Genomic DNA, 56,539 nt, shown 5'->3' with positions numbered 1-56,539 from the left:
GGGCGATGGCGATGGACAGGATGCGCACGCGATTGGTGCGGTCCGCCAGCCAGCCGATCGGGATGGCCAGGATGCAGTAGAACAGGGCGAAATACAGCCCGGTGATCAGGCCCAACTGGCCGTCGGTGACGCCCAGCTCATCCTGGATCGGCTTGGCCAGGATCGACAGCAGCTGCCGGTCCAGGAAGTTGAGCACATAGACGAAACACAGGATCGCCAGAACGGCCCAGGCCCGGCCGCCCGGGCGCGCGACAGGCGCGCCCGGGGATGTGGTCTTCAAGGATCCTGCCACCTCAGTACTCGTAGCCGACGCGGACACCGATGGTCCGCGGCCGCAGGCGGCCGTAGCGGGCATCGATGAAGGCCTCGGGGTGGATATAGGTCACCGAATGGTCGTCGAAGACGTTCTCGATATAGGCCGCCACCGTGACCTGGTCGAAGGCGAAGGCGAGGTTGGCATTGACGAAGGTATAGGCTTCAACGTCGTCATAGGTCGGCAGCGGCACAAGCGGACGGCCCGGGGTGTTCGGAAAGGCATTGGGGTAACCGCCCACATGGGAGACGGCCACGGAGGCGTTCGCCATCACGCCGGACCAGGGTTGCCATTCATAGTTGACCCTCAGCGAGCCCGAGACCTTCGGACCGGCCAGCCGCGCGTCGAGCACGGCCCCCGAGATGGCCGCTTCCTGGGCCGTCAGATCGTCCACCTTGGCCTCATTGACAGCTCCGGTCAGGGCCACCGTCCAGCCATCGACGGGAATGGCGATAACCGAGACCTCAAGCCCCTTGCTCGTCGCGCCGCCGATATTGGTGGCGAACTGGACCGAGTCCGAAACGCGGTTGGCCTGGACCTGGATATCGCTCCAGTCGATCCAGTACAGGGCGGCGTCGGCATAGAGCCGCCCGTCGAACCAGCGGCCCTTCACCCCGACCTCATAGTTCACCAGATTGTCGGACGTGGCCCCATAGGGAATGACGATGTCCGTCGGAAACAGGGGAGGCGGCGGGGCCCCGGCACGCGCATTGACGATCGGTGGCCGGAAGCCGGTCGATACCGCCGCATAGGTCGTGATCGCGGGGTCAGGACGCCAGGACAGGCTGAGCCGGTAGGAGGGTCCGTCCTCCTTGGCCTTGACGCCCTCACTCGCGACCGGAGCGACCACAGTGACATTAAGCGGACCCGGCGACGGAACCGACAGGATCGTCGCCCAGTACGCCCGTGTCAGATAGTCGGAGTTGTAGCCGCCCTGCTCGGTAAAGCCCTGGGCGTCGGTCTTGCCGTAGCGCAGGCCGCCCGTCACCCACAGGTCGGGGGTGAAGCGATAGGTCAGTTGACCAAAGGCGGCGATCTCGTGGCTGACGAAATGCGAATTGAAGCGCAGATAGTATTCGTCGGGCAGGCCTGTGAACCCCTGGTCCGCAAGGAATTGCTCGCTGGACCGGTAGCCATAGTCCACGTCGCGGCGCTTGCGGGTGTAGAAGCCGCCGATCGACCAGTCGACGCGACCGCCCGGATCGGACACCAGCCGCGCCTCCTGCACGAAGGTCTTGTCCCAGGCATCGGCGTCCAGCGCGAATGGAAAGGCCTGCGCATAGGTGCCGGCCAGATCGACGTAGAACAGACCGGTGTAGTCGGACAGGGTGGTCGAACTGGTCAGGCGCGCGCCGTCGAACTGATATTCCAGCGTCGCATTGTAGTTGGTCATGTCGCTCTGGAAGAGATCGGGCCGGTCCGTCAACCGGACGAACTCGCCGCGATTCGGATTGGTCAACGACGAGTCGTGCGGATTGCTGATCTCCCTGGAAACCAGCAGGCGCGCGGAAAACCGGTCCGTCGGCTCCCACTGCAGGATCGCCCGGCCGCCGTACTGGATCAGGGTGTTCGAGTTCTCGATCCCGGTGCCGACATTGTCGACCCAACCCTCTTCATTGCGCGAGAAGCCGACGATCCGCAGGGCCAGCTGGTCGTCGATCAGCGGGATATTGACCATCGCATTGTAGCGCTGGCGCAGACCGCCCTCACTCATCGTACCAATGTCGACCAGGACCGAGGCATCAAAGCGCGTCGGATCGGGGTCGTGGGTCAGGATGCGCAAGGCACCGGCCAGGGAGCCCGAACCGAACAGGGTGCCCTGGGGGCCGCGCAGGAATTCGATCCGCTCGACATCATAGAGGCTGGGGTCGAGGATGGTGGAATTGCCATTCGACGAAATCGGCAGTTCATCGAGATAGATGGCCACCGTGCTCTGCAGGTTGGCCCCGTAGCCGTTGGTGGCGATGCCGCGGGCGGTGAAATTATTGAAATTGGCGGACGCCCGGTTCAGCACCACACCCGGCGTCGCCGTGGCCAGTCCGTCATAGTTGACGATACCGCGCTCGTTCAGGTCTTCCTGCGACAGCGTGGTGATGCTGAGCGGAACATCCTGCAGTTTTTCCGAGCGACGGGTCGCCGTCACGACCACCTCTTGCAGGGTCGTCGCTTGACGCTCCCGGCCGGTCACTGGTGCGGTCGCAGGCTGGCCGTCTTCCTGGATCAGCGTCGCGGCATGGGCGGCCGCAGGCACGAGGCCCGACATGGCAGCCGCGCAGGCAGACGCGAATAGCATCGCTTTCATCGTTTTCCCTCCCGTACTCCGATCATGTGCGTCGAAGCTTGATCGGAATGGGCCACGACAATCGACGCGAGTCAACACTCGCTCACACGAGCGCGAACATCTTTGTGCGTCGCTGGAGACGTCCCGTAGGGACCGGTGCCGCAAGCGCCGAACCGCGGCCCAGCAGGACAGTCTGCGCGGCGATGACCAACGATGGACAGCCCCGACCGGGCTTGGTCGACCGGTGTGAGGCCCCTCCCCCGTTCCCGGTTCGCGGTCGACCGGGGCGAGGCCGATGTGTCGACGATCCGCCCGCGTCAGGTCGGCAGGCGTGCTTCCGCTGCGTGCCAGCGCCAGGCCGAACGGACAATGTCGTCCAGGCTTCTGGCTGGCTTCCAGCCCAGGATGTCCCGGGCCCGCAGGTTATCGGCGACGAGACAGGGCGCGTCGCCGGGACGCCGGGAAGCGACTTCCACCTCCAGCGGCAGTCGGGTTGCGCTGCGGATGATGGCGATGAGTTCCTTGACCGTCGTCCCGGTGCCGGTGCCCAGGTTGAAGGCGGTGGTGGCTCCACCGGCCAGAAGATAGTGCAGCGCCCGGACATGGGCGTCGGCCAGGTCGGTGACATGAACGTAGTCGCGGACCGCCGAGCCGTCGCGGGTATCATAGTCGTCGCCGAAGATTCGGAACCCCGCCCCCTGGCCCAGAGCCGCCTGCAGCGCCAGGGGAATGGCGTGGGTCTCGGGGTGGTGGCGTTCGCCGATACGGCCCAGCTCGTCTGCGCCGGCGGCGTTGAAATAGCGCAGGCTGACCGAACGAAATCCTGCATCGTTCGAATAGTCGGCCAGGGCCTGCTCCACCATCAGCTTGGTTCGGCCATAGGGGCTCGGCGGGACCTGCGGATGAGCCTCGTCCATCGGCAGGTAGACGGGGTCACCGTAGATGGCGCAGCTGGAGGAAAAGACCATGACCTCGACCCGCCCCCGGCCGGCGGCCTCAATCAGCTTGATCGTCCCGGAAACATTGTTGTCGTGGAACCGATCTGGCTCCCTGACCGAGTCCTCGATCTCGGTCAGGGCGGCAAGCTGCATGACCGCGACCGGCCTGTGCAAGGTGATGACCTCGTCGAGTCGCGCCGCATCACGAACATCGCCGATCTCGAGCGGCCCCCATTGCACAAATTCCGCATGCCCGTTGCAGAGGTTGTCGAACACGACCGGCGTGAATCCTGCTTCTTTCAGTGCCAGGCATACGTGCGATCCCACATAGCCCGCGCCCCCCGCGACCAGGACATTTTGTGACATGAGGTTCACTCCATGATCCCGGCCGACAGGGCATCGGAGTCCGGCAGCCTGAGGCTGGCCCGGAGGCCTATACAGGTCAGGGGGCCATTCGGACATCGCCGGATACAGACCGTGGCCTGCCTGCCGGAAACCGCCAGTGGATGACCGTCTTCGAATGCCCCCTTGCCGCCGAGCGGCCGTGCGCCGATGACAGGACCAATGAACGCCACGCGCCCTTCACCTGATCCGACCGTCCTGTCCAATCTGGACCGGGCCATCGCCCGCGGCGTGGCCTGGCTGGCCGGGTCCCAGCGTGCTGACGGCGAGTTCGACGTATACGCGAGCCTGGCCCCGGACCTGACACTTGGCTGCAACCTGGATCCGTCGATTTTCCCGACCGCGGTCATGGCGCAAGCGCTCGGTCATGTACCGGAAGCGGATGGTCCGCGCGGACGTGCGCTGGCGTTTCTTGTGTCCGAGCGGGACCGCTTTGGCCTGTGGCGGCACTGGGCGCGCCGGAATCCGCTGAGCGCCAGTCTTCCGCCGGACCTCGATGATACCGCCTGTGCGTCGGACGCCCTCGGTCGGGGTGGCTACGACCCCGGCACCAACCGGGAAATCCTGCTCGGAAACCGCGATCGCCACGGGCGGTTCAGGACCTGGCTGGTGCCGGGCACCGGATGGACGGGTCACGACCGGCTGACCCTGACCGCCTCACAACTGAGACACATCCCGGTCTATGTGAAATTCTTCCAGTCGACCTCTGCCAGCCTGGATGACGTCGACGCCGTGGTGAATGCCAACGTCATCCACTACCTCGGCGAAGGCGATCATGTGCGTCCTGTCGTGGCATGGCTCAAGACCATCATTGAGGAAGGCCGCGAAGCGCAGTGCGACCGCTGGTACGATACACCGTGCGTCGTCCGCTATTTCATATCCCGCGCGCTTCGAAAGCTCGCCCCTGACGCGCGTCCGCTGATGACCGCGCGGCTGGCCGAGACGGCCCTGTCCGGTGGCGAAAGCGCCTTCGAAACCGCATTGACCGCCTGTAGTTTGCTGGACTGGGACCTGCTGCCGCACGACCTGATCCACACCCTTCTGGCTGACCAGGGCGAGGACGGGACCTGGCAGCGACAGGCCCTGTATCATGGTGGGCGGGCCCGGCGTCCGGGCGGTGGCTTTGCCAACCCCGTTCCCGACACGCCCCACTGGGGCTCGGATGGTCTGACGACGGCCTTCTGCCTCGAAGCCATCGCCCGTTACCGGGCCATTTCCGGAGCAACCTGATCGCCGTCGCCGGAGCACGGGGCCACCGGGTCCCACAGGCCCGCGCTCCAGCGCCCGGGCAGGTTACAGATGCATCATCAAACGGGCCGGAACACGAACGCTGCGTGTCGCAGAATAGGGAATTTGACCGAGGTCTTCGGCCGCCCGCATCCCGTCTGCACGATCGAGCAAACCCATCACCAACGGAACAATGGCCGTGCGCAACAGCACCGCACCAATACAGTGGTGGATGCCGTGACCGAATGAAATGTGCCGGCTCCCGGACCGGTCCAGCCTGATCGTCTCCGGCGAATCGAACACACGCGGATCCCGGTTCGCGGCCATTACGGACAGTTGCACAAGACTGCCTCCAGGGATCCGCTGCCCGCCCAGAACAGTGTCCTGCGTCGTCAGTCGCAGGAATATATGCTCGGGCGGATGGAGCCGGAGCACCTCTTCGACGAACGCAGGCACGCGCGCCCGGTCCGCCGCCAGTTCGGCCAGAAGGTCGGTGTCCTGGAGCAGTCGCGTAACCAGCCAGGTCGCCAACCGTTCGGAAGAATTGGTCGATGCCAGCCACAGGAACCTGACCAGCCGCCTGGCCCGGTCCGGGTCCAGAACGCCTGCGCCCTGAGCGATGAGCGCGGGCAGGATTCCCGCATGCCCGGACAACTCATCCAGTCGGGCATTGAAATCGTCCAGCGGGTTCGCGGCCGCCTGGGACAGGGATTGAGCGCGCCGAATAGCTTCCACCAGATCCCCATCCAGACCCAGCAGCTCCCGGCCCAGAAGTTCGGAAAACGGCCGCGACAGCCCGGAAACCAGATCGAAGGGGCCGCGGGGCAGATCGGAGACAAAACCCTGAACAGCCTGCGTCAGCCGCTCGACGACAGGCGCGGCGAAACATGGAGCCAGAAGACGGCGAACGGCGGCATGGTCGGGCGGGTCCGCTCCCAGAAGTTCATGGTCGAATTTTCGATACGGCGCATTGGAGAAGATATCCGCCCGGCTGAGTGCCGCCCGGGTTTCCTCATGGCCGAGTACCAGCCAGAGCCGGTTCCTGGGCAGGTAGACGACCTCCCCCTCCTTGCGAAGCGCCTCATAGACGGCACCAGGATCGTTCGTGGCCCGGTCGGAATCCAGATCCACCGCATTTGCGGAAAAATCCGGATCGACCCCGGGCTTGCTGCCTCCCCGTACGGCAAGCCGCTTGAGGCGGGCCGTGAAGCGGGCTAGGCCGATCACGATACAAGTCTTCTGGGCGGTAGGCCTGATGATCGGTCGGGCAAGGCCATATCCTTGGCAGCTGACAAGCGTGATGTGATGACCGACAGACATAGCCCGTTCTGGTGCTCCGGCAACTCGTCTGGACATGCGCAGTGGCATTTCGGATGAGCGGCAAGGCCCTTTCAGTCTCGCATCTCTCCAAACGCTACTGCTCCGACCGACGGCGGTCCCTCCGCTATGGCGTCAACGACGTTGCGCGGGAAATCATGAGCCTTCCCCCCAAGGCAACGCTCCGCCCCGGGGAGTTCTGGGCCGTCAGGGACTGTTCCTTCGAGCTCAGCCCCGGAGAGGCCATCGCCCTGGTCGGCCGCAACGGGGCCGGGAAAAGTACGCTGCTGCGGTTGATCCACGGCCTGCTGAAGCCGGACGCCGGTGAGGTTCGGTATGCCGGCCGCGCCGAGGCCATCATCGAGCTGGGGGCCGGATTCGACCCTGTTCTTTCCGGTCGCGAAAACATCGAGCTGGCCGCCGCCCTGCACCGGCTCGACCGACGCGATGCGGCCGACCTTGTCGCCAGGGTGATCGAGTTCTCCGAGCTGGACGAATTTGTGGATGCGCCCGTGATTTCATACAGTTCCGGTATGAAGGCGCGACTGGCCTATTCGATCTCGTCGAACCTTCAGCCGGACCTGTTGCTGGTCGATGAAGCCCTGGCGGTCGGCGATATCGCCTTCCAGCAGAAATGCCTCTCCCACATGAAGAATTTCGTCCGCAAGGGCGGTGCCCTGGTGCTGGTCTCGCACAATGCGCAGCAAATCCAGGCGGTGTGTGATCGCGCAATCTATCTCGAGCATGGCGAGGCGGTCTTCGATGGTGATGTGGCTGTCGCGGTCGGCAAGATGCTGAAGCGCCCCACAACGGTCTCGGGCGGACCCGGCGGACAGCAGGACGGCCCGGTCCGGATCGACAGTCTCCAGCTGTCGGGCCCCGGGGGACGCCCCCTGATGACCGGCGAGGCCGCAGAGGTCAGGATGAGCTACACCTGCACCGAGGCCATGGACGCCGTTTGCTCGTTCAGCCTCTGGACCGACGACCAGTCGGTTTGTATCGGATCGGCCATAGACCAGACGCCCCGCCGCCTCGAGGCCGGATCAGGGATCATGAATGCGACCCTGACCAGCCATCCCCTACTGATGGGCCACTATCAAATCTGCCTGTCCCTGATGCACACCGGATCGCTTCTCCCCATAGCCACATTCGGCAACCCGGGACGGGGGGCGTCCTTCGAAGTCGCCTCGGATAGCGACCGTATAGGCAACCTCAAATACTGGGGGCGTCAACTCATCAGACTGGATGTCGAATGGCATTGATTGCGCAAGGTCAACAGGCACCGGCCGGGGCTGTCCCGCACGTCATTCATGTGGGCTTTGCGAAGGCCGGCTCCAGCCTCCTGCAACAGTGGTTTCTCGACCATCCCGAAATCACCTTCCGGCAAGGGGGGCTCGGCGGCTTTCAGGATATCTACGACCTCACTCGGACAACGACACATCTGAAACAGCCGCGCTGTCTGGTGACGAGCTGCGAAGGTCTGTCAGCGCCCCGCAAGGACGCCGGCAGTATCAATGTCGACTACTCTGACATGGGCGCGAAAATGTCGGCGCGTCAGGAAAACGCGTGCCAACTCCTGAAGACGCTCTTTCCAAACGCGTCCATCTTGATCGTGACGCGAGGCTTCAAGGGATTGATGATGTCGTCCTATTCGCAGTACGTGCGGACAGGTGGGCATGATGACCTTGAATATCTGTTCGATACCGATGGGGATCCGGGCTGCCACTACGACGCGCTGATCGCCCTCTACCGCGAGGCGTTCGCCGGGCGGGTCACCGTCCTTCCCTATGAGCTGCTGTGCGACGACCCCGGCGCGTTTCGAACCGCGCTTGAACAGGTCCTGGGCGTGGGCGGGCATCCGTTTCCGCAACGGCGGGTGAACCCGTCGCTCTCCAGGATCGAACTGCGTTGGTACCCGCGGCTCGCGCGGTTCATTCACAGGCGGCACCTCGGACACCGGGTACGCGCCGCCTTTGTGAACTGCGCCTTCCATAACCGCCTCGCCGTGCCGATCCGTTGGCTGGACCGGCTGTTTCCGGTTAAGCCGGTGACCCCCGACTGCCTGCCGAATTCCGCCATGGAACGGTTCCGGGGCCTGGCCGGGACACTGAAAACCGATCCGCTCTATCACCCTTATGCGGACCGCTATCTCTTCGGCCCCGCCCCGACGGACGGCAGGCCAGACCAATGATCGGGTGGCCCGGCATGCGTGCCCAATGACCGAGACCCGCTTCACCGCGGAGCCGGCCCTGCGCCGGCCCGTGCAGTTCCTGCGTGAGAGCATCCGCGACCTCGGCGGAGCCGTCGCGACCGGTCACCAGCTGTTCCTTCGCAACCTGCGATCGCTGCACCGACGGTCGTTTCTGGGCTATATCTGGCTGTTCGTGCCGATGGTGGTGATGGCCCTGCTGGGCTTCTACATGCAGTCGCGGCGAATCATCATCACAGCCACCCCCGACATGCCCTATCCGGTCTTTGTCCTGACCGGGCTGATGCTGTGGCAGATGTTCGTCGATGCGCTGAGCGCGCCCCTGCTGCGCCTGCGCGCCGACCGTCCCCTGATTACGCGAACCCGGATTCCGCTGGAGGCCCTGCTGATCGCCGGCATATTCGACGTGATGCTCAATGCCGCGTGTCGATTGGTGCTGCTGGTGATCGTCCTGGCCGTCTATCACACGCAGATCGGTTCCGGGATCCTGATGCTGCCGGTCGCCATGGTGGCGCTGGTGGCGCTTGGGACAGCGATTGGTGTTCTCGCGCTGCCGCTGGGCCTGCTCTATGACGATGTCGGTCGCGCGATCGCGCTCGGCACCGCCCTCTGGATGATCCTGACACCGGTCTTCTATCCGATACCGGGCGACGGCCTTCTTCGCTTCAATCCGGTCACGCCGTTGCTGGTAACAGCCCGCAACGCGGCGGTAGGCCAGCCCCCGTCAGCCGACTTTGCGGGCGTCGCGGCGGTGTCGGTAATCCTGCTGGTTCTCGGCTGGCTTCTTCTGCGGCTGGCACGACCGCATATCGTCGCAAGACTGGGCTAGACAGAGCGCCACCGGGCCCGGCCACACAGGCCGTCTGTATCGTCACGGTCAATCAGGCCTTCCGAAGCCCAACCGCCGCCTGAGCAGACCCAGCACGCCCGTGACAATGGTGACGATGTCCGATGTCACCTGGATCATTCGGCCGGGAAAGACGGCGAGGTGGACGATGATGACGAACAAATCAGCGGGATGGTGGCTGACGCTGCCTGCAATCAGGAACAGGGGCAGGAAGACCTCATAGTACTCATTCATCACCATGAAGGATTGCGGCTGCTGCGAAACCACGATCGCCCGCATCCTGAACCACCGGACCCGACCCAAGGCCAGGGCCCCATAGGCGAGGAAGGCCAGACCCGCGCCCGTTGAACCGGTCATGACAACCAGACCCGCCAGGGCGAGGATTTCAATCGGGAACACAACCGCCAGGCCCAGTCGCCGGGCCAGCCCCTCACCGTGGCGCTGCACAAAGGTTCGCGCGCCAGCGAGTCGGTCGCTCTCGGCATCCATCAACTGGTGCCACAGGATGCCGCGCAGGCCATAGGCGGCGGCCCAGGTGCCCACGCATGTCAGCCACAGACCGTCGGGCGAGCGTTGCGCCACGGCGAACACCAGCAGCGACGCCAGAAGCGTGGGGCATAGATGAGACCCGGACGCATCCGCCATGAGCCCCCACAGTCCCCGGGTCTTCAGCCGGACGGGCGGCAGCGAGTAAAGGGTGAAGGCCACCCAGGCCAGGGCATAGACGGCGAGCAGCAACGGCTGCTCCCGCCAGGTCCACAGGAAGAACAGCCCGCCGAGCACCGGCAGGGTGATCAGGGCAAACACGATGATCGGCGATCGTCCCGAGACGCGATTGACCTTGCCGGCAGCGGCATCATCCTTGAGGTCGGTCACATCGTTGAGGACGCTGACATAGATCGCGCCCACGATGAGGCTGGCCAGCAGGGCAACGGCCGCGGGCCACAGGGGCAGGATCGGCTGATCCAGATAGACGGCGGTCGCATAGAAGATCGCCAGCGTCGGAAGGAGTTTGTACTCCCACCATTCGCTCGCGCGTAGAATTGCCCTGAGGGGCGTCATCACCGCGTGTCCCGGCCCGTCTGACATTCGATTTCGCCTATCGCGACCGCAGGAGTTTTAGCCGGCCGAACACCGCTTCACAAAGGCGATGGACGACCGCCCATGGCAAGGTTAGGGGATTGATCAGCATTGGGGAAATTCATGAGTCGTGGGGGGGATGATCTGCGCATTTGCTTCGTGAGCTGTAACGAGGCCGTCTGGGGTGGCAGCGAGGAACTCTGGGCCGGCGCGGCCCTGGCGGCGGTCCGGGCCGGCCACAAGGTCAGCGCGCTCAAACCCTACCTCGACCTGCGTCAGCCCCCCCTGAAGGCCCTCGGCGAAGCCGGCTGCCGCATGCGAAACCTGACCCATATCCCCCTGTCTGCAACCCGGGCCTATGCCGCCTTGTGCCGGGTCAGCCGCACGCTGGCGATCCTCTATCAGATGTTTCAACTGTGGCTGACGCTGCGCCTGTCCCGACCGGACCTTGTCGTCCTGTCCCAGGGGGGAAATTGGGATGGCTTCGCCTACGCCCATATCTGCCGGAAGCTGAAGCTGAGATATATTCTGATCTCGCAAAAGGCGTCCGACATCCATTGGCCGCCGGATTTCTACCGCGCGCAATGTCGTGCCCTGCATGGACAGGCCGAGGCGTCATGGTTTGTCTCGCACCACAACCGGTGCCTGACCGAGGAACAGCTGGCGATCATACTGCCGCATGCTGACGTGGTGCGGAATCCTTTTCTGGTGGACTACGCCGCCCCCCTGGCCTGGCCCGGTGATGACAGCGTGACGCGGCTGGCCTGCATTGGCCGCCTGTATCCGATGGAGAAGGGCCAGGACATACTTCTGCGGGTCCTGGCACAGCCCAAATGGCGCGAGCGGCCACTGCATGTCGACTTCTACGGTACCGGTACCGGCCAGGTCGCCCTGGAGGCAATGGCCCGACATCTCGGGCTCGCGAACGTGACCTTCCACGGCCATGTCGATGACATACCGGCCGTCTGGCAGTCGCATCACGGCCTGGTCCTGCCCTCGCGGTGCGAAGGTCTTCCGCTGGTCCTGGTGGAATGCATGCTGGTCGGCCGCATTGCGATCACGACCGATGTCGGAGGCAGCGCGGAAGTGCTGGATGACAACACCACAGGTTTCCTGGCCAGCGCCCCGACCGAGGCGGCCTTTGACGACGCGATGGAGCGGGCGTGGATGCGCCGGTCGGACTGGTCGACGATCGCCCGGTCCGCCGCAACCGCCATCCGCGACCAGGTCCCTGCCGATCCGTCCGCCGAACTCATGCTGAAGATCGTGGACCTGGCCAAGACGACTGCCGGCCCGACCGGATGAGCGAAACCGTTCAAGCGCCGTCGCTCATTCCCGTCCTGAGCGTTGTTCTGCCGGTGAGAGACGCCCTGCCCTATCTGGAAGATGCGATCCGCAGCATCGTCAACCAGACGTGGACCGATTTCGAGTTCGTCATCTGCGACGACGGCTCCACCGATGGCAGCGGCGTGGTGATCGACGCCTGGGCCGCACGCGACCCGCGGATCCGCGTCTGCCGTCGGCCCGCCTCCTTCGGTCCCGCGGATAGCGCCAACTGGGCAGCGTCCGAGGCGAAAGCCCCCCGGGTCGCCCGGATGGACGCGGACGACATCGCGCATCCCGACCGGCTTCGCGCGCAGATGCAGACGCTGGATGACCATCCGGACGCCGTCCTTGTCGGCACGCTGTGGGAGGGGATCGACCATCAGGGCAACAGGGTTCGGGCCCGGGACAGGGCGTCGCTGTCCTCCTCGACATTCCGGGCCCCGTTCGCCCACGGCTCCATCCTGTTCCTGAAACAGGCGTTTGACGCTGCCGACGGGTACCGCCAGGCCTGCGTGTTCTGGGAGGATCTTGACCTCTACCGTCGCCTCGCCCGCCAGGGTCGATTGATGATCCTGCCAGATGCCCTCTACCGGCATCGCTTTGCCCGCACGAGCACCCGACTGGTTTCGCAGCAACGCCAGGTCGAGGATGCGGTCGACCGCATGTACCGCTGCCGCGACGCCTGTCACGCCGGTCATGACTATGAGTCCCTGTTGTCAGAGCCGGCCCCGGCAAAGATCGACCCGCGCGTCTTCTGGGCCATGGGGGCGTTGCGGATGTGGGCCGGACTGTCACCCGGCGGGATCGCCCATATGTTACGGCGCGCCCGGCTGGCCGGGTCCGGCGACGCCATGGTGCTGATCGCCGTCGTACTCAGCAGCCTGTGGCCACCGGCAACCCGCACGGCTCAACGACTGGCGCTGTTCCTCAGGAACGCCTTCGCGGCTTCCGCCTGTCAGGACGGTGTCGCCTGCGAATGGGGATGGAGCGCGGCCCAGGCGGCCCGGGTCGACCCGTCGGACGTCCACCCGCTACAGGCCGGAAAACCCGGCCATGACCACCCTCCCGGCCACATGCCGCCACCGGGTTAACAAGCGTTGCCCTTCCGCCTCTTCCCCCTCACACTGATCCCGATGACTGCGGCCTGACCGCAGCATTGCCCGGCCCCCGGAAGCGTAGAATTATGATTTTAATCACGGGGTCTTCGGGCCTGATCGGCCGAGCCATCTCGGATCGAATTCAGCAATCGGGCGGCAAGGTCCGATCCTTCGATATTCGCGACACGCCCGATCAGGACATTCGCAACGGCGAGGCCCTGCAGGCTGCCATGGAAGGCGTCGCGGGCATCATCCATCTGGCGGCGGTGTCGCGCGTCGTCTGGGCCCAGCGCGACCCCGAACTTGCATGGGCGACCAATGTGGACGCGCTGACGGGCCTGCTGGACAGCGCGGGCCGTCAGCCCCACCACCCCTGGATCGTGTTTGCCAGCAGCCGGGAGGTCTACGGTGAACCCGAAGCCCTGCCGGTTCCGGAAACGGCACCGCTGCGCCCCCTCAATGTCTATGCCCGGTCCAAGGTCGCCGGCGAACAGCTCATCCAGGCTGCGCAGGCGCGTGGAGTCACGGCCGCCATCGCGCGATTTTCAAATGTCTACGGCTGTATCGAGGATCATGCCGATCGCGTCGTGCCGGCTTTCGCACGCGCCGCGGCGACAGGCGGATCGGTTCGGGTCGAGGGCGCGGACAATATGTTCGACTTCACCCATATCGACGATGTGGCCCGGGGCCTGAACCTTCTGGTTGACGCGACCGAAGCCGGTCACGCCCTGCCCCCGATCCATTTCGTCAGCGGACACGGAACGACCCTGCGCCAGCTGGCCGAGCTGGCGGCTCGCGTCAGCCCCGGGCAGGTCGACGGCCAGACCCATCCGTCCCGCAACTATGATGTCGCCCGCTTCAGGGGCGACACCGCTCTCGCGGCCCAGCTGCTGGGATGGAAGGCCGCGATCGGAATTGACGAGGGATTCCGGCTGCTGACGGACCGTTTCATTGCCGCCGGGACCGGCCTGTCGTCGACCGCGGTATCGAACCCCCAGGCCAGGCCCGCCACGCTGTCAGCCTGATCCCGGCTTGCTGGAAAGGCGACCGGGACGGAACGATCCCGTGGGCATGGTGTTCCTGCGTGAACGCGGCGGAATCGGGCCGCCAGGAACCCTGGAGGGTCATATGCTCTGGATTGTCGCCGCTATTCTCGTCGTCCTCTGGCTTCTGGGCTTTCTCGCCTTCCACATCGCCGGTGGCCTCATCCACCTCCTGCTGATCGTCGCCGTGGTGGTGGTGATCTACCAGGTCGTCACGGGACGACGGAAACTCTAGCGCGCCGGTCAGGGCCATGGTGGCGAACGGCTGACGCGACGGCCCCGCACCGATCCGCCTGCCTTTGCGTGTTTCCCCGGTTTGCTGAACAATGCCCGCGCCGGGGCCTGATGCGCCGGGGCGGGTTTTTCAGGATGGCCAGGTGAAGTCGAAGAACAGTGGCGTCCATCTGGTGGCCTGTCTGACACTGGCCCTCGGCCTGACCGCCCTGGCGGACCGGGTCCACGCCCAGGCGGCCGAGCCGGCTCCGGCCGCACCGGTCATCCGCACGGATAGCGACGCGCGATCGGACGCCGCCATCGCCGAACGCCTGCGCCGCATCTTCGGAGAACTGGACGCCCTGTCCGCCGTCCGGGTGCGCGTTGCCGAAGGCGTGGTGACGCTGGACGGGGCCCTGCCGGATCGGGCCGACCTCGTGCGGGCCGAACAGATCGCCGGTCGCGTCGACGGCGTGGTCGCGGTCCGCAATGACATCGCGGCCAGTGTCGACGTCGGCGAGCGGGTCTCGCCCTTCCTGCAGAAGCTGACCGCCCTGCTCCGGTCGGTGGTCAACAGCGCGCCGCTGCTGCTGCTGGGCGGCCTGGTGCTGGCGGTCTTTGTCGCCTTCGGCTGGTGGGTGGCGTCGTTCAGCCGGTTCTGGCGCGGCCTGACACCGAACCCCTTTGTCGGCGAACTTCTGGCCCAGGCGGTCCGGGTCACCAGTGCGGTCGCCGGGATCGTGCTGGCGCTCAACCTCGTCGGGGCCACCGCCCTGATGGGCACGGTGCTGGGCGGGGCCGGGGTGATCGGCCTGGCGATCGGTTTCGCGGTTCGCGACACGCTGGAGAACTACATCTCCAGCATCATGCTCAGCCTGCGCCAGCCGTTCCGCGCCAATGACCACGTCGTCATCGACAGCCAGGAGGGCAAGGTGGTGCGCCTGACCTCACGCGCCACCGTGCTGATGACGCTGGACGGCAATCACCTGCGCATCCCCAATGCGATCGTCTTCAAGGCCGTCATCCTGAACTACACGCGCAATCCCGAACGGCGGCTGGAGTTCGACCTGGGCGTCGACGCCGAGGATGACCCGGAAGCCGCCATCAGCACCGGTGTGGCGGCGCTGGCGGCGCTGGACTTCATTCTCGACAAGCCCGCGCCGAGCGGCCTGATCGTCACCGTCGGCGACAGCAATATCGTTCTGAAATTCATGGCGTGGATCAATCAGGGGGATGCCGATTTCCTGAAGGCCCGCAGTCGCTCTATCCGTGCCGCGAAAATGGCAATCGAGGCGGCCGGCTTCACCCTGCCCGAACCGATCTATCGCCTGCGTATCGACCAGTTTCCGGATCTGGCGCGCGCCATCAACGCCAAGCCCAGCCGGGACACGCCGGTGGCCCCGGCACCGGCCCAGGCCGCGAGGGGGGCGAGCGACACCATGTCAGTCAGTCCCGATGACCATATCGAGGCCACCATCGCAGCGGAACGGCGCGACTCCGGCGAAGAGGACCTCCTCTCGCAGGAACGACCGATCGAATAGACAATCCGGTCGTCGATGGGCCCGGGCTTGCGCTTCGCCTGTGAACGGCGTCGCCGAAAGACCCGACCGGTTGCGGCGCATCGCCGCCCTGGCAGATCAGGCCATCGCCGCCGTGACCGCATCCCCGGTCGCCTGGGCGGCCAGGACCTGAAGATTGGCCATGGCGGGCCGCATCGCCTCGCGCAGGCGGCCCAGAACGGCCATCTTGTCGGTCTCGTCCGGCGTCACCCCGTCAACGACCTTGCCGAAACCGTCCAGACGACTGTCCCGGATCCAGCCCCGCAGCGCAGGCTCGGACGACCGGAGCACCTGATGACGCAGGTTGGCCAGTTCGGCCTGCGGAAAGTCGAGGATTCCATTCGGAAACGGGAAAGGCGCGCACAGGGCGTTCTTGCGGTCCTCGTCATCCATATGGGCCTCGACCCAGGCGATCAGCGCGGCGCTGAAGGTCACGAGGGGGCCTTGCACCACCTGCAGGGTAATGCGGTCGGGGGCGAAGACCGGGACCGACGGCCGCCGGGTGATCCCTGAGGCTGTGCAGTCGATATAGAGGGACCCCGCCGCGACCGGGACGAAGGCGTCATCGAAGCGAAGGCCATCGGCCTCGATCGCGCGCACCCGGCCATGACGGATTACATCGGCAATGCCGCGCAGGGCCTCGATCTCCGCGATCGAGACCGTGGCATAATGGAACATCTGCGGACGGACCGACGGGTCGATGCGCAGCATGTTCCCGGACGCCTCCAGCTGTTCGAACAGGGCCTCGGTGTCCGTCGCCGTGGCGAAGGCCCCCAGCTTTCGGGCATAGGCCCCGATCGAGTCGTGAAAGAATTCGGCTCCGGGCTGGGTGGTCTGACGATTGATCAGCCAGGAATCGCGCGGCATCACCCAGCGGATCCGGTCGGCCGGGACCCCGGCCCCCAGCAGCCAGACCCCCGCATCCATCGCCGTCTTGCCCGCGCCGATGATGACATAGCCCGTCGGCACCGGGGCGTCCGACCGGGCCAGATGCGGCAGGGCATTGGGCGTCACCAGACGCACCCCGTCCGCGACCGCATAGGCGGGGGCCGTGGTCGATGGAACCGCGGTGGCGGTATAGGTCGCATCGACCGTCCTGCGCCGGACCTTCACCCGGGTCTCGTCCCCGGTCAGCAGCGAGACCAGCTGTCCGTCGCCGCGATAGTCCGTCATCGGAAGATAGTCGACCCGCCCGCTCGCCAGCAGTTTCTGCCGCATCACCGCACTGAAATAGCCGCAGACCTCCGGCCCGGTCGCCAGTTCGTACAGACCGGCATTGACCCCGTGCGTATCCTTGATCCCCGATCCCAGGGGCATGGAATTGACGCCGTAATAGGCGGACGGCTGGTGCAGGGCGACGAAGGAATAGGCGTCGTTCCAGTGGCCGCCCGGCTGGCCATGCCGGTCGACGATGGTGATCCGGGCGTCGCTCTCGGCGACCAGGGTGTCGGCGAAGGCCAGGCCCATCGCGCCACTGCCGACGACCAGATAGTCGGTCTCGATCTCGGTGGATCTTGTCATTCGGTCTTGTTCCCCCCGCATCCGCGGCGCATCACGCTTAGAGACCGGCGTTGTCTTTAACAACCTGCCCGCCGGAAGGGATCAGAGGGACGTATGATGCAGGACTGGGATTTTCTGATCGACCGGACGGACCTGTCGCTGACCGAGGTTCGCCCCCTGCCTGCGCCCGACACGGTCCCGCTGGAAGACGGCGAGGTGATGCTGGACATCGAACGCTTCGCCCTGACCGCCAACAACATCACCTACGGCGTCTACGGCGACCGTCTCGGCTACTGGCGCTTCTTCCCCGCGGCCGACAACTGGGGCCGGATCCCGGTCTGGGGCTTCGCCCGGGTCCGGCGTTCGATGGTCGAGGCGATCCCCGTCGGCACACGGTTTTTCGGCTATCTGCCGATGGCGACCCACTGGGTCACCCGGCTGGAACGCAAGCCCTGGGGGGTGGTCGATGCCGCGCCGCATCGCGCCGACCTGCCGCCAGCCTACAACAGCCTCATCGAGGCCGCGCCCGGCCCGCGCGACGACCAGATCGCCCTGCTTCGCCCCCTGTTCCTGACCGCCTTTCTGCTGGACGACTATTTCGCGGAGCATGCGGATTTCGGGGCCACCACCTTCATCCTGTCCAGTGCCTCCAGCAAGACCGCCCTGGGCCTCGGCTGGCTGCTGGCCAAACGCGGCGTGCGCGTCATTGGCCTGACCTCGCCGCGCAATACCGGCTTTGTCGAGGGCGTCGGCTGCTACGCCGAGACCCGCACCTATGACAGCCTGGCCGACACCCCGATCGACGGGCAGGTCGTGTTCGTCGACTTCGCCGGCAATCCCGAAGTCGTGGCCGCGGTCCACCACAGTCTCGGTGAGCAGCTGGTGCACAGCGCCGTCGTGGGCAGCACCCACCAGGCCGGCGGGGCCGTCGGACCGGGCCGTCTGCCGGGACCGCGGCCGACCTTCTTCTTCGCCCCGGACCAGGCACGTCAGCGCGCGAAGGACTGGGGTGGCGCGGTGTTGAACACCCGCATCCAGGCCGCGCTGGACGACTTCATCGCCGCCAACGGCTGGCTGGAGGTCAGGACCCATGCAGGCTACGCCGCTCTGGAGACAGTCTACCGGACCGTTCTGTCCGGCCGGGCCCGTCCCGAGGCCGGACATATGGTGACACCCGCACCGGGCGACTGACGCGCGGCCGGGGTCCCTCGGTCTCGTCGCCGGGCGAACGGCCTGCTAGCAAGGCGGGGAAAGCGAGGTTCCCATGCTGAAGATGTTTGCTGCCGTCGTCGCTGCCCTGTTGCTGCTGCCTGTCCAGGCGGTGGCCGAGCCGCGCGCCGGCTTCCACGCCGGTCCCGTGTTCCCGACCTTCGGTGACATCGCCACGGTCGAGAGCGAGCTGCCCATTCCGGAAGGCACCGTCTTCCGGGTGATCTTCAACGTGACCGACAAGGCCACGCCCGGCCAGTTCAACCGGGCGATCGACTCGGCTGCGCGCTTCATCAACATGCATGTCGAGGCCGGTATCCCGCTTGCCGACATCCATGTCGCGGTCGTGGTCCACGGCGGCGCGGCCGCCGACCTGCTGACCCAAGAGGTCTATGCGGCGCGCAATGACGGGGCCGTCAACGGCAGCGCCCCGACCATCGCGGCCCTGGCCACCCACGGCGTCGACATCTGGCTGTGCGGCCAGACAGCGGTCGCCTACCGGATGACAAAGGCCGACCTGCTTCCGGAGGTGAAGCTGTCCCTGTCGGCGATGACCGCCTTCGCCCTGCTGCAGCAGCAGGGCTACACCCTCAATCCCGGCTAGGACCGGGCCGCAGGATTGCCGGGAAAGGATTCGGCGGCCGCAGTCATCAGCGGCCGCCTCCCGGTGTCTGGGTCACCGGCGGCCCGCCTTGGAATTCCGGGTCCGGCAGGGAGTCGAACGCCCCCTTCAGCGCGCCGGCCCATTCGCTGGCAATGGTCTGGAAATAGGGATCATCCTGCTCGACCCGCTGCTCGTGAGCCGGGGCATAGTCATCGGTGCGATAGATCTGGAAATCCAGCGGCAGGCCGACCGACAGATTGGCCTTCAGCGTTGAGTCGAACGACACCATCAGCAGTTTGACGGCCTGTTCGAAACTCATATCCGGATCAAAGCCACGCACCAGGATGGGCCGACCATATTTGGTCTCGCCGATCTGGAAGAAGGGATTGTCCTCGGTGGCCTCGATGAAATTGCCTTCCGGATAGATCAGGAACAGGCGCGGCGGCATGCCCTTGATCTGGCCGCCGACGATGATCGTGGCACCGAATTTGGCCTCGGCGGTCTGGCCGCTGTGCGAATTCATCTTGATGGTCTCGCGCAGGGTCTCGCCGACCAGACGCGCCGCCTGGAACATGGTCGGCACCTCGAGCAGGGAGGGATTGCGCTCGGCCGGGACCTTGCTGCGTTCATCCAGGGTGCTGACCACCGACTGGGTGGTGGCCAGGTTGCCGGCGGTCATGATCGTGATCATCCGCTCGCCCGGTTTGTGCCAGCTGAACATCTTCCGGACCTTGGCGATGTTGTCGACACCGGCATTGGTCCGGGTGTCGGTCATGAACACCAGCCCCTTGTTCAGGCGCAGGCCAACGCAATAGGTCATGACAGTCTCACAGGGTTCGGTCGGGCAGACATCGCTACTGCTGAACCTGCAGCTGCACGATCATGGATTCGTTGTGTCCACCGAAGACGATACCGGAAATCGGGGCGGCTTCACCATAGTCGAGGCCGGTGGCGACGCGGACATAGCGGGGGTCGGGCGACACGCCGTTGGAGACGTCGAAACCGACCCATCCCAGCCCCTCGACATGGGCCTCTGCCCAGGCGTGGCCGGCCTCCTGCTCGACGCGATCATTCATCACCAGATAGCCGCTGACATAGCGGGCCGGATAACCCATCAGCCGGGCGGCGGCGATGAAGATATGGGCGTGGTCCTGACAGACCCCCTGCCCCGCCTCCAGCGCCAGCTCGGCCGTCGTCGACAGATCGGTCGCCCCCGTCGCATAGGGCACCGTGGCCAGGATCAGGGCCGACAGCGCATGCAGACGGGCGGTGTCATTGTCGAAATCCTTGCCGAGGTCGCGCACCAGCTGCCGGACCCGGGCACCGGCCCGGGTGTGCGGCGTCGTCCGCTGGAAATACCACAACGGGGCAAAGCCCCCGTGCTGGCCGATGATACCGACGGTATCGGCCGTATCGACCTCGCCCTCACAGACAATGGTCACCGACCGGGCCCCGGGATCGATGGCCAGCAGCTCGACCTGGTTGTTGTGCTGGTCGGTAAAGGTCACCGCCTTGCGACCGCCCTGCACCTCGGTTCGCCACGATACAATGGTCTGACCCGCCGAGGCCTTGGGGATCATCCGCAACTGCTGCAGGCCGTGGGTCGGCGGCTGGTCATAGTGATATTCGGTACTGTGCCGGATCTTCACGCGCATGGGGTCATCCGTAGAATCGGTAGTCCTGCTCGATCTGGAGACCGAGCGCAGTATTGCAGGCGATGAAATCCGTCAGGAACTGGTGCAGGCCGGTTTCGAAAATCGAGTCGATCGAATGACCGGCCAGACGGTTCACGGCAGCCCGGGCCAGGTCGTGGCAGGGCAGAGCCTCACCATAGGCCTCGGCCAGAAGCTCCAGATGTTCGCAGATCTGGCCGACGCTGTAGGCCAGGGACCGCGGCATGCGCGGATCCAGAATAATCAGATTGGCGATCTGCTTCGGATTGGCCGTGCCGTCACTCAACCAGCGATAGGCCCGCTGCGCGGACACCGACCGCAGGATCGTCTCCCACTGCACATTGTCGAGCGAAGACCCGACGAAGGAGACCGAGGGCAGCAGCACATAGTATTTCACGTCAAGAATGCGCGCCGTATTGTCCGCCCGCTCCACGAACGTCCCCATATGGGCGAAATTATAGACGTCGTTCCGCATCATCGTGCCGGTCAGGGCCCCGCGCACCAGGGCATTCTGGCGGCGGATGGTGGCCAGGACGTCGGGCAGGCCGCTTTCCGAAACCGGTCGCTTCAGCACCGCCTTGATGGTCATCCAGCATTCGTTGGTCGCCTCCCAGACCTCGCGGGTCAGGGCGGTCCGCACCAGCCGGGCATTGCTGCGGGCGCTGTCGATGGCCGACATGACGCTGGACGGATTGGTCGGATCGCGCAGCAGGAAGTCGATGACGCTGCTGGCCCTGAAGTCGTCATAGCGGGCCAGATAGGCCTTGCGGACCCCGGCCGTGCCGATGACCGACGCCCACTCCGCCTCGGCCGCCGCCGACCGGGTCAGGGCGATGCGGAATCCCGCATCAACCAGGCGCGCGGTATTCTCGCTGCGCTCCAGAAAGCGGAACATCCAGAACAGGCCACCTGCGGTCTTGCCTAGCATGGGCTGTCTCCCCGAACGGCGCTCATTCCTCCAGCACCCAGGTATCCTTGGTGCCACCGCCCTGGCTGGAGTTGACCACCAGGGACCCGGCCTTCATCGCCACCCGGGTCAGGCCGCCGGGCGTGATATCGATCTTGTTGGGCGAGACCAGCACGAACGGACGCAGGTCGACGTGGCGCGGGGCCAGCCCGGCCTTGGTCAGCACCGGCACCGTCGACAGGGCCAGGGTCGGCTGGGCGATATAGTTGCCCGGCCGCGACTTCAGCTTGGCGGCAAAGGCCGTGATCTCGCGCTTGCTGGCGGCGGGACCGACCAGCATGCCGTAGCCTCCGGACCCGTGCACCTCCTTGACCACCAGCTCGGCCAGGTGTTCCAGCACATAGGCCAGGGCGTCGGGTTCGGCGCAGCGCCAGGTCGGCACATTTTTCAGAATGGCTTTCTCGCCGGTATAGAATTCCACGATCTCGGGCATGTAGCTGTAGATCGCCTTGTCATCGGCGATGCCCGTGCCCGGCGCGTTGGCGATGGTGATCCCGCCGGCACGATAGACGTCCATGATACCGGGCACTCCGAGCTGGGAGGCCGGATTGAAATTCAGCGGGTCGAGATAGTCATCATCGACGCGCCGGTACAGGACATCGATCGGCTTGTAGCCCTGGGTGGTCCGCATCGCGATCCGCCCGTCGACCAGCCGCAGGTCATGCCCCTCGACCAGTTCGACGCCCATCTGGTCGGCCAGGAAGGAATGTTCGAAATAGGCCGAGTTGTGAATGCCCGGCGTCAGCACCGCCACGACGGGCGTGCCGCTGCAGCCCGCGGGCGCACAGGCCGCCAGCGATCGTCTCAGCAGTTTGGGATAGTCCCCCACCTCGCGGACAGACACCCGGGAAAACAGCTCCGGAAACATCTGCAGCATCGTCTCGCGGTTTTCGAGCATGTAGGAGACACCCGACGGCGTCCGGGCATTGTCCTCGAGCACGAAGAACTCGTCCTCGCCGGTCCGGACGATGTCGGTCCCGACGATGTGGGTGTAGATTCCGCCGGGCGGCGAGACGCCGATCATCTGCGGCAGGAAGGCTTCGTTGCGGGCGATCAGTTCGGTCGGAATGCGCCCGGCCCGCAGGATTTCCTGACGATGATAGATGTCGTGCAGGAAGGCGTTGATGGCCCGTACCCGCTGCTCGATACCCTTGGTCAGCCGGCTCCACTCCCGCGCGGCGATGATGCGCGGCACGATGTCGAACGGGATCAGCCGCTCATTGGCTTCCTGCTGTCCGTAGACATTGAAGGTGATGCCGGTGCGCCGGAAGAAGACCTCGGCCTCCTTCGACTTTTGCCGAAGCCTTGCGGCATCCTGGCGGTCAAACCATTCGGCATAATCCCTGTACGGCCCCCGCGAAGCATCGCCGGAACCATACATCTCATCGAAAAAGTCTATTTTATCGGACATTGTCGTCAGTATTTCACATATATTGCCGAAATTCAATGCAGATCGGCAAAATATTGCGTGCTGACAGGCTGTTGCGACAGAATACTTCGCTTGTTATTAGCTCAACGGTAAAACGCACCGGACATACTGTGGCCACCCGCAACATGGGCGCGTTTGCTCAGGCCGAATATGGAAGCCAGAGAACAGGGCACACCCATTCCCACGCACTGACCAGAGGCAAGTCCGCCGTTCAGGCCAGGATCACGGTGAAGTTACCCGTCGGACCGGCCGTCGCCGCCGTTGCGGCCCGACTGACCCGGCAGGCCTCAGTCGCCAGAGCCCGACGCATAGCGGGCGTCCTCGAGCCAGGCCCCCAGTTCCAGGTCAGGAACCTTGGTCAGGTCCTTGCCCAGCGAACCGCTGACGGAAACGGAGGCGGCCAGCCGGTCGCGCAGCGGAGCCATCAGTCCGGGCGGTGCCGCGACATAGACCGCAGCCAGATTATCCTGGCGAACGAGCGCCACGGCCCGGTCAGCAACCTCGACGACAAAGGCTTCCTTGGCCAACCGGTCAGAGTCGTCCTTGCCGGTGCCGTGTCGCCCGCTGCCGACGCTGTCAAACACCCGGGTGGCGGGATTGGCGGCCCGTTCTGCCTTCAGTGCCCGCAAGGTCTCGCCATTGTCCATCTCCTCAACGGTGACGAAGCCGCCGCCATCGGGAACACGCCGCACGAGCCGGGCGCGACCGCCGTCACTGATTACGAACAGCAGGGTTCTGATGTCGACCATCCAACGTCTCCTCGATCGGCCTTCGTCCGCTGCACGACTGCCGCGAACCCGGATCCCGGCACAGCGCCGGGAGATAGAAGGGGCCGACCCGCTCTGCGGCAACGGCAACCACCGTTTCAGAGCCCCGGATCGACTGGCCCGCTGTCAGTGTGCCGTGCCCCGGTCCTGCCGGCCTTGACCCCGATCAATTCGCGCCGTGACCCAGGCTGACGTCGGCGGGAACCGGGCCTGAATATCCACGTTTCGCCCAGCAGGGCGCGGCTGGACCGGGACAGAAGGCGGCGATCCGGACGATCCGGACCGCATCAGGAAACACCGGTTTTTTACATTGCTGGCGCACTGCACCATGGTCGCTGTGGAGGTACCCGTGAAAACCCTGATCCACTATCTGACGTGCCTCTTCCGGGGCCACCGCTGGGTCGACAGCCGCAGTATGCCCGGCATGCTGACCTGTATGCGTTGCCGGCGCCGGACCCAGGCCTGACCCCCCGGTCAGCTGACGTCGGTGATCAGACCAGCCGGCTCTGCACCACGGCCGCTTCAATGAAGCCCGCAAACAGGGGATGCGGGGCGAAGGGCCGACTCTTCAGCTCCGGATGATACTGGACGCCGATGAACCACGGATGGTCCGGACGCTCGACGGTCTCGGGCAGGACGCCGTCCGGCGAGAGCCCTGAAAACACCAGACCGGCCTTGGTCTCGATCGCTTCGCGATAGTTGATATTGACCTCATAGCGGTGACGATGCCGCTCACTGATGGTCGTCGTGCCATAGATGCCGGCGATCCGGGTTCCCGGCACCAGCAGAGACTCATAGGCCCCCAGCCGCATGGTCCCGCCGAGGTCGCCACCCTTCTGACGCAGTACCCGCTGGTTGCCCTGGGTCCATTCGGTCATCAGGCCGACCACCGGCTCCTGGGTCGGGCCGAACTCGGTTGACGAGGCCTTCGGATAGCCGGCTAGGTTCCTGGCGGCCTCGATCACCGCCATCTGCATGCCGAAACAGATGCCGAAATAGGGAATCTTGCGCTCGCGGGCGAAGCGGGCCGCCTCGATCTTGCCCTCGGCCCCGCGCTCGCCGAACCCGCCGGGCACCAGCACCGCATGGGCCCCCTGCAGTCGCAGCTCACAGGCCTCGCGGTCGCCCTCGAAGGTGTCGGCCTCGACCCAGTCGATATTGACCCGGACATTGTTGGCGACCCCGCCGTGCTGCAGGGCCTCGATCAGGGATTTATAGGCGTCCTTCAGCACGGTGTATTTGCCGACCACGGCCACCGTGACCTCGCCGTCCGGATGCAGGCGGCGGCGCGCGATCTCTTCCCACATGGTCAGGTCGGGCTCGGGCGCGTCGCTGATGCCGAAATGGGCCAGCACCTCGGCGTCCAGCCCCTCGTGGTGATAGTCCAGCGGCACGGCATAGATGTCCGCCGAATCCATCGCCTGGATCACCCCGGTTTCCCGCACATTGCAGAACAGGCCGATCTTGCGCTTTTCCTCCGCCGGGATCGGCTGTTCACAGCGGCACAGCAGGATGTCGGGCTGGATGCCGATCGAGCGCAGTTCCTTGACCGAATGCTGGGTCGGCTTGGTCTTCATCTCGCCGGCGGTCTTGATGAAGGGCAGCAGGGTCAGGTGGACGAAGCACGACTGGCCGCGCGGCAGGTCCTGGCCCAGCTGGCGGATGGCCTCGAAGAAGGGCAGCCCCTCGATGTCGCCGACCGTGCCGCCGATCTCGACGAGGACAAAGTCGACGTCCTCACCGGCATCGGTCAGGGCGGGGGTCAGGCAGAACTGCTTGATCTGGTCTGTGACGTGCGGAATGACCTGGACCGTCGCCCCCAGATAGTCGCCACGCCGCTCCTTCTCGAGGATGGTCGAATAGATGCGGCCGGTGGTGATGTTGTCCGACCGGGCAGCCGAGACTCCGGTGAACCGCTCGTAGTGGCCCAGGTCGAGATCGGTCTCGGCCCCGTCATCGGTGACGAAGACCTCGCCGTGCTGATAGGGGCTCATCGTGCCCGGATCGACGTTGAGATAGGGGTCCAGCTTGCGCAGCCGCACCTTGTAGCCGCGCGCCTGGAGCAGCGCACCGAGAGCGGCGGAGGCGAGGCCTTTTCCCAATGAGGAAACCACGCCGCCAGTGATGAACACATAACGGGCCATGGGAGCTTACCTTACCGCCGATTCGCGCGGCCCGTGATGGGGCTTGCGCGAACCATCTGTTGAAAACGAAACGGGCGCGCCTGCGCGCGCCCGGGACTTGAGACATTCAGGGCCGAAACCGGCGGCGGAACGACCGCCGGCCACGGTCCCTATTGCGCCGGTGTCGACGCGCCGGTCGGCAGGCTGGCTTCCAGGTCGTCCAGCGACGGAGCCGCCGGCTGGACAGGCGTGGTCGGGGCCGGAGCGGCAGCGGCCGGAGCCTGGGTATCACCGCCGACGGCGATCGCACCCACGTCATCAGCGTTGATAACCGACTCATTGGATCGAGTCACATTGCCGGCGATCGTCAGGCCGATAGCGCAGAGGAAGAACAGGATTGCCAGGATCGAGGTCGCCTGGGTCAGCAGGTTGCCGGCCCCGCGGGCGGTCATGAAGCCCGACGGGCCGCCGCCCATGCCCAGCGCGCCGCCTTCGGAGCGCTGCAACAGGATCACCCCGGTGAGGGCGACCGAAATCAGGATCATGGCGACGAGCAAAATGGTCTGGAGCATGGTGTCAATCATGTGGGCGCGAAGCTGCGCCGATCAAGCGGCGGCGTCTAACATTGATGCGGCCCTGGAGCAAACATCGATACCGGCAGGGGCGGGTCAGGCCCCGCGGATAATGCCGAGAAAATCGACCGCCTTCAGCGACGCTCCCCCGACCAGAGCCCCCCCGACCTCGGGAACGGCCAGGATCTCCGCGGCATTGGCGGGCTTGACCGACCCCCCGTAAAGAATCGGCACGATGTCGCCGGCATCACCCAGTCGCGCCTGGACGGCCAGGCGAACGGCCCGGTGGACGGCCTCGATCTCCTCCAGCGTCGGGGTCAGGCCGGTGCCGATGGCCCAGACCGGTTCATAGGCCAGGGCGAAGGGCCGGCCGGCCAGGCCCAGCGGCACCGATCCGGCGACCTGACGGCTCACGACCGCAACGGCCTGTCCCGCCTCACGCTGCGCCAGGGTCTCGCCCACACAGATAATCGGCTCCAGCCCGGCGGCCAGCGCAGCCTCGGCCTTGGCGGCGACATCGGCATCGGTCTCGGCGAATCCGGCGCGGCGTTCGGAATGCCCCAGAATGACCAGCCGTGCGCCGGCGTCCGTCAGCATCTCGGCCGAAACCGAACCGGTGAAGGCTCCGGCGGCGGCGGCATGACAATCCTGCCCGCCCAGTTCGACGGCCCCGCCGCCCAGCAGCCGGGCCATGCGTTCAATCAGGGTGGCCGGCGGGCACAGAACCACACGACAGGCTGCCGGGTCGGCCTCGAGCGCCTGTTTCAGGGCCTCGGCCTCGGCCAGATCCCGGCCCAGGCCGTTCATCTTCCAATTGCCTGCGATCAACTTCACGGATTGTTTCATACGCCCTGTTTAGGCATCCCGCGAGCCCAAGCCAAGCCGTCGGCAGCAGCGGCCGCTTGCCGTGCTACCCTGACGAGCCCTATACGCCACAGACGCTTCCCTTGCCGTCGGCCCGTCAGGTTCTTTCGATGATCTCCGTGTTCCGCAATTTCGCCAAATCCAAATGGGCCATCGGCCTGATCATCCTGCTGGGCCTCGGCCTGCTGGTGACGGGCGGCTCGCAGGTGGATGTACTTAATTTCGGCCCCAAACACGTGATCACCGCCGGTGACCGCAGCGTCGGCCAGCAGCAGTTCCGGACCGATTTCGAGCGGATCCGCAACAATCTGCAGGAACAGGCCGGTCGGCCCGTGTCGATCGACGACCTGATCAATGAAAACATCCACCTGCGTTATCTCGATAACCAGACGCAGCGTCTCGGCTTCCTGGCCTGGGCCTGGAAGGCCGGTATTCGCCCGGGCAAGGCCCTGGTGCTGAAGCAGATCCGTCAGGCCCCGGTGTTCTTCAACCAGGTGACCGGCGAGTTTGACGACAACGCCTACAAGACGGCCCTGGCGGCCCAGAACATCACGCCGGCCCAGCTGGAGCAGGAATTCCGCGACGAGTACGCCAGCAACCATTTCAACGCCGCCATCTTCTCCGGCACCCGCCTGCCCCGCATCTACGGGGCCCTGGTGGCCGGCCAGGCGCTGGAAACCCGCGACGGACGCTTCTTCACCGTGACCCAGGCCATGGCCGGAACCTCGCCCAAACCGACCGAGGCCCAACTGACCGCCTTCATGACCGAGAACGCCGATCGTCTGCGCCAACCTGAATACCGGATGGCGGCGCTGGTCCTGTTCAACGGCGGCACCGCCGCCACCGCCCCGATCGCTGAGTCGCGGATCCAGGAACGCTTCGAATTCCGCAAGGACGCCCTGTCCGATGCCGAGACGCGCACCTTCGTCACCCTGACCGCCCCGACCCGGGCCGCCGCCGACAAGGTCGCGACCGCCCTGCGCGCTGGTCAGACCCCGGCCCAGGCCGCGGCCGCCAACGGGGCCCAGGTCGCCCCCTATACCGACACCGCCCGCGCCGCCATCGGCGACCCGGCGATCGCCGCCGCCGTCTTCGGTCTGGCCGCCAATGAAGTGTCCGCCCCGATCCAGGGACGGGTCGGTTTCACGGTCGCCAGGGTCGAATCGATCACGCCGGGCCGCGCCGCCTCGCTGGACGGCGTGCGCGACGCCATCATCGCCGAACTGCGCCAGGAAGACGTCCGCGGGGCGGTCTATGATCGCGTCGACCGCTATGAGAAGGCCCGCACCGAAGGCAAGACGCTGGAAGCCGCAGCCCAGGAAGTCGGTGCCCGCATCATCCAGCTGCCGCCCTTCACCGAAGACGGCAAGACGCCCGACGGTCAGCCGATGAACGCCCCGCCGCAGATTTTCAGCACCGCCTGGAGCCTGACCAAGGGTGCCGAGAGTGAAGTGGTCGACGCTGGCCAGGGTCAGTATTTCGTGCTGCGCCTCGACGATATCCGTCCCGCCAGCCTGCCGGCCCTGGCCGACATCCGCGCCCCGCTGGAACAGCAGTGGCTGCTTCGCGAGAACAATCGTCTGCTGGTCACCAAGGCCGAGGAACTGGCCGGACGCATCCGTGCCGGTGAGGACGTCGCCGCCGTCGCCCGGTCGATCGGGGCCACGGTCCAGACGCACACGGGCGTCAAACAGGACCAGCAGAGCCAGGAAGCACTCGGCCAGGGCGGGCTTCAGGGCCTGTTCGGCCAGGGTCGCGGTCAGGTGTTCACCCTGCCCCAGTCGGCAACCAGCTATGTGATCGGCCGGGTCGACCAGATCCATGCCGCGGTCCCGGCGCTCGCCGCGCCGATTGCCGAACAGGTTCGCCCGCGCATGACCCAGGAGCAGGTCCAGGCCATGATCCAGCAGGCGATGACCGCTGCCGCCGCCCGGACCAAGGCGACCTATGATCTCGCCCGCGCCCGCGTCGCCCTGGGTCTCAGCCCCGAGGCCGCCCCGGCGGCCGCCGGGGCTCCGGCTCCGGCACCCGCCCCGGCACCATGACCACCGGGCCGGGCGCGGCGGGCTTTGAGGCCTTTGCCGCGGGCTGGACAGCGGGGTGCCCCCAGGTCGTCGTCCGCCGGCTGGTCGATGACCTGGAGACCCCGGTCTCGGCCTATCTGAAGGTCGGTCATGGTCGGCCCTATGCCTTCCTGCTGGAGTCCGTCGAGGGGGGAGCCGTCAACGGCCGCTATTCGATCATCACCCGCGACCCGGACGTGGTCTGGCGCTGCCGCGACGGCCGGGCCGAACAGGCCCGCGGCCCGGCCATCGCCGCCGGTCATTTCACCGCCGAGCCGGGTCCGGCGCTGGAGTCCCTGCGCGCCCTGATCGCCGCCACCCGGTTCGACCTGCCTGACGACCTGCCGCCGATGGCGGCGGGCCTGTTCGGGGTGTTCGGCTACGACATGGTGCGGCTACTGGAACCGCTGGGCGCGGCCAATCCGGATCCGCTGGACCTGCCCGATGCCGTCCTCGCCCGACCGGCCCTGGTGGGTATCTTTGATTCGGTGCGCCACGAGATCGTTCTGGTCTCCGCCGCCTATCCCGACAGCGGCCAGGATGCCCGCAGCGCCCATACGGCCGCCACGGCCCGACTGGACAGGTTCGAGTCCGAGCTACGCGCCCCCCTGGGTGCCCGCGCGGAACCGGTCGATATCCCGACCCCGGACTTCCGCTCGCCGGTCGACGGCACCGGTTTCGCCGGCATGGTCGCCGCCGCCAAGGCCTATATCGAGGCCGGCGACATCTTTCAGGTCGTGCTCAGCCACCGATTCTCGGCCCCATGGACCGAAGACCCGTTCGCCTTCTACCGCTCGCTGCGCCGCCAGAACCCGTCGCCCTATCTGTTCTTCCTCGATTTCGTCGACTTCCAGCTGGCCGGATCCAGCCCGGAAATCCTCGTGCGGCTCAAGGACGGGGCGGTCACCATCCGCCCCCTGGCCGGCACCCGCCCGCGCGGGGCCACGCCCGAGGCCGACCGCGCGCTGGAGGCGGAACTGCTGGCCGATCCCAAGGAACGGGCCGAGCATCTGATGCTGCTGGATCTCGGCCGCAACGATGTGGGCCGGGTCTCGATCCCGGGTACGGTCGAGGTCACCGAGAGCTTCACCGTCGAACGCTACAGTCAGGTCATGCATATCGTGTCGGACGTGCGCGGCCGGGCCGATCCGAAGCTGGACGCCGTCGACACCCTGCTGGCCGCCCTGCCCGCCGGCACCCTGTCCGGCGCGCCCAAGGTCCGGGCCATGGCCATCATCGACGAGCTGGAAACCGAAAAACGCGGCGTCGGCTACGGCGGCGGGGTCGGTTACATTTCGGCCGGGGGCGAGGCCGACATCTGTATCGTGCTGCGCACGGCGATGTTCACCGATGACCGGATCTTCGTCCAGGCCGGGGCCGGGGTGGTGGTCGACAGCGATCCGGCAGCCGAATATGCCGAAACCCTGGCCAAGGCCCGGGCACCGATGAACGCCGCCGCCGATGCCTGGCGCTACACCAGCGGAAACCGCTGAGCCCTAGCCGAGCGCCGGGTTGCTGGCCGCCGGCACGATCCGGACGCCGGCGTCATTGAAGCGGACACCCGGTCCCAACACCATCACACCGGCCATCAGCACCGCTGCCGTCGCCGCCAGGGCCGTAGCGACCAGGGTAGCCCAGGGGCTGTGCACGGCGGTGGCCGGCTGCAGCAGCGCACGGGCCTGGTCGATCGCGGAATCAGTCATGGATTTTCCCGTCTCTACCGCTCGATTGCAGCCCGAGACGGTTAACGAACCCTTATCAGCGCTGCCGGCGCTTGGCGGACGGGCGCTGGGGCCCTAGAAGCCGGGGATGATCCTCGTCGTCGATAACTACGACAGCTTTACCTACAACCTCGTCCACTACCTCGCGGAACTGGGGGCGGAGACGCGCGTGGTGCGCAACGACGACCTGACCGTGGACGAGGCCTGGGCCCTGAAGCCCGAGGCCGTGCTGCTGTCACCCGGCCCCTGCGCGCCGGACCAGGCCGGCATCTGCCTGTCCCTGCTGACCTCGGCCCCGGAGACCATGCCGATTTTCGGCGTCTGCCTCGGCCACCAGGCCATGGGTCAGGCCTTCGGCGGCGACGTCATTCGCGCCAAAAGCCTGATGCACGGCAAGACCTCACCGATCGAACACAGCGGACAGAGTGTCTTCAAGGGCCTGCCCACGCCCTTCACCGCCACCCGCTATCACAGCCTCGCGGTGCGCCGGGACACCCTGCCCGACGTACTGGACGTGACCGCCTGGACCGCCGACGGCGAGATCATGGGCCTGGCCCACAGGACCCGGCCAATCCACGGGGTCCAGTTCCACCCCGAGTCGATCGCCACCGAACACGGTCACGACCTGCTCGCCAACTTCCTCGACCTGGCCGGGGTCAAGCGCCGGGCCATGGTCTGACGCCGTGGCTGACGGCTTCAAACCCCTGCTGGCGAAACTGGTCGACGGGCAGGTCCTGTCGGACACCGAGGCGCACGCCTTCTTCGCCGCCTGTCTGAGGGGCGAGCCCAGCCCGGCCCAGGTCGCCGCCGCCGTCACCGCCCTGCGTATGCGCGGCGAGACCGTGGGCGAGATCGCCGCCTTCGCCACGGCCATGCGCGACGCCGCCGCGACCCTCGACCACCCCTATGACGTGATCGACACCTGCGGCACCGGCGGCGACGGCCAGCACACCTTCAACATCTCGACCGCCGCCGCCCTGGTGCTGGCCGGGGCCGGGCTCAAGGTCGCCAAACACGGCAACCGGGCCCTGAGTTCGAAATCCGGCTCGTCCGACGTGCTGGCGGTGCTGGGCGTCAACCTGGCGGCCACCCCGGCGCAGCAGCGTCTGTCGCTGGATCAGGCCAATATCGCCTTCCTGTTCGCCCCCGCCTGGCACGGGGCCATGCGCCACGTCGGGCCGGTCCGGGCCGAGATCGGCTTCCGCACCGTGTTCAACCTGCTGGGGCCGCTGTCCAACCCCGCCTCGGCGAAGCGTCAGGTCATGGGTGTCTACGATCCCCGCCTGCTGGAGCCGCTGGCCGAGGTGCTGGGCCGTCTGGGGGCCACCCGCGCCTGGACCGTCCACGGCCAGGGTCTCGACGAGCTGACCACGACGGGCCCGACCGAGGTGGCCGAGTGGAAGGACGGGGCCGTGCGCCGCTTCACCGTCACCCCCGGGGACGCCGGCCTGCCCCGCGCCGACATCGCCGCCCTGCGTGGTGGCGACGCCGAGGAGAACGCCGCCGCCCTGCGCGCCCTGCTGGCCGGTCAGGCCGGGGCCTATCGCGACATCGTGCTGCTGAACGCCGCCGCCGCCCTGGTCGTCGCCGACCGCGCCGCCGATCTGGCCGAGGGCGTGGTCCAGGCCGCTGCCGTCATCGACGATGGCCGTGCCGCCGCCGCGCTGGACGCCCTGGCCCGGATCACCAGCACCCCGATCGCGACCGAAGAGACCGAAGAGACCCAATGACCGACGTGCTGGACCGGATCGCCGCCTACAAACGCGAGGACGTGGCCATCCGCATGGCCGCCACCTCGCAGGCCGAGGTTGAGGCCGCCGCGAAGGCCGCCTCGCCCCCGCGCGGCTTCCGCGCCGCCCTGGCGCGCACCGCCACGCCCGGCCACCCGGCCCTGATCGCCGAGATCAAGAAGGCCAGCCCGTCAAAGGGTCTTATCCGCGCCGATTTCGACCCCCCGGCTCTGGCCCGTGCCTATCAGGCCGGCGGAGCCGCCTGTTTGTCGGTCCTGACCGACGGCCCCAGCTTCCAGGGCGACGACAGCTATCTGATCGCCGCCCGCGCCGCCGTCACCCTGCCCTGCCTGCGCAAGGACTTTCTGGTCGACCCCTGGCAGGTGGCCGAGAGCCGCGCTTTAGGGGCCGATTGCGTCCTGATCATCCTGGCCATGGTCGAGGATGTCCTGGCCGCCGAGCTTCTCGCCGAGGCCCGCCGCCTCGGCATGGACGCCCTGATCGAAACCCACGATGAGGCCGAAATGGCGCGTGCCGCAGCCCTCGGCGGCGACCTCGTCGGCATCAACAACCGCTCCCTGCGCACCTTCGACGTCGATCTGGGCACCACGGCCCGCCTCGCCACCCTGGCCCCGCATCAGGCCCTGCTGGTGGCCGAAAGCGGCCTGTTCACCCCCGACGACGTCGCCCGCGTCACCGCCGACGGGGCCCGCGCGATCCTCGTGGGTGAAAGCCTGATGCGTCAGGACGACGTCGCGGCGGCCACGCGGGCGCTTCTGGCCTGATCCGCCGTTAAGTTGACATTAGGACGGAACACTTACAGAACATCGGCAACGGTTCACGCCTTGTTCTGGACGATTCGCCTCCATGCTCACGCGCAAACAGCACGAACTCCTGATGTTCATCCATGAACGGATCAAGGAAACCGGCGTCTCGCCCTCCTTCGACGAGATGAAGGAGGCGCTTGATCTGGCGTCGAAATCCGGCATCCATCGGCTGATCACGGCGCTGGAGGAACGCGGTTTCATCCGCCGTCTGGCCCACCGCGCCCGGGCGCTGGAAGTGGTCAAGATGCCGGAACAGGCCACGACCGGGGCCCCGTCCCGGGCTCGCGCGCCCTTCCGCCCTGATGTGATCGAGGGGGGCGGTCGACCCCAGTCCATCGAGGCGGACAACGATACCCGCGAACTGTCGCTGATGGGCAAGATCGCCGCCGGCACCCCGATCGCCGCCATCGAACATGAGACCGCCCGCTATCCAGTCCCGGAATCGATGCTGGGCGCGGGCGAACACTACATGCTCGAGATCGAAGGGGATTCGATGATCGAGGCCGGGATTCTCGACGGCGATCTGGTCATCATCAAATCCACCGACACCGCCTCTTCGGGCGAGATCGTCGTGGCCCTGGTCGAGGGCGAGGAGGCCACGCTGAAGCGGCTACGCAAGAAGGGCCAGTCCATCGCGCTCGAGCCCGCAAACCGCGCCTATGAGACCCGGATTTTCGGCCCGGATCAGGTCGAGGTCCAGGGCAAGCTGGTCGGGCTCATCCGCCGCTATCACTGACATCGGCATCTGTCCGGACTGTCCACGGCCGGTCACCCCGCACCCGCGCCGCGGTCACCACGCGCCAACCTGACCCGTCACGCCACAGCTCGATCGCGCCGTTACGGCCATGGTCTTCACCGTCCAGCACCAGACGGCCGTCGCAGCTGTCCGGCAACATCGCGACGGCCGCCCGCAGGCTGATGACCCGTGCCGAACGACACAGGGCCTCCAGCGACGCTGGATCGGGTGGCCGACGCCCCCAGCTCATCGCCAACAGCCCCCCGGCCTCGGGGCGGCAGCTGAAGCGATCACAGACCCAACCCGCGTCGGGCCGGTCGACCGGCGTCAGGGCCCATCGCCGCGACCACAGGTCGGTGGCGAACTCCCGGACGCCCGGCCGGACGATCATCGCCTGTCGCCCCTGCACCACGGCGGCGCTGGTGCCGCCGTCGCCGATCCACAGGGCGGGCAGGGTCGACCGCGGCCAGATCATTACCGCCGCCGCCAACGGCAGGCCCAGCCAGCGCAGCCGCCCGCGCCACAGACAGATGAACAGGACCCCGACAAAGGCCACGGGCAAGGCGACGGCCGGTGCACTCGACACGGTCTGGACCGCCCCGGGCAGTCCGGCCACCGTCGTACCGATCGCCATCATGATTTCGATCGCCCGCGCCGCCACCCACAGGAACGGCGCGCCCAGTCCCAGTGGTTCCAGCACCGCTCCCAGGGCCAGGGCCGGCATCATCACGAAATCAGCCACAGGTGAGGTACCCAGATTGGCCAGCAGGCCATAGACGGCCGTGCGGTTGAAATGCTGCATCGCGAACGGGCCGGTGGCCAGGCCCGCGACCAGACTGGCGGCGCAGGCGGCGACGGTCCACGAGCCGATCCGCTGCACGGTGACGATGGGCCAGGGGGCTGACAGTTCGCGAACCCGTCGCGGCCAGACCTCGGACAGGGCCACCAGGGCGGCCGTGGCGGCAAACGACATCTGGAAGCCCGGCGTGACGATGGCCTCGGGTTGCAGCAGCAGGACGACGAAGGCGGCGGTGGCCAGGGCGTTCATGGTGATGGCCTGCCGGTCCAGAAGGATGGCGGCGAAGGCGATCGAGGCGGTGACGGCCGCCCGTTCGGCCGGCGGCGGGGCCCCGGACACGATCAGATAGGTGGCGACGGCCCCCAGCCCGGCGCAGGCGGCGACCTTCTTGCCCGGCACCCGCAGCGCCAGCCACGGCCAGGCGGCCACGCCCAGTCGGGTCAGGAAGAAGACGAATCCGCCGACGATGGCCATGTGCAGACCCGAGATCGACAGGATGTGGGCCAGGCCGGAATCGCGCATCACCTCCAGATCGGCGCGGCGAATCCACGTCTCGTGCCCGGTGGTCATGGCTGCTGCGATCCCGCCGTTGCGCTCACCCAGCCGCGCCACGATCCGCTGGGCCAGGCCGTAGCGGATCCGGTTCACCGCCATCGCCAGCCGCAACCGCCAGGGGGCGTCCGCGAGGATCGCCGGTCGCGTCTCCCCGAGGGCGAAGGCGACCCCGCCCATGCCCTGAAACCAGGCGTTGCGGCCGAAATCATAGGCTCCCGGACTGGCCGGGCCCGGCGGCGGGTTGAGAATGGCGACCAGGCGAACGGCTGCCCCCGGCGGCGGCGGCGCGCCCCGCAAGGTGGCGCGTAGACGGTGGGGCGTGGCGGCCGGTTCCAGACCCTGCACCCGCACCGGGGCGATCACCACCCGCGCCCCGCGCTCGCCCGGGCTGTCGACATCAATCACCCACGCCTCGATCACGGTTGGCTCGGACAGGGCCGGAGCGATCGGGGCGGCGATCCGGGCGCTTCGCACCTTCGCCGTCGTCAGCCCCAGGGCCAGACAGGCCAGCAGCAGCAGCGGCAGGGTGCAGCGCCGCGACCGTCCGGCCCGGCGCGCGGCCGACCACAGGGCACCGGCTACGATCGCCAAAGCCACCAGTGGCCACAGGGGCGGCTCGCGACCGAGGACGAAATAGACGGCACAGCCCGCGCCGAAGGCAACCGGGGTCCACAACCGCCAGCGGGGCCCCTGTGCCGAGACCTCCGACCGCAGTCCGTCGCGAATCCGGGCCGTGGCCCTGTGAATTCCGGCACCGGACGCTATAAGGACGGCGCTCACGGACATGCCTGAATGACCTCCTCCCCTCCTGTCGTCACCCGCTTCGCCCCGTCTCCGACCGGCTATCTCCACATAGGCGGCGCGAGAACAGCGCTGTTCAACTACCTTTACGCGAAAGGTCGCGGGGGTAAATTTCTTGTGCGTGTGGAAGATACCGACCGGGAACGCTCAACCGAGGGGGCGGTAAAGGCGATCTTCGACGGTCTCAGCTGGCTGGGCCTGTTCGCGGACGAGGAGCCGGTGTTCCAGTTCGCCCGCGCCGATCGCCACCGCGAGGTCGTGGCCCGGATGGTCACCGCCGGCCATGCCTATCGCGACTGGACCTCGGCCGAAGAGACCGGGGCCCTGCGCGACGCAGCCAAGGCCGAACGCCGCACCTTTGAATCCCCGTGGCGCGATCGCGATCCGTCCGAGGGGGATCCCTCGGCCCCGTACGTCGTCCGTTTCCGTCGCCCCCTGCCCGGCTCGGTCACCGTAGAGGACGCGGTCCAGGGTACGGTGACCTGGGCCAATGCCGATCTGGACGATCTGGTGCTGCTGCGCTCGGACGGCGCACCGACCTATAATCTGGCCGTGGTTGTCGACGACCACGACATGGGCGTCACCCACGTCATCCGCGGCGACGACCACTTGAATAACAGCGCTCGTCAATCATTGATCTACGACGCGATGGGCTGGGCTCGTCCGGTCTTTGCCCATATCCCGCTGATCCATGGTCCCGACGGGGCCAAACTGTCCAAGCGGCACGGGGCCCAGGCCGTGCATGAATATGCCGAGATGGGCTATCTGCCCGAGGCCATGCGCAATTATCTGACCCGTCTGGGCTGGGCCCACGGCGACGACGAACTGTTCAGCGACGCCCAGGCCCTCGAGTGGTTCGATCTGGACGGCGTCGGCAAGGCCCCGGCCCGGCTCGATTTCGACAAGCTGGCCCACGTCAACGCCCACTGGATCCGCCTGGCCGACGATGAGCGGCTGGCCAAGCTGACGCTGGATATCCATCTGGCGCGCGGCCACACCCTGCACGAGCATGATGAGGCCCGCCTGACCCAGGCCATCCCCTTCATCAAGGACCGCGCCAGGACCACGCTCGAACTGGCCGACCAGACCGCCTTCGTACTGAAGGTCCGGCCGTTGATGATCGACGAGCGGGGCCGCACCCAGCTGGCCGATGAGGCCGGTGAGCGTATCGGCCGGCTGCGTACCCGCCTGGCCCTGTTCGAAAGCTGGGACGTTTTCGCCCTCGAGGCCGAGCTCAAGGTCTTCGCCGAGGAAGAGGCGGTCGGCTTCGGCAAGATCGGCCCGCCGGCCCGCGCCGCCCTGACCGGTGGCCATTCCGCGCCCGATATTGCGAAAATCCTCGCGGCCCTCGGACGCGAGGAAAGTCTCGGGCGCTTGGATGATGCGCTGCAACCGACTATCTGACACTAACACCTGGATCCGGTTCGCGACTCCCCTCGCCAATCGGACTGCACAAAGGGGCTGCAATGACTGAACAAGCCAAACCCGCCGGAACGGCAACGCTCGCCTACAACGGAACGAGCGTCGACCTGCCGGTCCTGGCCGGGACGACCGGTCCGAACGTGATAGACATCCGCAAGCTGTATGGCGCGACCGAGGCCTTCACCTACGATCCGGGCTTCACCTCGACCGCCGCCTGCGAAAGCGCCCTGACCTTCATCGACGGAGACAAGGGCACCCTGCTGCACCGCGGCTATCCGATCGACCAGCTGGCTTCCCAGTCCAACTTCATCGAGGTCTGCCACCTGCTGCTGCGTGGCGAACTGCCGACGGCTGCCGAATACGAGGCCTTCGAACGCAGCATCACCATGCACACGATGCTGCATTCGCAATTTGACCGCTTCTTCGAGGGCTTCCGTCGCGACGCCCACCCGATGTCGATCATGGTCGGCACCGTCGGGGCCCTGTCGGCCTTCTATCACGACAGCCTCGACATCCACGATCCGGTCCAGCGCAACATCTCGGCCATCCGCCTGATCGCCAAGATGCCCACGATCGCCGCCCGGGCCTACAAATACCATATCGGCCAGCCGTTCGTTTCGCCGCGCAACGACCTGAACTACGCCGAGAATTTCCTGCGCATGTGTTTCGCCGTTCCGGCCGAGGACTATGAGGTCAATCCGGTCCTGGCCAAGGCCATGGACAGGATCTTCATGCTGCACGCCGACCACGAGCAGAACGCCTCGACCTCGACCGTGCGTCTGGCCGGGTCGTCGGGTGCCAACCCGTTCGCCTGTATCGCCGCCGGCATCGCCTGCCTGTGGGGCCCGTCGCATGGCGGGGCCAACGAGGAAGCGCTGAACATGCTGAAAGAGATCGGGACCCCGGACAAGATCCCGGAGTTCATCGAGGGCGTGAAGGCCAAGAAATACAAGCTGATGGGCTTCGGCCACCGCGTGTACAAGAACTATGACCCGCGCGCCAAGGTGATGAAGGAATCGGCCGACGAAGTGCTGGCCGCCGTCGGTGATCCCAACGATCCCCTGTTCCTGGTCGCCAAGGAGCTGGAGCGGATCGCGCTGAGCGACGAATATTTCATCGAGCGCAAACTGTTCCCGAACGTCGACTTCTATTCGGGCATCACCCTGTCGGCGATGGGCTTCCCGACCTCGATGTTCACCGTGCTGTTCTCTCTGGCCCGCACCGTCGGCTGGATCGCCCAGTGGCAGGAAATGATCGGCGACCCGACCCAGAAGATCGGTCGTCCGCGCCAGCTCTACACGGGCCCGACCGAACGCGATTTCGTGCCGATCCAGAGCCGCGGCTGAACAATCCCGTCACCGAAATGACCAACGCCGGAGCCCCTCGCTCCGGCGTTTTTCATGTCCGGACACGATTTCCGGCTGTCCGGACAAATCCTGGCTGGCACTTGCCGGCGGACCCCGCTGTGCTGACCCCATGACCCACGCCTCCGAAACCACGCCACCCGACAGCCCCCCGCACGCCCCGCGCAAGCGCGGTCTGGTGCACGAGATAGTTGAGACCGCGACGGTGATCGCGTTGGGCCTGCTGGTCGCCGTCACCTTCCAGACCGTCGCCTTTCAGCCCTTTACGATCCCGTCCTCCTCGATGGAGCCCGGGCTGGTGACCGGAGACTATGTGGTCGTGTCAAAATTCGCCTACGGCTGGAGCCGTGCCTCCCTGCCCCTGAACCCGCCCCTGCCCGATGGTCGCCTGTTCGGTCGCGCCGTCGGGCGCGGCGACGTGGTGGTTTTCCGTCGACCCAGCGATCCGCAGCAGACCTGGGTCAAGCGCGTCATCGGCCTGCCGGGCGACCAGGTTCGGGTCGCCGGCGGAGTCGTCGCGGTCAACGGCCTCGCCATCCCGCGCACACCGCTGGATGTGGTTTCGGACCATGACATGCCGTCCCGCCGGGTGCTCGAGGTCCGCGAGACGCTTGCGGACGGGCGTGGCTGGATCACCTACGACGGCGGCTCGGGCCTGCCCGGCGACGACACCGGCGTCTTTGTCGTGCCCGCAGGCCAGTATTTCATGATGGGCGACAATCGCGACAACTCGCTGGACAGCCGCTGGCCGGCCGACGTGGGGGTCGGTCTGCTCCCGGCGGACAACATCATCGGCAAGGCCGAACTGGTGGTCGCCTCGTGGAAGCCCGGCGCGGGCCTGTTCAAGCCATGGAGCTGGCTCAGCCTTCAGCCGGGCCGGTTCTTCCTGCCGGTGGGCTAGCGGCGAAACTCGTCAAAACTGACCATCGCGTCGTGGTTGCGGTCCAGGCGTTCGAAGGCGGCGCGCGAGCCTGACTTCGCCGGCGACTGCGCCAGGGAGGGCACTGCGACCGCGCCCAGGGCCAGACCGGCGAGGAGCGCCGCCAGCGCGTGCCAGCCACGATTGCGCACGGCGCGACCGCCGGCACCGATCTCGCCCTCCATAAGCGCGCGCACCACCTCGCTCACCGTCCGGCCGTCGTCACGGCAGCGGGCCATGAAGGCGATCTTGGTGGCATGGGGCAGTCGGACCTCGATGGTCTCGCTCTTCTTCGGCGGCTTCTGGGTCATGGTGTCGGGTCCGGTGCAGCGGGCCAGTCTGTGCCTGACCCCGGTTTGAGCGAACTATGACCCCCGCAGAGCTGGCCGCCAACCGCACTGGCCACGGATGGCCGCCCTGTAATCCGGCTCAGGCCCGGGCGGCGATCACCTGCAGCACCGCTTCGGCCGCCAGCTCCGACGGATCGGGGGCACTGCGCCCCATCAGATCCAGCGCCGCAGTCTGCCGCGTGGCCTGATCCGCCCGGGCAGCAGGATCGTCGAGCAGTCGCCCGACCTCGGCCGCCATCCGCTCGGGCGTGGCCTCGGTCTGGATCAGCTCCTTCGCGATCTCCTCATCGGCGGCGATGTTGAACAGGGTCGCGAACTTGCCGGTGAAGAAGGGCCGCATGATCGCATAGCTGAGGCCGTCGAACCGGTAGGCGATGACCATCGGGGCTCCGGCCAGGGCCAGTTCGGTGGAGACGGTGCCGCTGGTGGCCAGGGCCACGTCGCAGGCGCGCATGGCGTCGTATTTCTCGGCCTCCTGCACCAGCTGGACCCGGAAGGGCCAGGCGGCGATGCGGGCGGCAACCTCGGTGGCCACGGTCCCGGCCGCGACCACGGCGACCTGTAACCCGGGGCGGTCAGCCTTCAGCCTGGCCACCGCCTGTTCGAACAGGGGGGTCATACGGCTGATCTCACCCGGCCGGCTGCCGGGCAGCACCAGCAGCAGGGGGGCGTCGGCGGCCAAATTCCGGCTGGAGCGGAAGCGCGCGCCGTCGGCCGCCGCCATATCGACATGGACCGCCTGGGACCCGACGACCGTGACCGGCAGGCCTTCGCGCTCGAACCATGGCGCGTCGAAACTGTACAGGGCCAGCAGGTGGTCGACCGTGGCCGCCAGGGTCTTTGCCCGACCCGGACGCGAGGCCCAGACCTGCGGGCCGACATATTTGATCAGGGGCACGCCCGGCAGCGCCAGCTTCAGCGCCTTGGCCACGCGGATGGTGAAGCCCCAGCTGTCGATCAGCACCACGGCGTCGGGCTTTTCAGCCACCGCCAGGGCCACGGTGTCGGTGACCCTTCGCTTGACCAGCCCATAGGCCTTCAACCCCTCCAGCCAGCCCAGGATCGACAATTCGGCGATGTCGAACGGACTGACGATGCCCAGGGCCGCCATGCGCGGTCCCCCGACCCCGACGAATGTGATCGGTCCGTCGGCGCGGGTCGTCAGGGCCGAAGCCAGACCCGCCCCCAGGGCGTCGCCCGAGGCCTCGGCCGCCACCAGCATGATCTTCAGCGGTCGGGTCACGCCCGGTCCTCGCCCCAGACGAACAGGCCCAGACGGTCAGCGGTCGCGATCAGGGCCGTTCGGTCGATCAGGATCAGTTTTCCGGCCACCCCGCCAACCCCGGCCAGACCGGCCATGGCCGCCAGTTCCAGCGTCCGGGCCCCGATGACCGGCATGTCGACGCGCAGGTCCTGGATCGGCTTGGGGGCCTTGCCCAGGGCCCCGCGCGGAGCTCCGGTCTTGCCGCGCAGGTCGGCCGGCAGGCCGGCGACGCGCATCAGCATGGCGTCGGTCCCTTCCTGGGCCTCGACCGCCAGTACCAGACCGTCACAGACGACCGCCCCCTGACCGATATCCAGTTCACCGGCTTTTTCCGCGACGTGGAGCGCTTTTTTCAGATCCGACAACTGCACGTCGGTCGGCTGGATCGCCCCCAGCGCCCCGGCCGGCAGACTGTCGCCCCCCAGGATGTCGTCGGCCCCCTCGATGGCATAGCCCTCGCCCTCGAACACCGACAGAATCTTGCGCAGCAGCGCATCATCGCCCCGGGTCGCGGCGGCGATAATCCCGGGCAGCAGGGTTGCCCCCTTCAGGTCCGGCTTCAGGGTCTTGAAATCGGGCCGGTTGACCATGCCGGCGAAACAGACAGCCCCGCAGTCGGCGGCCTTCAGCGCCGACAGGATACGGCCGATCTCGGCCATGCCGGCGGCGACCCCGGGATAGCGGGCCAGATGCGGGTCAGCAAAGCCGTTCAGTCGCACCACGAAGAGCGGCCGCCCCTCGGCCTCGCACCGGGCAGCGACCGACAGGGGCAGGGCCCCGCCGCCGGCGATCAGGCCCAGCCGGGTGGCCGGGGCCGGGCCACCGACACTCATGCGCCGGGCAGGCACAGGGGACGCCGCGCATCGGCGCGGATGAAGGCGACGATCTCCATGATCTCGGGCAGGTCGGTATAGCGGTCCGCCACCCGGTCCAGACGCTCGGCGAAGACTCCCCCGGCCTCGAACAGTTCGCGGAAGGCAGCCAGCAGCCGGCGGATCTGGTCCTTGCCGTAGCCCTTGCGCTTCAGTCCGACGAGATTGAGCCCGTGCAGCTGGGCGTGATTACCCCAGGCGGAGCCATAGGGGATGACGTCACGGGTCACGGCGGCCAGCCCGCCGATGATGGCCCCCTGGCCGACCCGGCCGAACTGGTGGATGGCGCACAGGCCACCGAGGAAAACCTTGTCGCCGATGGCCGCATGACCACCCAGGGTCGCGTTATTGGCCATGGTCACGTGATTGCCGACGACCGCGTCGTGGCCGACGTGGGCCCCGGTCATGAACAGGCCGCTCGACCCGACCCGGGTCACGCCCCCGCCCTGGGGCGTGCCGCGATTGAAGCTGCAGTGTTCCCGGATCAGGGCATCGGCCCCGATCTCCAGCCGCACGGGCTCGCCCTTGTAGCCGCCATGCTGCGGATCGCCGCCGATCACGGCGAACGGATGGATCACGCCCCGTGCGCCGACCGTCGTGTCCTGCTGGATCACCACATGGCTGACCAGATGCACGTCCTCGGCCAGGTGCACACCGGGCCCGACCTGGCACCAGGGTCCGATGCTGACGCCTTCGGCCAGCACGGCCGACGGATGGACAAGCGCGGTCGGATGGATGGTCACGGCTGTGCCACGGTGACGACCATGGCCGCGAAATCGGCTTCGGCCGTCAGCTTGCCGTCGACGAAGGTCTCGCCCCGGAATTTGAAGATGTCGCCCCGCTGGCGGGTGACCACCACCTTCATGCGCAGCTGGTCGCCCGGGCGGACCGGCTTGCGGAAGCGCACCCCGTCGATCGACATGAACATGATGACCTTGCCCTCGACGGCCACGTCCAGGGTCTTGGACATCAGCAGGGCCCCGGTCTGCGCCATGGATTCGACGATCATCACCCCGGGCATGACCGGATCGATCGGGAAATGGCCCGGGAAATACGGCTCGTTGTGAGTGACGTTCTTGATACCGGTGATCGAGGTATTGGCGACGAAATCCTCGGCCTTGTCGATCAGCAGGAAGGGATAGCGATGCGGCAGGCGCCGCATGACCTCGGCATAATCGATCGAGACATTGGATTCTTCGGTCATTCCGCCTGGTCCTTTGGCGCGGGACTCGCCTTCCGCGACACCTGTCTGGCGAGCCAGACCGCTTCACGCAAGGACTGACGGATGGGTTTTGCCGGATAACCGGACCAGGTCTCGCCCGCCGGTATGTCCGCCAGCACGCCGGCACCACCTGCCACGCGCGCGCCGTCACCGATGCGGATATGGTCGCCGATCCCGGCCTTGCCGCCGAACATCACATTGTCGCCGACCGTGACCGAGCCGGAAATACCGGTATGGGCGGCCATCAGGCAGTTGCGGCCGATCACACAGTTGTGGCCGATCATCACCAGATTATCGATCTTGGTATTCTCGCCGATGACGGTGTCATCATAGGCCCCGCGATCGATACAGCTGTTGGCTCCGACGCTGACCCCGTCCTGCAGGATGACGCGGCCCAGCTGGGGCACGTCGATCGGACCGGCACTGGATCCGGCCGCCCCGAAGCCCGGCTCGCCGATGCGGGCCCCGGACAGGATCCGGACCCGGTCGCCGATCAGGGCGAAACCGATCGAGGCATTGGAGCCGATCTGGCAGTTGCGGCCGATCTGGACCCCGGGGCCGATGACCGTATTGGCCCCGATCCGCGTGCCGCGGCCGATACTGGTGCCCTGGCCCAGCACCACACCCGGCTCGATGACGACATCATCGTCCTCGAGCACGGCCCGGGGCCCGGCCCCGATGGCAATCGCTCGGTGCAGGATCAGTGAGGCCCGCGCCCAGGCCGCCTGGGGCTCGGGCGAGACGATCACCGCGCTACCGGCGGGGACATGGTCCACGGCGGCGGCCGGCACGATCACGCAACCGGCCACGGTGGCTTTCAGGGCTTCGGTGAATTTGCGGTCAGCCAGAAAGGCGACGGCGTTGGCGTCAGCCAACGCCAAAGGAGCGACGGCGATGATCGAGCGATCACCGCCGCGCACGACCGTGCCGCCGATCCGGTCACCCAGCTGGGCGACCGTCACGGCGGGCAGACTGTCGAAGAACCGTGAGTCGGGCATCATACCCTGCCCGATCCCGGACCTATTGACCCGGTTGCTGGACCGGCACCGGCAGGCGGTTGAAGCTCAGCGAAGGCAGGGCCGTGTTCAGGCGCTGGATGGCCAGATCGGTGACGTCCATGGCCGGGTTCATCATGAAGACGCTCTCGCGGCTCAGCAGGATGCCGCAACCACGCTCCTGGTAGATGGCGACCAGGATGGGCTCCACGGCGACCGAGATCAGGCGGCGCTGTTCACCGAGCGTGTAACGCAGCTCGTTGTCGCGGGTCTGCTCCAGCTGCTGGGCCTCCTGGATGCGCTGCTGCAGGGCCTGGCTGCGCGAGTTGCGCTCGGCTTCCGACAGGCTGGCACCGCTGGTCTGCAGCGTCTGGATTTCGGTCTGGATCGAGGTGGCGTAGGGAGTGAGCTCACCCTGAACCTCCTGCGACAGCTGGGTCATGCGGGCCTGGACAGCCTGACCGGCAGTCGACTGGGCCAGCAGGCGCTGGTTGAAGAAAACGCAGACGCCGGGAATGACCGGGCCCGGGTTGGCCGGGCCGGCGGTCTGGGCCACGGCGGTGGAAGCGGCGAGCGAAGCGAGCGCGAAAGCGCCAATAGCAAACAGTTTCATCTTGGGCCTTTGAACGGACGGACAGTGCCGCGGTTAGAACTGGGTCGAGGTCGAGAAGCGGAAGGTCTCGGTCTTGTCGTAGTCTTCCTTGCCAAGAATATGGCTGAGGTCGAAACGAATCGGCCCCATCGGCGACTTCCAGTGGACGCTGATACCGGCCGAGGCCCGGAACGCCAGGTCGTCGACGATGCGCGTCGACGGATTGCCGAGAGCATCGGTCGTGTAGCGCGAGTCCAGCAGGCCGAGGGTGCCGACGTCGGCGAACAGGGACGTCTTGATCCCGTATTGCTCGGGCAGATAGTTCGGCACCGTCATTTCGATCGTGCCGATCAGATAGAAATTACCGCCCAGGGCGTCGCGGGTGTTCAGGTCGCGCGGACCCATGCCGGCCGTCTCGAAACCGCGGAAGCTGTTGCCGCCCTTGAAGAAGCGGTCGTTGATGCGGATCGCATCACCGGCCCAACCGGCGACATAGCCGCTTGAGGCCGAGGTCGAGACAACCCATTCCGGGCTGATGCCGTAATAGGCCGAGACGTCGACTTCGGTCTTCACATAGTTCACGTCGCCACCGATGCCGGCGAAGTCCTGACGGAGCGAGCCCGCCCAGCCGCGCGTCGGGCGGACCGGGTCATTGGTCCGGTTGACCTGCAGCGTGTAGCCGGCCGACGAGTTGATATAGGAGCCGACCTGGTCGCAGAGCGCCGACGAACCCGTGCCGTTACAGAAGCCGGTGGGCACGATGATCTCATCCGCCTTGATGAAATAGCGGGTGCTCAGCAGGGTGAAGGCGTTCAGCGGATAGGACAGGCGCAGGCCCGCCCCGGTCGACCGGTAGTCGTAGGACGAATATTTGCTGAGGTCGTAGCGCGAGTGGAAGGCGTCGAAGCCCGCGCGCAGATCCCGGCCCAGGAAGCGCGGCTCGGTGAAGCGGAAATCGATCTGCTGGCGCAGCGAGCCCCATTCGACCCGGGCCACGACATTCTGGCCGCGACCGCGGAAATTGCGCTCGGTGATGCCCAGGTTGACGACGAAGGAGTCGACCGAGCTGAAGCCGGCACCGACCGAAAGCTCGCCCGTGGGCTGCTCCTCGACAGTGACATTGACGACCGACCGGTCAGCCGAGGCCCCACGCACTTCCTCGACCTTCACATCCTTGAAGAAGCCGAGACCGCGCAGATTGTTGCGCGAGCGCTCCAGCAAGGCACGGTTGAAGGCGTCGCCTTCGGTCAGGGCCAGTTCGCGACGAATGACGCGATCGACCGTGCGGGTATTGCCGACGATGTTGATCCGCTCGACATAGACCCGCTGCCCCTCGGTGACATTGAAGGTCACGTCCACCAGCCCGGTCTCCGGGTTGGCCGTATAGGTCGGGTTGATCTCGACAAAGGCGTAGCCGGCCGAACCGGCGGCGAAGGTCAGGGCGTCGACGGCCCCTTCGATCTTGTCGCTCTCGTACAGGTCACCCGAGCGGATGGGCAGGAGCTGCTTGAGGAAATCACCGTTCAAACGGTTGTTTTCCGTAACAACCTTGATCTCACCGAAATTGTATTTGCGGCCCTCGTCGAGCGTCACGGTCACACCGAACGCCGTGTCGTCCGGCGTCAGTTCGGCGACCGAGGAGACGACGCGGAAGTCGTAATAGCCCCGGTTGGTATAGAATTTCCGCAGCTGCTCGCGGTCATAATCAAGCCGGTTCGGGTCGTAGTTGTCGTTGGAGGTGAAGAAATTCCACCAGACCGACTGCTTGGTCACCATGACCTCGCGCAGATCATCGTCCGAGAAGGCCGTGTTGCCGAGGAAGGTGATGGCGCGGATGCCGGTTTGCGGCCCTTCATCGATCTCAAACACCACATCGACGCGGTTTTGCTCGAGTTGAACCAGTTTGGGCGTGACCGTGGCCGAGATCCGGCCGGACAGGCGGTAGAGCTCGACGATCTTGCCGACGTCCTCCTGGATCCGGGCGCGGGTGTAGATGCCGCGCGGCTGGATCGTGACTTCTTCACGCAGCTTGCTCTCGACGATCGCGCTGTTTCCCTCGAACACCACCTGGTTGATGATCGGGTTCTCGACGATCTCGACGACCAGATCACCATTCAGCGCCACGCCGATCTGCACGTCGGCGAACAGGCCGGTGCGGTTCAGCGTGCGGACGGCGACGTCCAGCAGCACGGGGCTGACCGTGTCGCCGGGCTGGATCGGCAGATAGGACAGGATCGTCGCCTGATCGATGCGCTGGTTGCCCCGCACCACGATGCGGTTGATGACCACGGCCTCTTCCTGGCGCGGAACCGGGGGCGCGGACGGCGCTGCGACCGGATCCACAGCAGGCGCGGGGGCGGTCTGGGCCATGGCCGGCGCAGCCAGCCCGGCCGCAACGGCGAGAGCCAGCAGGCTGGGGACCAGTGAGGCCGGCCTCAGGGCACGGACACCGGGACGGAGAGCAGCGGACGCATCATTTTGGATCATACGGGAAACCATCGGGGGCTGGCGTCGGCTCATGAGGCGAGCCCGCCGAGGAATTTGAACAGGCTCAGCTTTTGCAGGTCGTTCCAGGTTGCGAACAACATCAAACCTACGAGCAAAGCAAGGCCGACGCGATAGCCGACCTCCTGAACCCTGGCGGGGACTGGCCTGCGGGCAACAGCTTCGTAGCCGTAAAACAGCAGGTGGCCCCCGTCGAGAACAGGAATCGGCAAGAGATTTAGAAAGCCAATTCCAATCGAAACTATGGCAGCGAACTGGACCAGCATCAGGGCGACATTGGCGACCTGCAATCCGACGTCCGTCGTCGCGGCTGCCGCCTGTTTGGTCACACCGCTGGCAGCCTTGGCAATACCGAGCGGACCACTCAGCAGATCCCCGGACTCCTTGCCGGTGGCGATACGCCCCAGATAGGTCAGGGTCGTGCCCAGGATGTCGCCGGTCTGTTTGACCGCCTGCCCAAGGGCTTCATGCGGCGGATAGCGGATATAGACGACCTCGCCGGGACGCGGGTCCCAGCCGACGCCGAGATAGCCGACCCGCACGGGGCCGGAAATGGGGTCCTGACGCAGGGTGCGCACCGGCGTCGCGGTCAGGCTGACCCGGCGACCGTCACGCAGCACGACGAATTCGATCGGTGTGCCGGCCCGCAGAGCCACGACCTGGCCGACATCCCGATAATCGGCGATGGTCCGGCCGTCGGCCTCGATGACCCGGTCCTCGACCTGGAAGCCGGCCTGGGCCGCGGCCGTGCCGGGCTGGACCTCGGCGATCCGCGCCGGAACCACACTGACGCCGAGCCCGGCGAACAGCAGGGTGAAGATGGTGATCGCCAGCACGAAATTCGCCACCGGCCCCGCCACGACGATCAGGGCCCGCTGCCAGATCGGCTTGAAATAGAAATAGTCCCGCTCGGCCCCGGGCCCGTGTTCGGCGACGATTTCCTGACGCAGGGCTTCGATTCCGGCCTGATCGGGCACCGAGGAACTGTCGAGGTCCCCGGAGAATTTCACATAGCCACCCAGCGGCAGCCAGGCCAGCCGCCACTCAATGCCGTGCCGGTCCGTCCGGCTCAGCAAGGTGCGACCGAAACCGATCGAGAACCGGTCGACCTTCACCTTGAAGGCACGCGCCACGAGGAAATGACCCAGTTCATGGATGGTGACGACAACCGTCAGCACCAGCAGGAACGGGACCACATAGACGAAGACCTGGCCGAGCAGGTTCAGCATTACGATCGTCTCTCCCGTTGCCGCAACAGCCGCCCGATGGTCAGGCCGCCCTGGCGAGTCTGCCGATGATGGACTCCGCCATCCGCCGCGCCTCGGCATCCACGGCCAGGGCCGCGTCGCAGGCGTCGTCGGAACCGGAACTCACCCCCGAATTCGTCACGCGCCCCATGGTGTCGGCGATGACTGCGGCAATATTGAGAAAGGCCAGACGCCGGTCAAGGAAAGCCATCGCCGCGACCTCATTGGCGGCATTGAAGATCGTCGGGGCTCCGCCCCCGGCCTGCAGCGCCTGCCGGGCCAGTCCGAGGGCCGGAAAACGGGTTTCGTCCGGGGCCTCAAAGGTCAGCCGGCCCAGCGCCGCCAGGTCCAGTCGCGGAGCCGGCCAGGCCAGCCGGTCCGGCCAGGCCAGGGCAAAGGCGATCGGCGTCTTCATTTCCGGCGGCCCCATCTGGGCCAGGGTCGAGCCGTCGATGAACTCGACGAGGCTGTGAATGATCGATTCCGGGTGGACGACCACATCGATCCGTTCAGACGGCATGTCGAACAGATAGGCCGCCTCGATGGTCTCCAGCCCCTTGTTGGCCATGGTGGCGCTGTCGACCGAGATCTTGGCCCCCATGCTCCAGTTGGGATGGGCCACGGCCCGTTCGGGTGTGATCGTGGCCATCTCGGCCCGGGACAGGGTCCGGAACGGCCCGCCGGAAGCGGTCAGCACCAGCCGCGCCACCCGTTCGGGGGCCTCGGCCGGAAACACCTGGAAGATGGCCGAATGTTCGGAATCGACGGGAATCAGCCGCCCGCCCGAGCGCTGGACCCGCTCGATCAGGGCCGGTCCGCAGCAGACCAGGCTTTCCTTGTTGGCCAGGGCCAGGGTCGCGCCCGTGCCGGCGGCTGCCCAGGCCGACCGCAAACCGGCCGCTCCGACGATCGCGGCCATGACCCAGTCCACCGGACGGGTCGCGGCCTCGACGATGGCGGCCTCTCCGGCCGCTGTGGCGATGCCGGTCCCGGCCAGGGCGGCGTTCAGGGCCTCCAGCTGGGCCGGCCAGGCGGTCACCACCAGCGCCGGCCGCCAGCGGCGGGCCTGTTCCGCCAGTCGGGCGATATTGGCCCCGCCGGTCAGGACCTCGACCTCAAAAGCCCCGGTCCCGGCGGTCTCGGCCGCATCCATCAGGGCCAGGGTCGAGCACCCGACCGACCCGGTCGAGCCGAGGATACTGACGCGCCGCCGGATCATGCGCCCCGCTCCAGCAGGATGACGACCAGACGGCCGCAGGCCACCACCACCACGGCGAACATCAGGCCGTCGACGCGATCCAGCAGCCCGCCGTGGCCAGGGATAAGCGTGCCCGCGTCCTTGACCCCGAAGCGTCGCTTCAGGGCCGATTCCCACAGGTCGCCGGCCATGGTCGCCAGGGCTGCGGCCAGACCCAGCACCCCACCCCACAGCGGCGTCAGGGCCCCCATGTCGAGCCAGGCCGCCATGATCACCCCGGCCGTGGCACCCGCCACCAGCCCTCCGGCAAAGCCGGACCAGGTCTTGTTCGGCGAAAAGCGCGGCCACAGCTTGGGGCCACCGACCAGACTGCCGACGAAATAGGCCATGATGTCGGACGACCAGGCCACGGCGAAGACCAGCACGGTCCAGTGCAGGCCCACGGTCGAATCCAGATCCCGCAGCCAGATGAGCAGGACGATCGGCCAGCCGAGGTAGAGGACGCCATAGGCGGCATCCAGAGCCTCCTCGCCGCGGCTGCGGGCGAACATGGCCGCCGCGAACGAGCCGAACACCAGCATCAGCAGGGCCAGGGACAGCTGGCCGGCATAGGCGGTCACCGCCGCCGCCACGAGGCCGAAGGCCACGGCCCCGGCCATGACCCGCCAGGTCCGTGCGGCGCTCATCGCCGCCCATTCCACCGCCAGAAGCCCCGACGCCAGCAGCATCAGCCCCAGGAACCAGATACCCCCGGCCCAGGTCGCCAGCACCGCGGCCGGACCCAGGACGAAGGCCGAGGCGGCGCGAACGCCGATATCACCGGCCTTGACCGGCATCAGCCTGCCGCGAGAGCCGCGACGCCCTCGATCCCGCCGTAGCGCCGGTCCCGCTGACGGTATTGTTCGACCACGTCGGCCAGGGCCTGGGGGCCGTAGTCCGGCCACAGCACCTGCTGGTAGACCAGTTCGGCATAGGCGGCCTCCCACAGCAGGAAGTTCGACAGCCGGCGCTCGCCCGAGGTGCGCACGATCACATCGACGGGTGCCGCCCCGGCCGTCGACAGGCCAGTCTCCAGCAGGTCTTCGGTCAGCGGACCGGTGGCCTCGCCGGCGAGAACCTGATCCAGATGGCGCTGCGCCGCATCGACGATGTCGGCCCGGCCGCCATAGTTGAACGCCACCTGCAGCAGAAACCGGCTGTTGTGCGCCGTGGTCCGCTCGGCCCGTTCAATGATCGCGGCGATGTCGTCGGGTAGGCCGGTCCGCCGACCCAGCACCCGCAGGCGGACGCCGGCCTTTTCCAGCCGCTTCAGGTCACTGCTCACATAGGTCCGCACCAGCCCCATCAGGTCCGAGACCTCCTCGGCCGGGCGGTTCCAGTTCTCGGTCGAAAAGCCGAACACCGTCAGACACTCGATACCGAAGTCCGGTGCCGCCTCGATGGTCCGCTTCAGGGCCTTGACCCCCTCGCGATGGCCCATGGCGCGGGGCAGACCCCGGGCCTGGGCCCAGCGGCCATTGCCGTCCATGATCAGGGCGACATGCTTCGGCCCGGCCGGGACGGACCCGTCGGCAACACGCGGCATGGTCGTCGCTTCGACCGTCATGGCGGATGAGGGTTCCAATCTGATGTGCGCCGTCAGACCTGCATGATCTCAACTTCCTTGGCCTTCAAGGCCTCATCGATGCGCTTGATGACGGCATCGGTGTCCTTCTGGACCTCGGTCTCCATCCGCTTCTGGTCGTCCTGGCTGATCTCGCTGGCCTTCTCGGCCTTCTTCAGATCGTCATTGGCGTCGCGGCGCACGTTGCGCACCGAGATCTTCTGCTGTTCGGCATATTTGCCGGCCAGCTTGGCCAGTTCCTTGCGGCGTTCCTCGGTCAGCGGCGGCACCGGGATGCGCAGGGTCTGACCATCGACGATCGGGTTCAGGCCCAGGCCTGCAGCGCGAATGGCCTTCTCGACCGGGCCGACCATGGTCTTGTCCCAGACATTGACCGAAATCATCCGCGGCTCGGGCACGCTGATGGCGGCGACCGAGTTCAGCGGCGAGGTCGAGCCGTAGGCCTGGACCTGGACCGGGTCCAGCAGGCCGACATTGGCCCGGCCGGTCCGCAGACCGGCGAACTCTTCCTTCAGGGCCACGACAGCCTTGTCCATACGGTCGCGGTAGGTCTTCAGATCGGGTTGGGCCATCGGAGTTTCCCTAGGAGGTCAGACAGATGTCAGGCGGTCTTTTCACCTGACGTGATAACAGTGAACGTACCCTGACCGGTCAGGGTCTTGCGCAGCGAACCCGGCTCGCGGATCGAGAAGACCACGATCGGGATGCCGGAGTCGCGCATCAGGGCGATCGCCGAGGCATCCATCACCTTCAGGTCCTTCGACAGGACGTCATGATAGGTCAGGGTGTCATAGCGGGTCGCGTTCGGATCCTTCTTCGGATCGGCCGTGTAGACGCCGTCGACACTGGTACCCTTCAACAGGGCGTCGCAGCCCATTTCGGCCGCGCGCAGGGCCGCACCGGAATCGGTGGTGAAAAAGGGCGCGCCGACACCGGCGGCGAAGATCACCACCCGTCCCTTTTCGAGATGGCGCAGGGCGCGGCGGCGCACATAGGGCTCGGCCACGGCATTCATGGTAAGGGCGCTCTGCACCCGGGTCTGGACGCCGATCTTCTCGAGCGCGGCCTGCATGGCCAGGGCGTTCATCACCGTCGCCAGCATGCCCATATAGTCGGCCGTGGCCCGTTCCATGTCGCCGGCGGCCTTGGACAGGCCGCGGAAGATGTTGCCGCCACCGATGACCAGACAGATCTCGACGCCCTCGCGCGCCACCTGGGCGACGGCCAGGGCCACCCGGTCGACGGTCTGCATATCGATGCCATAGGCCTGATCGCCCATCAGCACCTCACCGGACACCTTCACCAGCACGCGCTTGTAGAGAAACTCTGGCGGGGCGTCGGGCATGGGTCGGATCCGTGTGCAGGCGGGAATCGGGCAGGTCATCATAGACGAAGGGCGCGTCGGGCTTCAAAGCCCAACGCGCCCTCATAGGCAACCGCCACCGTAAGGTGGCGGCTTATATCAGGCGTTGCCGCCGGTCATCGAGGCGACTTCAGCGGCGAAGTCCGGTCCTTCGACCTTCTCCACGCCTTCTCCCAGGGCCAGGCGGACGAAGCCGGCCAGGTGCAGGCCGGGCGCGCCCAGTTCCTTGCCGGCTTCCGTGACCAGCTGCTCGATGGTCACGTCCGGGTTCATCACGAACGGCTGCTTGGTCAGCACCACGTCCTTCTGGAATTTGTTGATCTGGCCTTCGACGATCTTGGCGATCATCGCTTCCGGCTTGCCTTCTTCCTTGGCCTTTTCGGTCAGGACGGTGCGTTCCTTCTCGATGGCGGCCGGGTCGAGGTCGTCGGTGTTCAGCGACAGCGGTGCCGTGGCGGCGACGTGCATGGCGATCTTGCGACCCAGTTCACGCAGCTTGTCCTTGTCGCCGGCACCGTGCAGCGCGACCAGCACGCCGATACGGCCCAGACCCGGGGCGACGGCATTGTGGACGTAGGAGGCGACGACGCCCTCGTCGACCGACAGGCGGGCAGCGCGGCGCAGCTGCATGTTCTCACCGATGGTGGCGATCATGCTGGTCACTTCGTCCTGGACCGACTTGCCGGCTTCCAGTTCGGCACCGTGCAGGGCTTCAACCGTGTGATGTTCCAGACCCAGCTGGGCAAAGGCCTTGGCGGCGTTCTGGAACAGCTCGTTGCGGGCGACGAAATCGGTCTCCGAGTTGAACTCGATGGCGGCACCGATCTCGCCCTTGCCGTCTTCGCGCGAGGCGACGGCCACAAGGCCCTCGGCGGCGACGCGGTCGGCCTTCTTGGCGGCCTTGGACAGGCCCTTGGCGCGCAGCCAGTCGATCGAGGCGCTGATGTCGCCGTCGTTCTCGAGCAGGGCTTTTTTGCAATCCATCATGCCGACGCCGGACTTGGCGCGAAGTTCCATGACGAGGGCGGCGGTGATCTCGGCCATTGTGGGCTCCTGAGTATTTGTATGCGGGAACGGCCGGACCCGTTGAGGTCCGGCCGCATGGTCTTGTGCCGGCGGTGGAAAGCGGCGGCGGCTTAGGCCGTCGCGTCCTCGGCCTTGGCGGGCTCTTCGGTCGCCTCGACAGCGGCGGGAGCTTCGGCGGCAGCCGGAGCTTCAGCAGCGGCCGGGGCTTCGGCGGCGGCGATCATTTCAGCGGCGACAGCCTCGGTACCGGCCGGGGCGACGTCAGCGGCGACCGGGGCGGCAGCCTCGGCCAGCATCGGCTCGACCGGCGCTTCCGATGCGCCCAGATCCACGCCCGACTGCGAGGCACCGGCGGCCAGGCCGTCGAGGACGGCGTCGGCGATCAGGTCGCAATAGGTCTGGATGGCGCGGGCGGCGTCATCGTTGCCCGGGATCGGATAGGTGATGCCGTCCGGGTCCGAATTGGTGTCGAGGATGGCGATGATCGGGATGTTCAGCTTGCGGGCCTCAAGGATGGCGATCGCCTCCTTGTTGGTGTCGATCACGAACATGATGTCCGGCACGGATCCCATGTCCTTGATGCCGCCGAGGCTCAGCTCGAGCTTGTCGCGCTCGCGCTCGAGGTTCAGCAGTTCTTTCTTGACCCGGCCGTCGCCGCCGGATTCCAGCAGGGTGTCCAGCTCGCGCAGGCGGGCGATGGAGCCCGACACGGTGCGCCAGTTGGTCAGCGTGCCGCCGAGCCAACGGTTGTTCATATAGTACTGGGCGCAGCGGGTAGCGGCCTCGGCGACCGGACCGGCGGCCTGGCGCTTGGTGCCGACGAACAGGACGCGACCGCCCTTGGCCGCGACTTCACGCACGGCGACCAGCGCCTGGTGCATCAGCGGCATCGACTGCGACAGGTCGATGATGTGGATGTTCGAGCGCGATCCGAAGATGTAGCGCTCCATCTTCGGGTTCCACCGGTGCGTCTGGTGGCCGAAGTGCGCGCCGGCTTCGAGCAGGGTACGCATGGAGAATTCAGGCAGAGCCATGATCTGGTAAGTCCTTTTTCCGATCAACCTTGCGCAGGCGGTGAAAGAGCCACCCGGAATTGGGGGGCTCCTCGGAACGGCAGGGGCCGGGATGTCTCCCCGAACCTCACCACGCCTGCGTGAGAAGTGGGGCGGCTTCTAGTCGGGATCAGCCGAAAAGGCAAGGACCGTGCCCCGTCGCCCCCGGTCGATCAGGCGTCTTCCAGCATCAACACGCCGGGGGCCGATTTCAACGCCCCGCGCAGGGCTCCGTCCAGCCGGTAGCGGCCGGGCAGTTTCACCTCGACCTCGCGCCGCCCCTCCAGCGAGGCGACGAGCGAGATTTCGCCGCCCTTGCCCGGTGAACTGGCCCGGTCCAGCCGGGCCTTCAAGGCCGCCGGGTCGGTGCCGCGCGACGAGACATGAATGCGCAGGCCGATGGTGTTGTCATCCAGCAGCGTGTCCAGCCGCGAAGCGTCATCCCCGAAGAACCGCACCTCGCCGTCGGCGCTCTTGGCCCGAACCCGCACCAGCACCGAACTGCCGACCTCCAGCACCTCGCGACATTTGCGCAGCTGTTCCGGCGGGAACAGACATTCGAACTCCCCGGTCGGGTCCGAGAAGGTGACGAAGGCGAATTTCTCGCCCGAGCGCTGGCTGGCCCGCTCCTGACGACGACGCACCACCCCGGCCATCATGAAGGCCTCATGGCCACTTTCGGCCAGTTGCACCGCCTCGGCCACGAAGGTGACCCGCTTGCGCTTCAGCGCC

53 protein-coding genes (2 of these 53 only partly in view) are annotated in these 56,539 nt (G+C 66.7%); 20 read left to right on the top strand and 33 right to left on the bottom strand.

The genetic code is table 11. The features are described 5' to 3' along the window. The 3 genes from PSV00_RS04685 to galE form a co-directional block, all read right to left on the bottom strand. Positions 1 to 280: the start of an MFS transporter gene (locus PSV00_RS04685; RefSeq protein ID WP_300445345.1), read on the bottom strand. The gene continues 1,037 nt to the left of window position 1, outside the view; only the first 280 of its 1,317 coding nucleotides appear in the window; its start codon is at positions 278 to 280; the stop codon falls past the left edge of the window. Between the two features lie 13 nt (positions 281 to 293). Next, entirely contained in the window at positions 294 to 2,606 is a 2,313-nt protein-coding gene (locus PSV00_RS04680; protein WP_300445344.1) for a TonB-dependent receptor, read from the bottom strand. A 305-nt stretch (positions 2,607 to 2,911) separates the two neighbouring features. After that, a complete protein-coding gene (gene galE / locus PSV00_RS04675) occupies positions 2,912 to 3,898 on the bottom strand; it encodes a UDP-glucose 4-epimerase GalE (RefSeq protein ID WP_300445343.1) in 987 nt (328 codons plus the stop codon). Positions 3,899 to 4,096: 198 nt separating this feature from the next. Between galE and PSV00_RS04670 the strand changes: the two genes are divergently transcribed. After that, positions 4,097 to 5,164 (top strand): hypothetical protein, encoded by a 1,068-nt coding sequence (locus tag PSV00_RS04670; RefSeq protein WP_300445342.1) that lies wholly within the window; start codon positions 4,097 to 4,099, stop codon positions 5,162 to 5,164. Between the two features lie 63 nt (positions 5,165 to 5,227). Here the strand turns inward: PSV00_RS04670 and PSV00_RS04665 are convergent, their stop codons facing one another. Next, positions 5,228 to 6,388, bottom strand: a complete 1,161-nt coding sequence (locus PSV00_RS04665) for a cytochrome P450 (RefSeq protein WP_300445341.1) — start codon at positions 6,386 to 6,388, stop codon at positions 5,228 to 5,230. A gap of 248 nt (positions 6,389 to 6,636) precedes the next feature. On the opposite strand from PSV00_RS04665, the gene PSV00_RS04660 reads away from it, so the two are divergent. Genes PSV00_RS04660 through PSV00_RS04650 form a run of 3 tightly spaced genes read left to right on the top strand, consistent with a single transcriptional unit; the run spans position 6,637 to position 9,516 of the window. Next, entirely contained in the window at positions 6,637 to 7,740 is a 1,104-nt protein-coding gene (locus tag PSV00_RS04660; protein WP_300445340.1) for an ABC transporter ATP-binding protein, read from the top strand. Further along, positions 7,731 to 8,669, top strand: coding sequence for a hypothetical protein (locus PSV00_RS04655; RefSeq protein WP_300445339.1), 939 nt, complete (start codon positions 7,731 to 7,733; stop codon positions 8,667 to 8,669). Before PSV00_RS04660 ends, PSV00_RS04655 begins: the two co-directional genes overlap by 10 nt. A gap of 25 nt (positions 8,670 to 8,694) precedes the next feature. After that, positions 8,695 to 9,516, top strand: a complete 822-nt coding sequence (locus PSV00_RS04650; protein WP_300445338.1) for an ABC transporter permease — start codon at positions 8,695 to 8,697, stop codon at positions 9,514 to 9,516. 48 nt (positions 9,517 to 9,564) lie between these two features. Here the strand turns inward: PSV00_RS04650 and PSV00_RS04645 are convergent, their stop codons facing one another. Then, positions 9,565 to 10,596: a UbiA family prenyltransferase gene (locus tag PSV00_RS04645; RefSeq protein WP_300445337.1), complete on the bottom strand. Its 1,032-nt coding sequence runs from the start codon at positions 10,594 to 10,596 to the stop codon at positions 9,565 to 9,567. Positions 10,597 to 10,773: 177 nt separating this feature from the next. Here PSV00_RS04645 and PSV00_RS04640 point away from each other — a divergent pair, with 177 nt between their 5' ends. The 5 genes from PSV00_RS04640 (at position 10,774) to PSV00_RS04620 (ending at position 15,834) form a co-directional block, all read left to right on the top strand. Next, positions 10,774 to 11,919 (top strand): glycosyltransferase, encoded by a 1,146-nt coding sequence (locus PSV00_RS04640; RefSeq protein WP_300445336.1) that lies wholly within the window; start codon positions 10,774 to 10,776, stop codon positions 11,917 to 11,919. Further along, the gene (locus PSV00_RS04635) at positions 11,916 to 13,031 is read left to right on the top strand and encodes a glycosyltransferase family A protein (RefSeq protein ID WP_300445335.1); all 1,116 of its coding nucleotides are present in this window, start codon (positions 11,916 to 11,918) and stop codon (positions 13,029 to 13,031) included. The genes PSV00_RS04640 and PSV00_RS04635 overlap by 4 nt, the downstream gene beginning before the upstream one ends. 92 nt (positions 13,032 to 13,123) lie before the next feature. Next, positions 13,124 to 14,062, top strand: a complete 939-nt coding sequence (locus PSV00_RS04630; protein WP_300445334.1) for an NAD(P)-dependent oxidoreductase — start codon at positions 13,124 to 13,126, stop codon at positions 14,060 to 14,062. Between the two features lie 103 nt (positions 14,063 to 14,165). Continuing rightward, the gene (locus PSV00_RS04625) at positions 14,166 to 14,315 is read left to right on the top strand and encodes a lmo0937 family membrane protein (RefSeq protein ID WP_300445333.1); all 150 of its coding nucleotides are present in this window, start codon (positions 14,166 to 14,168) and stop codon (positions 14,313 to 14,315) included. Between the two features lie 142 nt (positions 14,316 to 14,457). Next, on the top strand, positions 14,458 to 15,834 hold the full coding sequence (locus PSV00_RS04620) for a mechanosensitive ion channel domain-containing protein (RefSeq protein ID WP_300445332.1): 1,377 nt from the start codon (positions 14,458 to 14,460) through the stop codon (positions 15,832 to 15,834). 96 nt (positions 15,835 to 15,930) lie between these two features. On the opposite strand, the gene PSV00_RS04615 is transcribed toward PSV00_RS04620, so the two are convergent. Beyond that, a complete protein-coding gene (locus PSV00_RS04615; RefSeq protein WP_300445331.1) occupies positions 15,931 to 17,373 on the bottom strand; it encodes an NAD(P)/FAD-dependent oxidoreductase in 1,443 nt (480 codons plus the stop codon). Positions 17,374 to 17,466: 93 nt separating this feature from the next. Between PSV00_RS04615 and PSV00_RS04610 the strand changes: the two genes are divergently transcribed. Continuing rightward, on the top strand, positions 17,467 to 18,543 hold the full coding sequence (locus PSV00_RS04610) for a DUF2855 family protein (RefSeq protein WP_300445330.1): 1,077 nt from the start codon (positions 17,467 to 17,469) through the stop codon (positions 18,541 to 18,543). 73 nt (positions 18,544 to 18,616) lie between these two features. Then, complete coding sequence (locus tag PSV00_RS04605; protein WP_300445328.1) at positions 18,617 to 19,165, top strand: DsrE family protein; 549 nt, start codon at positions 18,617 to 18,619, stop codon at positions 19,163 to 19,165. A 46-nt stretch (positions 19,166 to 19,211) separates the two neighbouring features. Here the strand turns inward: PSV00_RS04605 and PSV00_RS04600 are convergent, their stop codons facing one another. The 8 genes from PSV00_RS04600 to tpiA all read right to left on the bottom strand — a co-directional run bounded on the left by PSV00_RS04600 (position 19,212) and on the right by tpiA (position 27,542). Further along, complete coding sequence (locus PSV00_RS04600; RefSeq protein ID WP_300445327.1) at positions 19,212 to 19,985, bottom strand: proteasome-type protease; 774 nt, start codon at positions 19,983 to 19,985, stop codon at positions 19,212 to 19,214. Between the two features lie 34 nt (positions 19,986 to 20,019). Beyond that, positions 20,020 to 20,820, bottom strand: a complete 801-nt coding sequence (locus tag PSV00_RS04595) for a transglutaminase family protein (RefSeq protein WP_300445325.1) — start codon at positions 20,818 to 20,820, stop codon at positions 20,020 to 20,022. A 4-nt stretch (positions 20,821 to 20,824) separates the two neighbouring features. Continuing rightward, the gene (locus PSV00_RS04590; protein ID WP_300445324.1) at positions 20,825 to 21,766 is read right to left on the bottom strand and encodes an alpha-E domain-containing protein; all 942 of its coding nucleotides are present in this window, start codon (positions 21,764 to 21,766) and stop codon (positions 20,825 to 20,827) included. A gap of 22 nt (positions 21,767 to 21,788) precedes the next feature. Next, positions 21,789 to 23,216, bottom strand: a complete 1,428-nt coding sequence (locus PSV00_RS04585; RefSeq protein ID WP_300445322.1) for a circularly permuted type 2 ATP-grasp protein — start codon at positions 23,214 to 23,216, stop codon at positions 21,789 to 21,791. Between the two features lie 305 nt (positions 23,217 to 23,521). Beyond that, a complete protein-coding gene (locus tag PSV00_RS04580) occupies positions 23,522 to 23,983 on the bottom strand; it encodes a host attachment protein (protein WP_300445321.1) in 462 nt (153 codons plus the stop codon). A gap of 509 nt (positions 23,984 to 24,492) precedes the next feature. After that, positions 24,493 to 26,145 (bottom strand): CTP synthase, encoded by a 1,653-nt coding sequence (locus PSV00_RS04575; RefSeq protein ID WP_300445319.1) that lies wholly within the window; start codon positions 26,143 to 26,145, stop codon positions 24,493 to 24,495. A 149-nt stretch (positions 26,146 to 26,294) separates the two neighbouring features. Further along, a complete protein-coding gene (secG, locus tag PSV00_RS04570) occupies positions 26,295 to 26,696 on the bottom strand; it encodes a preprotein translocase subunit SecG (RefSeq protein WP_300445317.1) in 402 nt (133 codons plus the stop codon). Positions 26,697 to 26,792: 96 nt separating this feature from the next. Further along, positions 26,793 to 27,542: a triose-phosphate isomerase gene (tpiA, locus tag PSV00_RS04565; RefSeq protein ID WP_300445315.1), complete on the bottom strand. Its 750-nt coding sequence runs from the start codon at positions 27,540 to 27,542 to the stop codon at positions 26,793 to 26,795. Positions 27,543 to 27,670: 128 nt separating this feature from the next. Here tpiA and PSV00_RS04560 point away from each other — a divergent pair, with 128 nt between their 5' ends. Further along, complete coding sequence (locus tag PSV00_RS04560; protein WP_300445313.1) at positions 27,671 to 29,605, top strand: peptidylprolyl isomerase; 1,935 nt, start codon at positions 27,671 to 27,673, stop codon at positions 29,603 to 29,605. Continuing rightward, on the top strand, positions 29,602 to 31,116 hold the full coding sequence (gene trpE, locus PSV00_RS04555) for an anthranilate synthase component I (RefSeq protein ID WP_300445311.1): 1,515 nt from the start codon (positions 29,602 to 29,604) through the stop codon (positions 31,114 to 31,116). Before PSV00_RS04560 ends, trpE begins: the two co-directional genes overlap by 4 nt. A gap of 3 nt (positions 31,117 to 31,119) precedes the next feature. Here trpE and PSV00_RS04550 read toward each other — a convergent pair whose 3' ends face one another. Continuing rightward, positions 31,120 to 31,326 (bottom strand): peptidoglycan-binding protein, encoded by a 207-nt coding sequence (locus PSV00_RS04550; protein ID WP_300445309.1) that lies wholly within the window; start codon positions 31,324 to 31,326, stop codon positions 31,120 to 31,122. Positions 31,327 to 31,432: 106 nt separating this feature from the next. Between PSV00_RS04550 and PSV00_RS04545 the strand changes: the two genes are divergently transcribed. The 4 genes from PSV00_RS04545 to lexA all read left to right on the top strand — a co-directional run bounded on the left by PSV00_RS04545 (position 31,433) and on the right by lexA (position 34,637). After that, a complete protein-coding gene (locus PSV00_RS04545) occupies positions 31,433 to 32,023 on the top strand; it encodes an aminodeoxychorismate/anthranilate synthase component II (RefSeq protein ID WP_300445308.1) in 591 nt (196 codons plus the stop codon). Between the two features lie 4 nt (positions 32,024 to 32,027). After that, positions 32,028 to 33,074, top strand: a complete 1,047-nt coding sequence (trpD, locus tag PSV00_RS04540) for an anthranilate phosphoribosyltransferase (RefSeq protein WP_300445307.1) — start codon at positions 32,028 to 32,030, stop codon at positions 33,072 to 33,074. After that, a complete protein-coding gene (gene trpC / locus PSV00_RS04535; RefSeq protein WP_300445306.1) occupies positions 33,071 to 33,859 on the top strand; it encodes an indole-3-glycerol phosphate synthase TrpC in 789 nt (262 codons plus the stop codon). The genes trpD and trpC overlap by 4 nt, the downstream gene beginning before the upstream one ends. A gap of 82 nt (positions 33,860 to 33,941) precedes the next feature. Beyond that, positions 33,942 to 34,637 carry a transcriptional repressor LexA gene (lexA, locus tag PSV00_RS04530; RefSeq protein ID WP_300445304.1) on the top strand — a complete coding sequence of 232 codons (696 nt, stop codon included), beginning with the start codon at positions 33,942 to 33,944 and terminating at the stop codon, positions 34,635 to 34,637. Here lexA and PSV00_RS04525 read toward each other — a convergent pair. Next, on the bottom strand, positions 34,618 to 36,777 hold the full coding sequence (locus PSV00_RS04525; protein WP_300445302.1) for a ComEC/Rec2 family competence protein: 2,160 nt from the start codon (positions 36,775 to 36,777) through the stop codon (positions 34,618 to 34,620). The genes lexA and PSV00_RS04525 overlap by 20 nt on opposite strands. A gap of 6 nt (positions 36,778 to 36,783) precedes the next feature. Between PSV00_RS04525 and gltX the strand changes: the two genes are divergently transcribed. From gltX to lepB, 3 genes are all read left to right on the top strand, one after another. Continuing rightward, a complete protein-coding gene (gene gltX, locus PSV00_RS04520; protein ID WP_300445300.1) occupies positions 36,784 to 38,196 on the top strand; it encodes a glutamate--tRNA ligase in 1,413 nt (470 codons plus the stop codon). Between the two features lie 62 nt (positions 38,197 to 38,258). Beyond that, positions 38,259 to 39,560 carry a citrate synthase gene (gene gltA, locus PSV00_RS04515; RefSeq protein ID WP_300445298.1) on the top strand — a complete coding sequence of 434 codons (1,302 nt, stop codon included), beginning with the start codon at positions 38,259 to 38,261 and terminating at the stop codon, positions 39,558 to 39,560. A gap of 130 nt (positions 39,561 to 39,690) precedes the next feature. Beyond that, complete coding sequence (gene lepB / locus PSV00_RS04510) at positions 39,691 to 40,479, top strand: signal peptidase I (protein WP_300445297.1); 789 nt, start codon at positions 39,691 to 39,693, stop codon at positions 40,477 to 40,479. Here the strand turns inward: lepB and PSV00_RS04505 are convergent. The 17 genes from PSV00_RS04505 to dnaE all read right to left on the bottom strand — a co-directional run. Further along, on the bottom strand, positions 40,476 to 40,808 hold the full coding sequence (locus tag PSV00_RS04505) for a hypothetical protein (protein ID WP_300445296.1): 333 nt from the start codon (positions 40,806 to 40,808) through the stop codon (positions 40,476 to 40,478). The two genes, lepB and PSV00_RS04505, sit on opposite strands and share 4 nt — an antisense overlap. Before the next feature lie 118 nt (positions 40,809 to 40,926). Further along, entirely contained in the window at positions 40,927 to 42,090 is a 1,164-nt protein-coding gene (gene lpxB, locus PSV00_RS04500; RefSeq protein WP_300445294.1) for a lipid-A-disaccharide synthase, read from the bottom strand. Further along, complete coding sequence (gene lpxI, locus PSV00_RS04495; RefSeq protein ID WP_300445516.1) at positions 42,087 to 42,944, bottom strand: UDP-2,3-diacylglucosamine diphosphatase LpxI; 858 nt, start codon at positions 42,942 to 42,944, stop codon at positions 42,087 to 42,089. Before lpxI ends, lpxB begins: the two co-directional genes overlap by 4 nt. After that, positions 42,941 to 43,726 (bottom strand): acyl-ACP--UDP-N-acetylglucosamine O-acyltransferase, encoded by a 786-nt coding sequence (gene lpxA, locus PSV00_RS04490; RefSeq protein WP_300445292.1) that lies wholly within the window; start codon positions 43,724 to 43,726, stop codon positions 42,941 to 42,943. The genes lpxI and lpxA overlap by 4 nt, the downstream gene beginning before the upstream one ends. Continuing rightward, complete coding sequence (fabZ, locus tag PSV00_RS04485) at positions 43,723 to 44,187, bottom strand: 3-hydroxyacyl-ACP dehydratase FabZ (RefSeq protein WP_300445290.1); 465 nt, start codon at positions 44,185 to 44,187, stop codon at positions 43,723 to 43,725. The genes lpxA and fabZ overlap by 4 nt, the downstream gene beginning before the upstream one ends. Further along, entirely contained in the window at positions 44,184 to 45,203 is a 1,020-nt protein-coding gene (gene lpxD / locus PSV00_RS04480; RefSeq protein ID WP_300445515.1) for a UDP-3-O-(3-hydroxymyristoyl)glucosamine N-acyltransferase, read from the bottom strand. The genes fabZ and lpxD overlap by 4 nt, the downstream gene beginning before the upstream one ends. A gap of 22 nt (positions 45,204 to 45,225) precedes the next feature. After that, positions 45,226 to 45,813, bottom strand: a complete 588-nt coding sequence (locus PSV00_RS04475; protein ID WP_300445288.1) for an OmpH family outer membrane protein — start codon at positions 45,811 to 45,813, stop codon at positions 45,226 to 45,228. Between the two features lie 33 nt (positions 45,814 to 45,846). Beyond that, positions 45,847 to 48,279 carry an outer membrane protein assembly factor BamA gene (gene bamA / locus PSV00_RS04470; RefSeq protein ID WP_300445286.1) on the bottom strand — a complete coding sequence of 811 codons (2,433 nt, stop codon included), beginning with the start codon at positions 48,277 to 48,279 and terminating at the stop codon, positions 45,847 to 45,849. Positions 48,280 to 48,308: 29 nt separating this feature from the next. Further along, positions 48,309 to 49,526 (bottom strand): RIP metalloprotease, encoded by a 1,218-nt coding sequence (locus tag PSV00_RS04465; protein ID WP_300445284.1) that lies wholly within the window; start codon positions 49,524 to 49,526, stop codon positions 48,309 to 48,311. 40 nt (positions 49,527 to 49,566) lie between these two features. After that, positions 49,567 to 50,763, bottom strand: coding sequence for a 1-deoxy-D-xylulose-5-phosphate reductoisomerase (gene dxr, locus PSV00_RS04460; protein ID WP_300445283.1), 1,197 nt, complete (start codon positions 50,761 to 50,763; stop codon positions 49,567 to 49,569). Further along, the gene (locus tag PSV00_RS04455; protein WP_300445282.1) at positions 50,760 to 51,578 is read right to left on the bottom strand and encodes a phosphatidate cytidylyltransferase; all 819 of its coding nucleotides are present in this window, start codon (positions 51,576 to 51,578) and stop codon (positions 50,760 to 50,762) included. Before PSV00_RS04455 ends, dxr begins: the two co-directional genes overlap by 4 nt. Continuing rightward, a complete protein-coding gene (uppS, locus tag PSV00_RS04450) occupies positions 51,578 to 52,327 on the bottom strand; it encodes a polyprenyl diphosphate synthase (protein WP_300445280.1) in 750 nt (249 codons plus the stop codon). The genes PSV00_RS04455 and uppS overlap by 1 nt, the downstream gene beginning before the upstream one ends. A gap of 53 nt (positions 52,328 to 52,380) precedes the next feature. Next, positions 52,381 to 52,938, bottom strand: coding sequence for a ribosome recycling factor (gene frr, locus PSV00_RS04445; protein WP_300445279.1), 558 nt, complete (start codon positions 52,936 to 52,938; stop codon positions 52,381 to 52,383). A gap of 29 nt (positions 52,939 to 52,967) precedes the next feature. Then, a complete protein-coding gene (gene pyrH, locus PSV00_RS04440) occupies positions 52,968 to 53,711 on the bottom strand; it encodes a UMP kinase (protein WP_300445277.1) in 744 nt (247 codons plus the stop codon). A 117-nt stretch (positions 53,712 to 53,828) separates the two neighbouring features. After that, positions 53,829 to 54,773, bottom strand: a complete 945-nt coding sequence (gene tsf, locus PSV00_RS04435) for a translation elongation factor Ts (protein WP_300445275.1) — start codon at positions 54,771 to 54,773, stop codon at positions 53,829 to 53,831. Positions 54,774 to 54,865: 92 nt separating this feature from the next. Continuing rightward, positions 54,866 to 55,789, bottom strand: a complete 924-nt coding sequence (gene rpsB, locus PSV00_RS04430; protein ID WP_300445274.1) for a 30S ribosomal protein S2 — start codon at positions 55,787 to 55,789, stop codon at positions 54,866 to 54,868. A gap of 191 nt (positions 55,790 to 55,980) precedes the next feature. Continuing rightward, on the bottom strand, positions 55,981 to 56,539 hold the end of the coding sequence (gene dnaE / locus PSV00_RS04425) for a DNA polymerase III subunit alpha (protein WP_300445514.1). Its footprint extends 2,885 nt past the window's final position; 559 of the gene's 3,444 nt are visible here — the last part of the coding sequence; its start codon lies off the right edge, out of view; it ends in the stop codon at positions 55,981 to 55,983.

This window comes from Brevundimonas sp., from assembly GCF_029945885.1.
In the GTDB taxonomy this organism is placed as follows: domain Bacteria; phylum Pseudomonadota; class Alphaproteobacteria; order Caulobacterales; family Caulobacteraceae; genus Brevundimonas.
The sequence above is the reverse complement of the archived record's forward strand: the minus strand, read 5'-3'. Positions and strand labels throughout refer to the sequence as shown.

What these genes read in the sequence shown, in the direction of transcription:
- PSV00_RS04680 (WP_300445344.1), bottom strand. Translation starts at nt 2,606, where the DNA reads ATGCTATTCGCGTCTGCCTGCGCGGCTGCCATGTCGGGCCTCGTGCCT.
- PSV00_RS04590 (WP_300445324.1), bottom strand. Translation starts at nt 21,766, where the DNA reads ATGCTAGGCAAGACCGCAGGTGGCCTGTTCTGGATGTTCCGCTTTCTG.
- PSV00_RS04525 (WP_300445302.1), bottom strand. Translation starts at nt 36,777, where the DNA reads ATGTCCGTGAGCGCCGTCCTTATAGCGTCCGGTGCCGGAATTCACAGG.
- PSV00_RS04635 (WP_300445335.1), top strand. Translation starts at nt 11,916, where the DNA reads ATGAGCGAAACCGTTCAAGCGCCGTCGCTCATTCCCGTCCTGAGCGTT.
- fabZ (WP_300445290.1), bottom strand. Translation starts at nt 44,187, where the DNA reads ATGACCGAAGAATCCAATGTCTCGATCGATTATGCCGAGGTCATGCGG.
- PSV00_RS04605 (WP_300445328.1), top strand. Translation starts at nt 18,617, where the DNA reads ATGCTGAAGATGTTTGCTGCCGTCGTCGCTGCCCTGTTGCTGCTGCCT.
- PSV00_RS04645 (WP_300445337.1), bottom strand. Translation starts at nt 10,596, where the DNA reads ATGACGCCCCTCAGGGCAATTCTACGCGCGAGCGAATGGTGGGAGTAC.
- galE (WP_300445343.1), bottom strand. Translation starts at nt 3,898, where the DNA reads ATGTCACAAAATGTCCTGGTCGCGGGGGGCGCGGGCTATGTGGGATCG.
- PSV00_RS04660 (WP_300445340.1), top strand. Translation starts at nt 6,637, where the DNA reads ATGAGCCTTCCCCCCAAGGCAACGCTCCGCCCCGGGGAGTTCTGGGCC.
- PSV00_RS04615 (WP_300445331.1), bottom strand. Translation starts at nt 17,373, where the DNA reads ATGACAAGATCCACCGAGATCGAGACCGACTATCTGGTCGTCGGCAGT.
- lpxD (WP_300445515.1), bottom strand. Translation starts at nt 45,203, where the DNA reads ATGCCCGACTCACGGTTCTTCGACAGTCTGCCCGCCGTGACGGTCGCC.
- PSV00_RS04545 (WP_300445308.1), top strand. Translation starts at nt 31,433, where the DNA reads ATGATCCTCGTCGTCGATAACTACGACAGCTTTACCTACAACCTCGTC.
- PSV00_RS04670 (WP_300445342.1), top strand. Translation starts at nt 4,097, where the DNA reads ATGAACGCCACGCGCCCTTCACCTGATCCGACCGTCCTGTCCAATCTG.
- PSV00_RS04575 (WP_300445319.1), bottom strand. Translation starts at nt 26,145, where the DNA reads ATGGCCCGTTATGTGTTCATCACTGGCGGCGTGGTTTCCTCATTGGGA.
- trpC (WP_300445306.1), top strand. Translation starts at nt 33,071, where the DNA reads ATGACCGACGTGCTGGACCGGATCGCCGCCTACAAACGCGAGGACGTG.
- rpsB (WP_300445274.1), bottom strand. Translation starts at nt 55,789, where the DNA reads ATGGCTCTGCCTGAATTCTCCATGCGTACCCTGCTCGAAGCCGGCGCG.
- PSV00_RS04625 (WP_300445333.1), top strand. Translation starts at nt 14,166, where the DNA reads ATGCTCTGGATTGTCGCCGCTATTCTCGTCGTCCTCTGGCTTCTGGGC.
- bamA (WP_300445286.1), bottom strand. Translation starts at nt 48,279, where the DNA reads ATGATCCAAAATGATGCGTCCGCTGCTCTCCGTCCCGGTGTCCGTGCC.
- tpiA (WP_300445315.1), bottom strand. Translation starts at nt 27,542, where the DNA reads ATGAAACAATCCGTGAAGTTGATCGCAGGCAATTGGAAGATGAACGGC.
- gltA (WP_300445298.1), top strand. Translation starts at nt 38,259, where the DNA reads ATGACTGAACAAGCCAAACCCGCCGGAACGGCAACGCTCGCCTACAAC.
- PSV00_RS04465 (WP_300445284.1), bottom strand. Translation starts at nt 49,526, where the DNA reads ATGCTGAACCTGCTCGGCCAGGTCTTCGTCTATGTGGTCCCGTTCCTG.
- frr (WP_300445279.1), bottom strand. Translation starts at nt 52,938, where the DNA reads ATGGCCCAACCCGATCTGAAGACCTACCGCGACCGTATGGACAAGGCT.
- lexA (WP_300445304.1), top strand. Translation starts at nt 33,942, where the DNA reads ATGCTCACGCGCAAACAGCACGAACTCCTGATGTTCATCCATGAACGG.
- PSV00_RS04455 (WP_300445282.1), bottom strand. Translation starts at nt 51,578, where the DNA reads ATGCCGGTCAAGGCCGGTGATATCGGCGTTCGCGCCGCCTCGGCCTTC.
- PSV00_RS04595 (WP_300445325.1), bottom strand. Translation starts at nt 20,820, where the DNA reads ATGCGCGTGAAGATCCGGCACAGTACCGAATATCACTATGACCAGCCG.
- lepB (WP_300445297.1), top strand. Translation starts at nt 39,691, where the DNA reads ATGACCCACGCCTCCGAAACCACGCCACCCGACAGCCCCCCGCACGCC.
- PSV00_RS04475 (WP_300445288.1), bottom strand. Translation starts at nt 45,813, where the DNA reads ATGAAACTGTTTGCTATTGGCGCTTTCGCGCTCGCTTCGCTCGCCGCT.
- PSV00_RS04655 (WP_300445339.1), top strand. Translation starts at nt 7,731, where the DNA reads ATGGCATTGATTGCGCAAGGTCAACAGGCACCGGCCGGGGCTGTCCCG.
- trpE (WP_300445311.1), top strand. Translation starts at nt 29,602, where the DNA reads ATGACCACCGGGCCGGGCGCGGCGGGCTTTGAGGCCTTTGCCGCGGGC.
- lpxI (WP_300445516.1), bottom strand. Translation starts at nt 42,944, where the DNA reads ATGAGTGTCGGTGGCCCGGCCCCGGCCACCCGGCTGGGCCTGATCGCC.
- PSV00_RS04580 (WP_300445321.1), bottom strand. Translation starts at nt 23,983, where the DNA reads ATGGTCGACATCAGAACCCTGCTGTTCGTAATCAGTGACGGCGGTCGC.
- PSV00_RS04650 (WP_300445338.1), top strand. Translation starts at nt 8,695, where the DNA reads ATGACCGAGACCCGCTTCACCGCGGAGCCGGCCCTGCGCCGGCCCGTG.
- uppS (WP_300445280.1), bottom strand. Translation starts at nt 52,327, where the DNA reads ATGCCGCGTGTTGCCGACGGGTCCGTCCCGGCCGGGCCGAAGCATGTC.
- PSV00_RS04505 (WP_300445296.1), bottom strand. Translation starts at nt 40,808, where the DNA reads ATGACCCAGAAGCCGCCGAAGAAGAGCGAGACCATCGAGGTCCGACTG.
- PSV00_RS04550 (WP_300445309.1), bottom strand. Translation starts at nt 31,326, where the DNA reads ATGACTGATTCCGCGATCGACCAGGCCCGTGCGCTGCTGCAGCCGGCC.
- dxr (WP_300445283.1), bottom strand. Translation starts at nt 50,763, where the DNA reads ATGATCCGGCGGCGCGTCAGTATCCTCGGCTCGACCGGGTCGGTCGGG.
- pyrH (WP_300445277.1), bottom strand. Translation starts at nt 53,711, where the DNA reads ATGCCCGACGCCCCGCCAGAGTTTCTCTACAAGCGCGTGCTGGTGAAG.
- PSV00_RS04585 (WP_300445322.1), bottom strand. Translation starts at nt 23,216, where the DNA reads ATGTCCGATAAAATAGACTTTTTCGATGAGATGTATGGTTCCGGCGAT.
- PSV00_RS04610 (WP_300445330.1), top strand. Translation starts at nt 17,467, where the DNA reads ATGATGCAGGACTGGGATTTTCTGATCGACCGGACGGACCTGTCGCTG.
- PSV00_RS04630 (WP_300445334.1), top strand. Translation starts at nt 13,124, where the DNA reads ATGATTTTAATCACGGGGTCTTCGGGCCTGATCGGCCGAGCCATCTCG.
- tsf (WP_300445275.1), bottom strand. Translation starts at nt 54,773, where the DNA reads ATGGCCGAGATCACCGCCGCCCTCGTCATGGAACTTCGCGCCAAGTCC.
- secG (WP_300445317.1), bottom strand. Translation starts at nt 26,696, where the DNA reads ATGCTCCAGACCATTTTGCTCGTCGCCATGATCCTGATTTCGGTCGCC.
- gltX (WP_300445300.1), top strand. Translation starts at nt 36,784, where the DNA reads ATGACCTCCTCCCCTCCTGTCGTCACCCGCTTCGCCCCGTCTCCGACC.
- PSV00_RS04600 (WP_300445327.1), bottom strand. Translation starts at nt 19,985, where the DNA reads ATGACCTATTGCGTTGGCCTGCGCCTGAACAAGGGGCTGGTGTTCATG.
- PSV00_RS04560 (WP_300445313.1), top strand. Translation starts at nt 27,671, where the DNA reads ATGATCTCCGTGTTCCGCAATTTCGCCAAATCCAAATGGGCCATCGGC.